The following is a 57671-nucleotide window of genomic DNA, read 5'->3' on the forward strand; positions in this document are numbered from 1 at the left end:
TGACGCCAGATGTTTGCCAAGCAACTTTGTTAAGGGTCGACAGGTTGCATGACATCCGACATCCAGCGAATCGTAGAGACAGCGCACTAGGAATGATCTAGTCGAAGTCTGAAAAATGACGAAAACATCATGAGACATCGAACCGCATCGCATCTGTGTCCGAACCGTCTAGTTAATTTTTTCAGTCCGTGACGGTGACGCAACAAGACAGCACACGACATGACTGCGTTCTTGCAGCACCCTGACGATGACTGGAAAATGATGCAAGGCTCGAAAGGCCGTTCATCTTCAGAATCCCGTTCCACGATCCGCGGTTCCGCGGCAACCGGTCAAACCAACCACGGACATTCGATGGCAAGCTTGGAGAGCAAGGCGCGTTACCGCATTGATACCGATAACACCGGCGCCGGCATCGCCATCATGATCCTGACCACGGCGACCTTCGCCGCGAGCGACTCGACGGTGAAGCTGATCGGCACGGCGGTTCCGCTGCTTGCGCTCCTGTGGGTCCGGTACTTGTTCCAGATGGTCGTGCTGGGCGTCTGGCAGGTGCGGCGTGGCGCGTTCGGCCTGTTTCGAACGGGCAGCGTGAAGCTGCAGATCGTGCGCGCCGTGCTGCTGCTGACCAATTCGGCGTGTACCTTCGCGGCCCTGCGGCATCTGCCGCTGCCGGTGACCACGTCGCTCGCCATGCTGGCGCCGCTGATCTCCACGCTGCTCGCCGCGCTCGTGCTGAAGGATCATGTCCCGCGCAGCAAATGGGCGATGGTCGTGCTCGGCTTCATCGGCATGCTGCTGGTGGTGCGTCCGGGCGGCAGCCAGTTCAACTGGAATATCGCCTATCCGATCGGCTCGGCGACGACCTTCGCGTGCTTCCAGGTGATTTCCAGCCACCTCTCCCGGGTCGATGATGCGATCACCACCAACTTCCTCACGGCGTTCGTCGCGACGCTGGTGTTGTGCGTGCTCGTCTGGATGGATCAGGCGGAGACGCTGCCGGCGATTGCACGCGTGCGGCCCGGAAGCTGGATGCTGGTGGCCTTGATGGCGACCTTCGCGACGGTCGGCCAGTTGCTGATGCTGCAGGCGTTACGGCGCGCGCCGCTGGCCGTGCTCACACCGTTTTCCTATGGCCAGCTGGCGCTCGCGGCGTTCTTCAGTTGGCTGCTGTTCGGCCAGGTGCCGGATGGCTGGATGGCGTTCGGGATGTGCGTGATCGCGGCGAGCGGCATCGGCACCGTGCTGCTGCACGGGCGCGGGCAGGCGGCGCCTGCGATGACGCCGGAAGCCTGATGACGCGGAAAATGCGGCGGGAAAGCGCGCTCAGTTGACTGCCTGAGACTGCGCATGCACCGGAGCCTGGCGGCTCTGGCCGGTGCACAGCCAGTGCACGTCGAGGTCGAGCGCGCGGGCGATGCGATTGAACGCCGCCAGCGGCGGCACCGTGATGCCGCGACGCCAGTACTGCACGTCGTGCTCGCTCACGTCGAGCCAGTTGGCGGCTTTTGCGGAACTGATGTTTGCCTTGTGCATGGCCCGGTCCAGACGCGCGGCCATGGCGCGCCGCAGGGTGTTGTCTTCTTCGCTGCGTTCAAGGTGGCCCAGGGTTTGAGAATGTTGCCCCATCTTCTTCAAGTCTCTCGATTTATATATATGCCGTTCAGCGCCGGCTGATTTGCGCGAGGGTGAATCCTATACAGGCGAAGTGACGGGCTGGTGACACGATTTACGTCGAAATTCTTACCCGGCATTACGCCTTTCCCTCGTTTGCTGCGGTGCGTGATTTTTTCAATTCCGACATCAATGCGTCAACTAGGGAAACATCGCATTCGGTAATAATTGGCTTAGGTGTTTACCAGCATCTCGCCCAAAGTCCTGCTGGACAAGGGTTTGACCGAACGAGCGTGCGTTCCGGACCATCCTGAATAAATTATCAGCAGTTGAAATATTGTTCAGAATTTAACCATTGATCAGTTGCACACGTCTGATGACGTGATGTGTGATCAAACCGTATATATCGTCCGAGCGCATTTGCTTATTTCCCTTCGATTATTTTGACGAATATCGGACTAGTTTAATGTCTGGTCGGAAACACGTAATTGACACGCGAAGCAGTTTCATTAAAATGAGTCGCTCGCTGCACCGCACCAATCATCGCGCGCCCCGCGCCATCACGCATCAAACCACCTGGAGTCGAGAATGAGCAGTCTTGCGCCGGAAAAGGTAGTCGAGTCGCAGAAGGCGGGAGTAGACGCCACGTTTGGCCTCGCCACGCGGGCTGTCGGTGGCTTTGAACAACTGGTCGATCTGAACACGCGCACCATCAGGACCGCGCTCGACGAACAGCAGGCGTTCGTCCTCCGTGCGTTCTCGGCGCGCGGTCCGCAGGAATTCCTCACGCTGCATAACCAGAATTTGCAGGACGCCGCCCAGCGCACGCAGGCTTACTGGACGCAAGTCTACGAAATCGCCGCGGGCGTCCGTGGCGACTACATCGAAGCCGTGCAGGATCAGCTCGGCAAATCGCAGCGCAACGTCCAGGCGTTTGTCGAGAGCCTCGCGAGCCACGCGCCCGCCGGCAGCGAAGCCGTGGTGAATGCGTGGCGCTCCGCCATCGACGCTGCGACGGAATCCGCCAACTCCGCGTACGAAGCCGCCCGGAAGGCCGCCAAGCAGGTCGTGGACGCCGCGCAGAGCGACGCGGAAGTGGCCGGCGGCGCCGTCGTGCGTGCCGTGCCCAAGGCGGCTACCGCGAAGAAGTAAGCTTCTTTCAGCGGCAATCAAGAGAACAAACAAAGGCGGGCATGACCCGCCTTTGTTGCGTCTGAGAGGCAGGCCTGGGGATTCAGCCGCCCAGCGTCTTCAACACCAGTTCATGCGAACGCCCGATCCACACCGCTGCATCGCGATGATCCGCCAGCGCGTTGCCGGTGTTGGGATGCATGAAGACATCGAGCGCGCCGTGGTTGAGGGTCAGCCATTCGAGCATCGGCGCGAGCAGTTCGCTGCCGAAGGCGAGCTGGAACGACCACACCGGATGCGGTCCGACCGGTCGCTCGTGAAAACGGCCCAGACGCAACGCGCCGCCTTCCAGCAGATCGGAGAAATGCGCTTCGATGACCAGCCGGAGTTGCCAGGCGGCATCGCGCGTATGTGCATCGAAATAGACGTGGGCGTGCCAGTCGGTGATGCTGCGGGTGTGCTTCGCGTCCATCTTGTCATTCCTGCGCGGCGTAGTGCGGAACGCCGATTCTATCCTTCGGACCGCGCCTGCCTCGCGGACCGGCGGCCCTAGTACCGGCCGCTGCTGCTGCCTGAAGACGAACCCTGCGGCATGCCGCTGCCATCGCTTTGACATCCCGCGAGCAGACCGGCGAGCAAGGCGACGACGATCGCGGCGATTCTGGCGCACTTCATGACACACCTCCGGACGAGTTAAGAATGGGCGCGGCGCATGGGCCGCTCCCTGATCAAACGCGCGAGTCCGCCGCGATATTCCCCGCACGCGCCGTGCGACAATTCGCGCCGCGCATCGGCCGATGCGCGTCCACTCCAGCACACCACGCGATGAAGCGCTACCAGGCCCTGGCCGACACGATGGCCGCCGAGATCCGCGCGGGCCGCTTGCCTGTTGGCGCGCGCCTGCCCTCGGTGCGGCATCTGACGACGCAATACGGGGTCGGGCAGTCGACGGTCTTCCGCGCCTATTACCTGCTCGAGGAATGGGGGCTCATCCGCGCTCGCGAGCGCTCGGGCTACTACGTCACGCCGGGCGCGACGCTCGACGCGCCGCGCGCCGGCGCCGCGCAGACGGCGCTTGCCGAACCCGCGCCGATCGACGTCAGCAGCCTCGTGTTCTCCGTGCTCGATGCGCTCAAGCGTCCCGATGTCGCGCCGCTCGGTTCGGCGTTCCCCGCGCCGCAACTGTTCCCGCTGGCGCGGCTCGCGAAGTCGCTCGGACAGGCGGCGCGCGGGCTCGATCCGTGGAGCACGGTCGCTGACATGCCGCCGGGCAATGAAACGCTGCGGCAGCAGATCGCCTTGCGTTACGTCGGCATGGGGATCGCGCAGCCGGTGGACACGCTCATCGTGACGAACGGCGCGCTGGAGGCGCTCACGCTCTCCCTGATGGCCGTGACGAAACCGGGCGACGTCGTCGCGATCGAATCGCCCTGCTTCTACGCCGCGCTTCAGGCGATCGAGCATCTGGGACTGCAGGCGGTCGAGATTCCCGTCGATCCCGAAGAAGGACTGGATCTCGCCGTGCTCGCCGAAGTGCTCGACCGGCATCCGGTGCGCGCATGCTGGTTCATGACGAATTTCCAGAATCCGACCGGCGTGACGCTGTCGATTGCGAAGAAGCGCGCGCTGGTTGAACTGCTCACGCGGCACGACGTGCCGATGATCGAAGACGACGTCTACGGCGAGCTGCATTTTGCGCAGGACCGGCCGCCGCCCGCGAAAGCGTTCGACACCCAGGGGCTCGTGATGCACTGCGCGTCGTTCTCGAAGACGCTCGCGCCGGGCTACCGGCTCGGCTGGGTCGCGGCGGGCCGCTACGCGCAGGCGGTGCGCCGTCTCAAGCTGATGACGACGCTGTCGACCAGCATTCCGGTTCAGGCGGGCATCGCCGATTATTTGCAGCATGGCGGCTTCGACCGGCATCTGCGCAAGCTGCGCGGCGCCCTGCTCGCCCAACGCGGCGAGATGGAAGCGGCGATTGCGCGCTGGCTGCCGCCGGAGGTGTCGTTCGTGCGGCCGGAGGGCGGCTATTTTCTGTGGCTCAGGCTGGCGGCGGACGTCGATGCGATGCAGTTGCACAGGCGTGGGCTGGAGCATGGCGTCAACGTGACGCCGGGGCCGATCTTCTCCGCGCGTCATGCGCATGGCAATTACGTGCGGATCAACTTCGGGCATCCGTGGTCGGGACAGATTGAAGGGGCGGTGAAGGCGTTGGGGGAGTGGGTGCGGGGGGCGTCCTGAATGTCACTTCGCCGCATTTTCCCCATGCTAGACTGCTGTACATGCATACAGTACCCGAGCCCGCCTACACCGTTGCCGTTCGCGCGCTGTGCGAATTCACGGCGAAGCAAGGCGATCTCGACCTGCGCTTCACACCCGCGCCGAGCGCTCAGGAAGGCATCGCCGGTCATCTGACCGTGACTGCAAGGCGCCCCGCGGGTTACCAGAAGGAAATCTCCCTCGCGGAAACACACGGCCCGCTCAGCGTGCGCGGCCGCGCCGACGGCTACGATCCCGCGCTGAACCGGCTCGAAGAGATCAAGACGCATCGCGGCAAGCTCGACGCGATGCCGGCCAATCATCGTCACCTGCATCGGGCGCAGGCGCGCGTCTACGGACATCTGATGTGCCGCAAGCTCGGGCTTGCCGAAATCGACATCGCGCTCGTGTACTTCGACATCGTCGATCAAACCGAAACCGTGCTGGTCGAGACTCAGACCGCGCACGCGCTCGCCACGCATTTCGACACGCAATGCGAACGTTTCATCGCCTGGGCGCGGCAGGAACTGGCGCACGGCGCGGCCCGCAATCAAGCCCTGGATTCACTCACATTTCCCCATGCCGGTTTTCGGCCCGGCCAGCGCACGCTCGCGGAGGCGGTGTATCGGGCGGCCGTGTCGGGAAAGCGGCTCGTCGTGCAGGCGCCGACGGGCATCGGCAAGACGGTCGGCACGTTGTTTCCGCTGTTGAAGGCCTGGCACGGGCAGCACCTCGACAAGATCTTCTTTCTCACCGCCAAGAGCGCCGGCCGGCAACTCGCGCTCGACGCGCTGACGACGCTGGCCGCGCGTCCGTTGCGCGTCATCGAACTCGTCGCGCGCGACAAGGTCTGCGAGTATCCGGGCCGCGCCTGTCACGGCGATGCGTGTCCGCTCGCGCGCGGCTTCTACGATCGCCTGCCCGGCGCGCGCGCCGCCGCGCTCGAGCGTCCTCTGCTCGACCGCGCGTCGATCGCCGAAGTGGCGCGCGCGCACGACGTCTGTCCGTACTATCTGAGTCAGGAACTGGCGCGCTGGGCCGATGTGATCGTCGGCGACTACAACTATTACTTCGACACCAGCGCGATGCTGTTCGCGCTCGCGGAGGCGAACCGCTGGCGCGTCGCGGTGCTCGTCGACGAGGCGCACAACCTCGTCGAACGCGCGCGCGGCATGTATTCGGCGACACTCGACCAGCGCGCCTTCGACGCCATGCGCCGCGGCGCGCCTGCGTGGCTGAAGAAGCCGCTCGGTCGCGTCGCGCGCTGCTGGAACGAGACGGCGCGCGAGCAGCGCGCAGCCGACACCGACTACGTTGCCTACGCGCAAGCGCCCGCCAGTTTCCTCGGCGCGCTGGCTCAGGCGGTCTCGCACATGACCGAGGTGCTCGCCGAACAGCCCGACAGCTTCACGCCCGAGATCCTCCGCTTCTATTTCGATGCCATTCACTTCGCGCGCATCGCCGAACGCTTCGGCGCGCATTCGATCTTCGACATCGCGCTCGAGCGCTCGCACGGCGGCAAGCGTCCGGCTGTACTGTGCCTGCGCAACGTGGTGCCCGGGCCGCATCTGGCGCCGCGTTTCGCGCGCGCTCACAGCGTCGCGCTGTTCTCCGCGACCCTCACACCCGCGCACTTCTACGCCGATACGCTCGGCCTGCCCGAGTCGTGCGTGCGCGTGGACGTCGAGTCGCCATTCGACGCCACGCAACTCGACGTGCGCGCGATCGCCGATGTCTCGACGCGTTATCGCGACCGCGCCCATTCCGTGGCGCGCATTGCCGATCTGATCGCCGCCCAGTTCTTCCAGGCCGAGGGCAATTACCTGAGCTTCTTCAGCAGCTTCGAGTATCTGACGCAGGTGGCGGCCGCGCTGATCGAACGGCATCCGTCGATTCCCTGCTGGCAGCAATCCCGCGCGATGAGCGAGGCGGAGCAGCACGCGTTTCTCGAGCGCTTCGTGCCGGACGGACGCGGCGTCGGCTTTGCGGTGCTGGGCGGGGCGTTCGGCGAGGCCGTGGATCTGCCGGGCACGCGGCTGGTCGGCGCGTTCGTCGCGACGCTCGGCCTGCCGCAGCTGAATCCGGTCAACGAGCAGATGCGCGCGCGCATGCACGAAGCCTTTGGCGAAGGCTATGCCTATGCGTACCTGTTTCCGGGCCTGCAGAAAGTAGTGCAGGCGGCCGGGCGCGTGATACGCGGGCCGCTCGATCGCGGCGTGCTGTACCTGATCGACGATCGCTTCGCACGCGCCGAGGTGCGGCGTCTGCTGCCGGCGTGGTGGCAGGTGAAGGTGCTGCGACATCGTGACCTGGCGCAGATCGGCAGCGACCATTTAGACCGGCGCGATGCCGCCGTTAACCGATGCAATCGCGGGCATTCGCTTTGCTTCTCTCCGGCACCTCGGGAACACACGTGATCCCTGCCAGGCCGTAGAGCCCTCATCTGGAGAACCCCCACATGTCCACCGTTCACTCCCCGCGACATCCGGACGCGCTCGACATGCTCGAAGCCGATCACCGTGCGCTCGAACAGCTGTTCGATGCCTTCGACCGCGCCGGCGCCGCCGCGCCGGAACACAAGCAATCGCTGGTGCAGCGCGCGTGCGAACTGCTGACGATCCATGCGATCGTCGAAGAAGAACTGCTCTATCCGATGGCTCAGGATGCGCTCGCCGCACAGGGGAACATCGACGTCGACGAAGCTTATGTCGAGCATTTCCTGATGACTTCGCTGATCGATCGCCTGGCGTCGCTCACGGCCGGCGAAGACGGCTTCGACGCCACCTTCAGGATGCTCAAGGAACATGCGGGGCGTCATGTCGCGGAAGAAGAAACGACGCTCTTTCCCGAACTTCGCCGCGCGCAACTCGATCTCGTCACGCTCGGCGCCCGGATGGACGCGCGGCGAAACGCGCTGCGAGGGCGTATCGACGAGACAGCCATGACGGCGCTGCCGCACTAGACCATTCGCGTTCTTGAATTGCGGCGCAAGACCCGGAGTGCGTGACGCGCGCGTGGCGAGCAGAATCACGCTTTTTCGGAGATCCAGCATGAACTTGTCTGTGTCAGCGCCGCCGGCGGTCAGCGAGCGCATCGACGCGCTCGACTGGGCCAGCCTCGAAGCACAACTCGATGCATTCGGTTCAGCGACCGCGCCAGGCCTGCTCTCGCGCGGGGAGTGCGAGGCGCTGGCCGCGCTTTACGATCGCGAAAGCGGCTTCCGCAGCCGCGTCGTGATGGAGCGGCACGGTTTCGGGCGCGGCGAATACAAGTACTTCGCGCATCCGCTGCCTGATGTGATCGGCGATATGCGCCGCGCCGTCTATCCGCATCTCGTGCCGGTGGCGAACCGGTGGAACGAGATCATGGGGATCGACACGCGCTATCCCCGCGAACACGATGCGTTCATCGACCGCTGTCATCGCGCAGGGCAGACGCGCCCCACGCCGCTGCTGCTGCGCTACGTGGCGGGCGACTTCAACTGCCTGCATCAGGACCTGTACGGCGAGCACGTCTTTCCGATCCAGATGGCCATCTTGCTGTCAGCGCCGCAACGCGATTTCACCGGCGGCGAGTTCGTGATGACGGAACAGCGGCCGCGCATGCAATCGCGCGCGGAAGTGGTGCCGCTCAGTCAGGGCGATGCGGTGCTGTTTGCCGTGCATCATCGGCCGGTGCAGGGGACGCGCGGGCCGTATCGGGTGAACCTCCGGCATGGCGTGAGCCGCCTGCGCTCGGGTCGGCGGCATATGCTCGGGGTGATTTTTCACGACGCGAGTTGAGGGGGCGCCCAGTCGAGCTTACTCACGCTACTCGTTCTCCTCGAAGTAGTGCCCAAACCGCGCCTGCTTCGTCTTGATATAGCGCTCGTTTTCCTCACGCATCGGGATTGCGAGCGCGACGCGTTCGCATACCGGGATGTCATGCTTGAGCAGCGTGTCGAACTTCGACGGGTTGTTGCTCATCAGGCGCACGGACTTCACCTTCATCGCCCGCAGGATGGCCGCGGCGGAGTCGTACTCACGCGCGTCGTCCGGAAGGCCGAGGTGCAGGTTCGCATCGACGGTATCGAGTCCCTGCTCCTGCAGCGCATACGCGCGGATCTTGTTGGCCAGCCCGATGCCACGGCCCTCATGCCCACGCAGATACAGCAGGATGCCGCGGCTTTCGGCGGCGATGTAGCGCAGCGCGAGATCCAGCTGCTCGCCGCAATCGCACCGATACGAGCCGAACACATCGCCGGTCACGCATTCGGAATGCAGCCGCGTCAGCACCGAATCGCCGTTGCTCACGTCGCCCATGACGAAGGCGATGTGCTCGACGTTCGTATGCTTCACGCGATACACATACGAACCGAAGGTGCCGTAGCGGGTGGGAATGGTGGCGGTGGCGACGAGTTCGACATCGGCGCATGCGTCGCACTCGCCAAAACGGGGCTGGGGATCCTGCACATCCTGCGAGGGAGAAGCGGTTTTCATAGTCAATCAGCAAGTCCACGACGCCCGGTCAGGCCAGACAGCACGCGCCAGCCGGGGTTGCCATGATAAAGCCCATCAGGAAAGTGTGCCCGATTGTCTCATGAGGTGCGCCGTCTCCCGCATTTACCCGTACGAACGTTCCAACGCACGAAACACCCTCACCCCCGCGCGGCCTCAGGCGGGCGCGTCGAACGTGCCGGGACTCGCGTCGGTGGCGCGCCATTCGGGCTTGCGCACCGGATCCGCCTGCTGGAGCCCGGCCCGCAAGCCGGCGGCGTCGAGATCGGCGGTATAGACGGGCGTAGCCGGCTGCTGGCGCCAGGAATCGTCGATCGTTCCGGCATCCACCGCATCGAAGCCCATCTCCTCCACCAGCCGCATGACGAGCGCCTTCGCCTGAGGGTCGTCGCCCGCGACCGGCAGCGCGATACGCCCCGCTTCGCCCGCCGGCTTGCCGCGATTGCGCAGATGGTCCGCATAAATGTTGTTGAACGCCTTCACCACCGGCCGGCCAATCTGCTGCTCGACCCAGCGGCTCTCCGGCAGCCCCTGTTCGATTCCGTCGATACGCCCGTCACGCTGGCGCGGGTAGTAATTGCCCGTATCGATGACCACGACACCCGCCGCCACGCCCGCGAACAGGTCCTTCGGCAGATTCGGCACCTTGGCCTCGGGAATCGTCACGACGATGACTTCCGCGCCCGCTACCGTGTCACGCGCCTCGGCCGCCGTCGCGCCGGTCTCGCGCGCCACGTCGGCTAGCGTCGCCGGGCCGCGCGAATTGGCGATACGCACGTCGTGCCCCTTCTCGCTCCAGCGCAGCGCCAGCACCGCCCCGATATTCCCCGCTCCGATGATGCCGATTTTCATGACGCCTCCTTGAATATTGACAATGTAAAAAGCTGCTAAGAAGGAACCGCGACGGATGCGTGCAATCAGAATGCCGTATGCGGGAAAACATCCAATATCGGCCCGATAGACTCGCCCTATCCCGACAATAAAATCAATCCACTTCGCAGCAACGATAGCTTTACTGTATAGTTCACTTACTTCTTCAACACCACTCCAAAAGGAAACTGGTAATGCCCATCATCAACAGCCAAGTCAAGCCGTTCAAAGCAACCGCCTACCACAACGGCGATTTCGTGACCGTCACCGATGAAGACCTGAAGGGCAAGTGGTCGGTGTTCGTTTTCTATCCGGCGGACTTCACGTTCGTGTGCCCGACCGAACTCGGCGATCTGGCAGACCGCTACGAAGAGTTCAAGAAGCTCGGCGTGGAAATCTACTCGGTGTCGACCGACACACATTTCACGCACAAGGCATGGCACGACACGTCGGACACGATCAAGAAGATCGAGTACCCGATGATCGCCGATCCGACGCTGGCCATCTCGCGCGCGTTCGACGTGCTGATCGAGGAAGAAGGCCTGGCGCTGCGCGGCACGTTCGTGATCAACCCGGAAGGCGAGATCAAGCTGTGCGAAGTGCACGACAACGGCATCGGCCGCGACGCTGGCGAACTGCTCCGCAAGGTTCAGGCAGCCCAGTACATCGCCAAGAACCCGGGTCAAGTGTGCCCCGCCAAGTGGACGCCGGGCGCTGAAACGCTGACCCCGTCGCTCGACCTGATCGGCAAGATCTAAGACCCGCGCCTCCAGCGAGTCGAATGGGACGCACCGCGCGCAAGCGGCGCGTCCAGCAACACCCCAACGCTTACGCTGCGGCGCTGAAAACTTCAGTGCCGTATCGAAGCACGCCTGTACCAGTCACGGAACGGACCTCGCCATGCTCGACGCCAATCTCAAGAATCAGTTGAAAGCCTATCTGGAAAAGGTCACCCGGCCGATCGAACTCGTCGCCTTCCTCGACGACGGCGACAAATCGCGCGAGCTGAAAGGCCTGCTCGACGACATCGCCTCGCTGTCCTCGCGGATCAGCGTCGTCCAGAAAGATGATGCGGGCGCACGCCGGCCGTCGTTCACCATCGGCGAGCCGGGCAAACCTGCGGGCATCCAGTTCGCCGGCATCCCGATGGGCCACGAATTCACGTCGCTCGTGCTGGCGCTGCTGCAGACCGGCGGCCATCCGATGAAGCTCGACGACTCGACCGTCGAACAGATCCGCAATCTCGACGGTGATTTCGCCTTCGAAACGTATTTTTCGCTGACGTGCCAGAACTGCCCGGAAGTCGTGCAGGCGCTGAACATGATGGCGCTCATCAATCCGCGCATCAAGCACGTGGCCATCGACGGCGCGCTGTTCCAGAAGGAAGTGGAAGACCGCCAGGTCATGGCCGTGCCGACGATGTTCCTCAACGGCACAAGCTTCGGCTCGGGCCGCAGCGGCGTGAAGGAAATCCTCGCGAAGCTCGACACGGACGCGCCGGCCCGCGCCGCGAAGGAAATGGAAAACAAGCCGGTGTTCGACGTGCTGATCGTCGGCGGTGGCCCTGCCGGCGCGGCGGCCGCGATCTACGCAGCGCGCAAGGGCATTGCAACGGGCGTCGTCGCGGAGCGCTTCGGCGGCCAGACCCTGGACACGATGGCCATCGAGAACTTCGTCTCGGTGAAGGAAACGGAAGGACCGAAGTTCGCGACCGCGCTCGAACAGCACGTCAAGAGCCATGAAGTCGACGTGATGGACGTGCAGCGCGCCGACAAGCTCGTGCCGGGCCGCATCAACGAGATCCATCTCGCGAGCGGCGCGGTGCTGAAGGCGAAGACCGTGATTCTCTCGACCGGCGCGCGCTGGCGCGAAATCAACGTGCCGGGCGAGCGCGAGTATCGCGGCCGCGGCGTGGCCTATTGCCCGCACTGCGACGGCCCGCTCTTCAAGGGCAAGCGCGTGGCGGTGATCGGCGGCGGCAACTCGGGCGTGGAAGCGGCCATCGACCTCGCGGGTCTGGTCGCGGCGGTGACGCTGATCGAGTTCGGCACCGAGCTGCGCGCCGACGCCGTGTTGCAGAAGAAGCTGCGCAGCCTGTCGAACGTGACCATCGTGACGAACGCGCAGACCACGGAAATTTTCGGCGACGGCAAGAAGGTCAACGCGCTCGCTTATACGGACCGCGCCTCGGGCGAAAGCCATCGCGTGGAACTGGAAGGCGTGTTCGTGCAGATCGGCCTGGTGCCGAACACCGAGTGGCTCAAGGGCACGGTGGAGCTGTCGAAGCACGGCGAGATCGTCGTCGATGCGAAGGGCGCCACCTCGCTGCCGGGCGTGTTCGCCGCCGGCGACGTCACCACGGTGCCGTACAAGCAGATCGTGATCGCGGTCGGCGAAGGCGCCAAGGCATCGCTCTCCGCGTTCGATCACCTGATCCGCTCGTCGGTGGACGATGAAGCAGTGGTCGAAGAAGCCGTGACGGCGTAATGCTCGCGGCCCGCATGCCTCGCATGCGGGCTGTTGTCACGAGGACCGGAAGCGAACGGGGCAGCCCGTTCGCTTTTTTTGTTTCATGAGGCAGCGCCGTTGGCAGGCTTCGGTTCGAGCACCAGCGGGAACGTCACCTCGAACACGCTGCCGCGGCCCTTCGCCGAGTCGAAACGCAACTCGCCGTCGAGCGCCCGCGACAGTTCCTTGACGATCGCCAGGCCGAGTCCCGCGCCGGGGATATCGTCATCGGCGGCGCGCTCGAACTCCTCGAACACGCGCTCCTGATCGTCCGGACCAATGCCGACGCCCGTGTCCGCGACCAGCAGCTTCCAGCGCTCGCCGGGCACGGCGGACATGGAAAACACGATTTCTCCCGCCGACGTGTATTTGATCGCGTTCGACAGCAGATTCAGCGCAACCTGCTTCACCTTCAGGCGGTTGGAGGTCACCGCGCCGAGATCGGCGTCGAGCTGGCCGATGAGCTTGAGCCCCTTGGCCTCGGTGGACACGCGGCAGGATTGCATGAGTTCGTCGAACAGGCCGACGGGATCGAACGACTCCACGGTCAGCAGCGAATCGTCGCCGAGAACCTTCGAGTATTCGACCATTTCGTCGACGAGCGTCGCCATGTCGGCGACCTGGCGGTTCGCGAGTCCGAGCGCCGTGTCGCGCTTCGCCGGCGAACGCGATGCCAGTTGCAGCGCCGTGGAAAACACGTTGAGAAAATTGCGCAGGTCGTGAGCGACGCGGCGCGTCACCTGCATGCGCGTTTCATACAGTTCGCTGATGAGCTTCTGCCTGAGCGTCAGCTCGTAGTTGGCGCGCTCGAGCATGCCGGTGTATTCGTCGAGCTTGCGATCGCGCTCGCCCACCGCCTCGCGGATCGACGCCAGCGTGACGAAGCTCACCACTTCGTCGGTCATCAGGCGTGCATGTTCTTCGTCGGCGCGGGAGAAATCGTCATGGGTGCTCGCATACTCGCCGATCGCGAGCAGCAGCACTTGCCGGAACAGATCGAGCTCGCGCACCAGTTCATCGACACGATAGCCCTGCTGCCAGCGCCATTGCCCATGCTGGCGCGCATTGCGTTCGATGGCGCCTTCCTGGTCGCGCATATTGCGCGATTCCAGCACGATGCAGATTTCATTGAAGATGTCCGGCAGATGATCCGCGAGTTGCCGGTACGTGAGCTGGTCGGAGTGTTCGACTTCCTGATCGCCGAACACGAGCTTCATCCATTGCTCGGTAAGCGTCTGCTGCTGTGCGCGCAGCGCGGCCACGAGGCCGTTCGAGCTGCCGACTGACGTGTCGCTCATCTGCCGATTTCCGTTTGAGGGCGCCGCATGAAGCCGCGCAAGGAACCCTGATTCACAGTCGAAAGCACTGCGCCGGGGCGGCTTGCCTGGGGTCGGCCAGCGCCCGCGAACGCCACGCCAGTATAGGACGATGCCTGTTCACAAAGGGGTAATTCCGAGCGTTAACTTGGGCTTTACGATGGGCGTATCGGTAAGCTGTACGTGCGCCAGGTCAACATGTCCTTCAAGAGCGCCGGCTGGCAGGGAACCAAATCACGCGTACGGATATGTATCCTCTCGGATATAGCCATCTTTCGACCCACATGAATGGAGCCTCACATGACGACGCCCTCGTCGGACTGGCAAGCCGCGCAATACTCCGTGTTCGAGGAACAGCGCACGCGCCCCGTGCGCGATCTGCTCAGTGCCACGCATGCCGCGACGGCGCGCACGGCCGTTGACCTCGGCTGCGGCCCGGGCAATTCGACGCAGACGCTGCTCGACTTCGCGCCCGACGCGCACATCACCGCCATCGACAACTCCGCCGACATGCTCGACGCCGCGCGCAAGCGCCTGCCGCAGATTGCGTTCGAGCTTGCCGACATCGGCGCATGGTGCACCGACAGCCTGTACGACCTGATTCTCGCGAACGCCTCGCTGCAATGGCTGCCCGATCACGCGACGCTGTTTCCGTCGCTCGCGGCCCGGCTGACGCCGGGCGGGCGGCTCGCGGTGCAGATGCCCGACAATCTCGACGAACCCGCGCACCAGGCGATGCGCGCAGCCGCCGCCGACGGCCCCTGGCGCGGCAAGCTCAAAGGCGTCGAGCGCACGGCGCGGCACGGCGCCGAGTGGTACTACACGCGGCTCAAGCCGCACTGCGCGCAAGTCGACGTGTGGCGCACCACGTATCACCATCCGCTCGAAGGCGGCATTGAAGGCATCGTGGAATGGTTCAAGGGCAGCGCGCTGCGGCCGTTCCTCGCGAAGCTCGATGCGGACGAAGCCGAGGCCTTCCTCGACCGCTATCGCGAAGGCCTGCGCGCCGCCTACACGGTGCAGGACGACGGCACGGTGCTGCTGCCCTTTCCGCGGCTGTTCATCGTCGCGACGCGCTGAGCGCGCTGAACGTCACTGCACGCGGCTCTGTTCCCGCAGCATCTGCGCGAACTGCCGCGCCGCCGGCGACAGCGCCCCGCCCTTGCGCGTCACGATGCCGAACGTTTGCGACTTGGACTTCATCCGCACCGGCAGGATGCGCAGCATGCCGTGGCGCTCGAACTCGCGCGCCACGCTCGCGGGCAGGATCGACACCAGCTCGGCGCTCTGCTTGAGCAGGCTCACCGTCAGCAGCGGCGAGGCCGTGGAGATGGGATTGACCGGCATCGGCAGGCCGGCAAGGTCCATTTCGCGTTCGAGCAGCGCGCTCATCGGCATATAGGTGGGATAGGTCACCCAGCGGTAGTGCGCGAGATCGGCGAAGCCCACTTCGCGCGCGCCGGTGCGCTCGTGCCTTTGCCCGACGACGATGCACAACGGTTCGTCCATCAGCGGCTGGTAGTGATACTTCGACGGCTGATCGGACACGCTGGAGCGGCCGATAACGAGATCGACGCGGCCGTCGTCGAGCATCGGCAGCATGCGCGCGCTCGTGTCCTCGAGCACTTCGATGGCGAGATCCGGATGCTTCGCGTGCATTTCGTTGACGATCGGCGCGACCACGCCCGGCACCGCGCCCATGATGGTCCCGACCGTCAGCCGTCCGCCCGTCCCTGCGCGGATCTGCGCGAATTCATGGCAGAGCGAGTTCAGATCGGCGGCCAGCACGCGTGCATAACGCACCACGCAGCGGCCAAAGGGATTCGGAATCAGCCCGGTCTTGGCGCGCTCGAACAGCGGCGCTTCCAGCATCGATTCGAGCTCGGCCAGCGCCTTGCTGGCGGCGGACTGCGTCATGGCCATCGCGCTCGACGCCTTGTGCAGCGACTTGTGGTCGTCCAGCGAGATCAGCAATTGCAGCTGCTTCATGCGCAGCCGCGACATCAGCACGTCCAGTGTGTTCTTCATGGTCTGGCGCCCCGCGCGACGTGGCCGCCGCGCCCGGGGTGATTCCTGAAAGCGATCATGCGATGGAAAGGTTTCACTATACAGCCCGGCGTCGGAGGCCGTATAGTCGGCGCAGGGAGCGGTCATCGTACAACTGGCACCGACAGGCACCAACGGGCCGCCATGAATCCATTCAAGCAAGGACGAGACATCATGCAACTCACAGGCAACCTGCTCATCGGCCAGGAATCGCGCTTCGGCTCGAACGGCTCCATCAAGGCCGTCAATGCATCGACCGGCGCGGCCATCGAACCGGCTTTCGGCGGCGCCACGGCCGACGACCTCGAACGGGCCTGCGCGCTCGCGTGGACGGCGTTCGATCAATATCGCGAAACCTCGCCCGAAGCCCGCGCCACTTTCCTCGAAACCATCGCGCAGAACATTCTCGACATCGGCGACGACCTGATCGAGCGCTGCATGATGGAAAGCGGCCTGCCGCGCGCGCGTATCGAAGGCGAGCGCGGCCGTACCGTCGGCCAGCTGCGCATGTTCGCGGGCGTGGTCCGTAACGGCGATTTCCTCGGCGTGCGCATCGACCCGGCCCAGCCGGAACGCAAGCCGCTGCCGCGCGTCGACCTGCGTCTGCGTCACATCGGCGTGGGCCCGGTCGCCGTGTTCGGCGCGAGCAACTTCCCGCTCGCGTTCTCGGTCGCCGGCGGCGACACCGCATCGGCGCTGGCCGCCGGCTGCCCGGTCATCGTCAAGGCGCACTCGGCGCATCCGGGCACGTCGGAGCTCGTCGGCCGCGCGCTGCAAAAGGCCGTGAAGGATTGCGGCATGCCCGAAGGCACCTTCTCGCTGCTGTTCGACAGCGGCCGCGACATCGGCCAGGGTCTCGTCAAGGACAACCGCATCAAGGCGGCGGGCTTCACGGGCTCGCGCGGCGGCGGCACGGCGCTGATGAAGCTCGCCGCGGCCCGCGCCGAACCGATTCCCGTCTACGCCGAAATGAGCAGCATCAACCCGGTCCTGCTGTTCCCGAGCGCGCTGAAGAACCGCGCAGAAGGCATCGCCAAGGCGTTCGTGGGTTCGCTCGTGATGGGCGCAGGCCAGTTCTGCACGAATCCGGGTCTGGTGCTCGCCATCGACGGTCCGGAACTCGACGCGTTCATCGAAGCCGCCGCTACGGCGCTCAAGGAAACGGCCGCGCAAACCATGCTGACGCCGGGCATCTGCAAGGCCTATCAAGGCGCCGTGACGCGCGCCGCCGAACACGCGGGCGTGACGACCGCCGCGCGCGGCGTCGAGCAGAAGGGCGAGAACCAGGGCCAGTCGGCGCTGTTCGTGACCACTGCCGATGCCTTCCGCAAGAGCCATGAACTGCAGGAAGAGATTTTCGGAGCGTCGTCGCTGGTGGTGCGCTGCCCGGACCTCGCCGCGATGCGCGAGCTGATCGAATCGCTGGAAGGCCAGCTGACGGCGGCGCTGCATATCGATGAAGCCGATCACGCCGACGCCCGCAGCTTCCTGCCCGCGCTCGAACGCCGCACCGGCCGCATCCTGGTGAACGGTTTCGGCACGGGCGTGGAAGTCGGACACGCGATGGTGCACGGCGGCCCGTATCCGTCGACGGCGGATGGCCGCTCGACCTCCGTCGGCAGCCTCGCGATCAACCGCTTCCTGCGTCCGGTCAGCTATCAGGACCTGCCTGACGCGCTGCTGCCCGACGCCCTCAAGACGGAGAACCCGCTCGGCCTGAACCGCCGTATCGACGGTACGCTGCAACTGGCGAAGTAAGCGCTTCCAAAGTTTCAGCACGGGCCGCTGCGCGTCACGCGCGCTGCGGCCCGTGTTGCTTTTGGGGAGCGCATGCAGCAATAACGATCGCCTTCCGGACGATGCTTCGGAACCCTGAGAAAGCTGTTTTTTCGCCGGGATCTCAAGGGGCTTGAGCGATGCGTCGGCGAGATGCAACAAGACGTTTCAGATGTCGCCAGCCATGACATGCGCGATTTGCTTTGCCATCAGTGGTTTATCCTTCAGTCACGCCCCCTTGTCGGCAAACGGCTAAGGAATGGCGGCTCAAAACCGCCGGGCCGATCCCAAAATGTCAGAAACATAGTGAGCGAGAGAGCGAGACGTATCGCGCGATGCCTGCTCCGGCGCCGCCCATCCGTAGCGATCCGACGCTTTCACATCCATATCCGGGCCATGTGCCGGGCACGTGTGACGTGTCCGGGCACGATACGAGGTGGCGAGACGGCCAGCCGGCCGTTCTGCCGCGTGAGTCATGCAGGTTTCGACGGCCCGAGATAGGTGCGAAAGGCAATTGACGTCCGAAAGCGGTTGAACCATATTCGGGCTGACGTTTCCACTCGCGGTATGCCACGCGAGGAAACCGTACGAAGGATTGCTGCTGCGGGACTTCGTCCCGATGTTCAGATGCCGCGCAAGCGCGCATCCGGCGGCCACGCGAACAGGCAACCTCACGCACATGTCCTTCGAGGGCTTCAAGCATGACCACGCGTTTGACGTTTCCTGCATCGATGTTCTCCGTCGTCTGCCAGCGGTGCGGCAGCACGATGCGCAAGAACGCCGACAGCTGTCCCAATTGCGGCGCGGACCGCACCGCCGCGCTCGGCGCAAGGCGCGCCGCCGCCCCGGCTTCGGCCAACACCGGCATGTTCGAGCAGACGGCTTCGGCCTCTGCCGCGGCGTCCGCTTCGGCGGGCGCGTCCCTCGGCGGTGGAGACCGTGCCGAACCCTCGCTGCGGCCCGGCTGGCCGGCCTGGGACGCCAAGCGCGCGAGCGAACGCATCGCGCAGAAAGCGGCGGAATACCGCGCGCGGCGCGCGGAAATGCACGCCCGCAGCGCCTACGCCGACTCCAGCAACGACCCCGACGCCCTGCCCGGTTCCGACCGCTGGAGCCGCAACAAGACATTCATCGCGGCGGCATGCGGCGTCGTGCTGCTGGCTGGCGCGGCGTTCTATCTGCAACAGTCCGGCAACTCCGACGGCGACAATGCCGCCTCCGCCGATCACAGCGTCTCCGGCGCCATCGATTCGAAGGTCGGTCCGCTGGTGCGCGGCGCAATCGACACGGGCAACCCGGCTAACAATTCCATCACGCCTGCCCGGCGCGCGCCGGCCGAGCCCCGCGCGCTGGCTTCCGGCGATCCGCTGAGCAGCGTGCGCACCGCCCTCGACCAGCACGATCTCGGCGCGGCCCGCGCGCGTCTCAAGGCGCTTCCCGCGCAGCAGAAGGCGCGCGAGGAGTATGAAACGCTCAAGGACGAACTGGTCAAGCGCGAACTGCAGCGCGACGCCGCGCTGCAACTGGCGCGCGCCTGCGAACGCACGTCCGCATGGGCGTGCGTGCAGCAGAACGCGGGTGAGGCCCTCGCGCTCGATGGCGGCAACGTCGAATCGCAGGCCATGCTGGAACATGTGATCTCGCATGCGGGCTGGCTGGCGCCGAGCGCATCGGCGGCGCTGGCGAAGAAGACGCCGTCGGGTCCCACGGCCGACGCCACCGCTCCCGCGCCCTCCGCGAACGCCGCGAACACGACGCCGAAGCCGGCTGTCGGCGCTCCTGCGCAGGCAAACGTTGCAGCAGCGGCCCCTGCGGCGAAGCCGAACAGCGCCGCGCAGAGAGCGGCCGAGCGGCAGCGCGCGGCGCAACGCAGCGCGGCCGCGCGCGCGGCGGCGGAAGAGGCGCGCGCCGACGCCGCTTACGATTCGCGTGCGGAGAAAATTGCCCGCGCCCAAGTCGCGACCAATGCGATCACGGCGGCGACGGTCGCGCCGTCGCCCTCGGTTGTCACGAAGGTGCCCGCTCCTGCGGTTGTGGCGCCTCCGGCACAGGTGCAGGCGCCCGCGCAAACGCAGGCTGCTGCACAACCGCCCGCGCAGCCGGCTGTCAGAACCATGCCGGCTCCGGCCGCGCAGGCAGCGACGCAGGCGCCCGCGCCAACCCAGTCAGCAACGCAGGCACAGCCGGCCGTCAAAGCCCCGGCTCCAGCCGCACAGGCTGCCGCGCCGCGCGCGCCTTATTATCTCGGCGAAGAAGAGCCGAAGTCCTCCGCGCCGTCCGCCCAGCCCGCCACGCGCGCCGCGAATCCGCGCACGCCCTACTACCTCGGCGAGGACCCGCCGCAGCAGGCAGCGCCCGCCGTGCGATCGGCGGTGCCGCGGCCGCCGCAATCAACGGGACAGAGCAGTTCGATCGAGCCATCCGCTCTCACCGTTCCCACGACAGCCGCGACAACACCGGCGGCCACCACGGCCGCCGCGCCGAAGCCGCCGGCGGCGGTCGCGCAGCCCATGCCGAACGTCGTCGCGCCGCGCGCGGCGGCCGCCGCGGCAACGGCAACGGCGGCGACGGGGACACCAGCGGCCGCGACCGTAAGCCCCGCGACGACGCCGGCCGTCGCGACGCGCAGTGCGCAGTCCGCTGCGACCGCGGCCTCGCCGCAATTTGCGCCGATGCCGGCGGGCGCGCATCTCGACTCCGACAAATCCGAGGAGCTCGAACGCGCCATCAAGCAGTATGGCTGGAGCAGCAACGGCGACTCGAGCCGAAGCCAGAAGCCTTCGCAATAAGCGATCAGCAAGCGACGGACGACAAAAAGCAGCAAGCCTGACCCGCGCACAAGAAAAAGAATCACGAGCGCCACGACGAAAACAAGCAGAGCACGCAGAACAAGAACGAGCAGAGACAGCGGCAGCAGCAAAAAAGCAGCAAAAAACAGCAGAGACAGCACCGAAAGCACCGACAACGACGACGCATGGCACACACCGCCTTTCGCGCAACGCGCCTTGGGCCGCATGTGAGTGACCACGCACGACCGGATTGCGCGCCAACCGTACGCCACCTTCTCCTGTACCGGCAACGCGCGAGTTTCAGAGCAGACGTCCAACTCCGACCAAGGGACAATCATGTTCATCAAACAACGCATGAGCAATGCCGCACGGGGCCTGCTTGCGCTCGTCGCCGTCACGGGGATCACCGGGTTCGCCGGCGCACCGCTCAGCTTCGCAGCCGATCCGATTCCCTACAAGATCACCACAGGTCAGGAGCGCGGCACCTATATCCAGATCGGACAGGATCTGTCGAAATTTGTGGCCGAACCGGCGGGCATCGAGCTCGACGTGCTGCCGTCGAAGGGCTCCGCCGAAAACGTCCAGCGCATGCGTTATGAGCCGGGCGTGAAGTTCGCGCTGGTGCAGTCGGACGTGTATCAGGCATACATGGACATGGCGACCTCCGGCAACGCGGAAGCCGGCAAGATCATCAAGCCGCTGCGGCTCATCATGCCGCTCTACGACGAGGAGATCTATTTCGTCGCGCGCGCCGATTCGCCGATGAAGAACATCCAGGAAATCAAGGGCAAGAACATCAGCGTCGGGCCGATCGGCAGCGGCACGGCGCAGTCGGCCGAAACGCTGTACCGGCTGATGTTCGGCGAACCGATCGCCGACGCCAACGAGCAGCATCTCAACAACGAGGATTCGCTTGCGAAGCTGATCGTCGGCAAGATCGATGTGGCGGTGATCGTCGCGGGCCAGCCGGCCAAGCTGTTCCAGGACATGAATCCGGAACTGCTGAAGCAGATCAAGCTGCTGCGCCTCGATGCCAGCGCACCCGAAACCGCCCGCGCGAAACAGACCTACTTCCCGGCCACGATCCGCACGTCCAGTTATCCGAACTGGATTCAGGAAGACACGCCGACGCTCACCGTCAAGGCCTTCCTCGTGACCTACGACTACGGTCTGAAGGGCACGGTGGGCGCGCTGTCGAAGTTCGCGGATTCGCTGTGCACCAACTTCGACACGCTGCAGGCGCAAGGGCATCCGAAGTGGAAGCAGGTGCATCTCGAACTGCCGCCGCTCACCCGCGGCTGGAAATACTATCCGCCGATGGAAAAGCACCTGCGCGCCTGCATTGCGCAACGCACGGCGGCGGCGGAGCAGTCGCAGAACCCGACGCGGCAGGTGTCGGCCCGTCAGCAGGATGGCGCGATGCAGCGTGTGAAGAAGGCGACGTGTTCGGCGCAGGAGAAGTTGCTCTTGTTGTGCGATCAGTGATTCGTTGTTGCGCGAACCGGACCGGCCACCGTGATCGACGCGCGTGGCCGGCAGCGCGAGTGGAATGATCCGCGGAGGCATGCCGTGTAGCGGAAACAGTCGCGGTGGTGCGTCCGCATCGACAAGAAAAGCGTTTTTTGAGACACGGTTTCGAGTTAAAACCTGCCTACGGGTCGGCGATGACCCGAAGGAGCCGTGACCGTGCCCAGATCCCAGTATTGCGCGCCGCTGTGCCGCGCCTCGTTTCGCAAGAAGAAGGCTGCCGCGCCCGGAGAGCGCACGCGCCGAAGCCAGCTCGAGCCGCAGATCCAGCGCACCCATACCCAGCCTTTGCCGGGCGTTTCATCGGCTAGTGTGGACGCGTGGGACGAATCGGCATTTTCTGATCCCGCAACCCTTGCAAACAGCGATTACGCTGCGTTCCGCCTGCTCGTGCACACCGTCAACTGCGGCGAACTCGAACGCGAGAACGGCATGCAGCTGTTCCGCGAGGGTACAAAGGCGCTGAATCAGTGGGACACGATCAGCGCCAGCGTCATCGACGAAAACAACCGCTTCACCTATGCGACGGTGGGCGTCGTGTTGCGCGCTCCGAAGCAGAACATTCTGCTGACGTCGTTCAAGGACATGGATTTCGATGGCAACAAGGGCAATCTCGATCGTCAGAAAAACTGGCTGATCCCGAGTCAGGCCGCCCGAATCCAGGCGATGCCCGCTCATGGGCGCAACGGTCTTCTGATGCGGCACATTCTCGATCAGGCGGACCGGTATCCGATCATTTCGCCCGAGGAAGTACTCGCAAGCACTAAAAGGCTCCATCAGGAACACAACGAAGTCATCGTGATGACGCGGCCCGATGTCTTCATCCAGCGCGGCGCCTTCGACGGCGAAAGGCTCATCAAGACCGGGCCGGTCGAAATCGCGGCGATCTTTCGGGCCCAGGGCGAGAGCAGGGCCGCTTTTCCGAATGCGAACAAGGAGGCGCTCATCGCCGAAGCCATACGGCTGGCGCAGGAAAACCTGGGCGACCTTCCATTGCTCGAAATCCCCGGCATGGTCACGAACGTCGATTGACTCTTCCGGCGCTCAACAACGCCGCGAGCCGCGTCATGCCTTCTTCGATGACCGCTTCCGCCGTTCCGCCATAACCGAGCAGCACGCCTTGCTGCGTCGGCTGGCCTGCATAAAACCTGCGTATCCCGGCAATTCCGACCGACACGCCCCGCGCCGCCGCGACGATTTCGTCCTCGCGCCCCGGCGCCTTGAGCCGCGCGGCCAGATGAATGCCCGCCGACGCCGGCAGCGGCTCGAACCATGGCGCAAGCGCGCCGTTCAGATGCACGAGTAACCGGGCACGCCGCCCCGCATAGGCCTTGTGCATGCGCCGCAGATGCCGCGCGAATTCGCCGTCGAGCATGAAGGCGCCGAGCGCCGTCTGCGTGAGCATGCAGCCGTGCCAGTCGCAGATTTGCCGGGCCTGCCATAGCGGCACGGACAGGCTCGGCGGCGGCACCACATAGCCCAGCCTGAGATCGGGAAACAGCGTCTTCGAGAACGTCCCGACATACGCCACGACGCCCGCATGATCCAGACTCTTCAGCGACTCCATCGGCCGTCCCTCGAAGCGGAATTCGCCGTCGTAGTCGTCCTCGACGATCACCGCTCCGCGCCGCGCCGCCCATTCGAGCAACGCGACGCGCCGTTCGAGACTCATCGGCATGCCGAGCGGGAACTGGTGCGACGGCGTCACGTAGACAAGCCGCGTGTTGCGCGGCAGCCTGCTCACGACGATGCCCTCGCCATCCACCGGCACGTGCGCGAGCCGCGCGCCCATCGACGCAAACAAGGCGCGTGCCGGCGGATAACCGGGCTCCTCGACGGCGACGACATCGCCCGGACGGACCACGACGCGCGCCAGCAGATCGAGCGCCTGTTGCGCGCCCTGCGTGACCAGCACGTCCTGCCAGTTGCAGGTCACCGCGCGGCTGAACGCGAGATAGCGCGCGATGCCCAGCCGCAGTTCCTGCTCGCCGCCCGGGTCGCGATAGCCCGCCACGCCGCCGTCCGCGCGCGCCTGCGTGCGCAGCGCGCGGTTGACGCAGCGGCGCCATGCGTCGTGCGGAAACAGCGTCCGGTCGGTCACGCCGCCCTTGAAGTCGCAGTCGAGCGGTTCGCCGGCGGGCGGCATCGGCATGGTCATGCGCTCGGGCAGCTGGCGCCAGATGCCGGCGGCACGCGCACGGGCCGACTGCGGTTCGGCGCGCGCGCCGGGCAAACGCGCGAGGCCATCGGCGACGAAGGTGCCGTCGCCCGCGCGCGTGCGCAGGAAGCCCTCGGCGATCAGGCGCTCGAAGACGTCGAGCGTGGTCTTGCGCGACACGCCGAGCTGGGCGGCGAGATTACGCGTGGAAGGCAGGCGTGCATGCGCGGCGAGGCGCCCTTCGACGATGCCCGCGCGCAGTTGCGCATAGATCTGGCCGGTGAGGTCGCGACGGCCGTGCAGCGTGATATGGATGTCCACGGTTTCGAGAGTACGCGCGGTGTTGAATGGGCTTGCGACGAACGCGCTGACCGGCTTATCCCGCCGCGCCGAACACCGCCTGGCACAAGGTCTCGCCCTGCTCGCTGAGCCACGCGCTGCCGGTGCCGTCCTCGTTGATCGTCACCTGCACCAGCCCCGCGTCTTCGAGCCCGGTCAGCTGACGCCTGAGCGTGCTCATCGGCAGACCGGACTGCTTCGCCAGTTTCGCCAGCGACCAGGCCCGCTGCGGCGACCCTTCCCGCGCGCGCCACAGTTGTTCCAGCACGGCGACCAGCGCCGGATCGATGTCATCGCTCATCTTCTGTCTCCCTTCTCCCTGCGCGCGGCAATCTCGCCCGCCAGCGCGCCCAGCCGCCGCAACGCGGCTTCGCTTTGCGCCGTCCACGGATAGCTGTAGTTGAGCCGGATGTAATGGCTGAAGGCATTGCGCGTCGAGAACATGTAACCCGGCCCGACCGTGATGCCGCAATCGAGCGCCGCGCGATAAAGCCGCATCGAATCGACGTGTTTCGGCAGTTCCACCCACAGTACATAGCCGCCCTGCGGCGCCGAGGTGCGCGTGCCCGCCGGAAAGAAGCGTTCGACCAGCGCGGTCATGATGCGCGCCTGCTGCCGGTAGAGCCGCCGCACGCGCCGCAGATGCCGGTCGTAGCCATCCTGGCGCAGATAATCGGCGATGGCGATCTGCGGCACGGACGGCGTCGTCAGCGTGTTGAGGAACTTGAGCTTCTCGACCTGCGCCCGGTAGCGCCCCGGCATCGCCCAGCCGATCCGGTACGACGCCGTCAGGCTCTTCGAGAACGACGCGCAATGCAGCACGAGGCCCTTGGTGTCAAAGTTCTTGAGGGTCGTCGGGCGCGTGTCGCCGTAGTAGAGCTCGTGATAGACATCGTTCTCGATGACGGGAATATCGTGCTCCGTGAGCAGTTCCACGAGCGCGCGCTTGCGTTCGTCGGGCATCTGGAAGCCGAGCGGATTCTGGAAGTTCGGCATCACCATGCACGCGGCAATCTTGCGCTTCGCGATAATCTGCGCGAGCGCCTCGACATCGATGCCGTCGACGGGATGGGTCGGCACTTCGATCGCGCGCATGCCGAGCCGCTCGATCGCATGCAGCATCGCGTAATACGTGGGCGACTCGACCGCGACCGTATCGCCCGGCCTGGCGACCGCCTGCAGGCTCAGGTTGATCGCCTCGGTCGCCCCGACGGTGATCACGATCTCCTCCGGATTCACCGGCACGCCGTTCTCCGCGTAACGCCGCGCAATCTGCCGGATCAGCTCGGGATTGCCGGGCGGCAGGTCGTCGATCAGGTTCCAGCTCGAATGCCGCCGCGCGATGGCGTTCGCGTACTGGTTGATGCGCCGCCAGGGAAACGGCTCGGGATCCGGATACGGCGAGCCGAACGGCACGGCGTCTTGCGCGCGGATGCTGCGCAGCGTCGACAGCACCAGCCGGCTCACGTCCACCTCCGATGCCGTGGCGCTCACCCGCTTCGGCGCGGCCTGGGCCACGCCCGCCGGCGGTTTCGCGCGCACGAAATAGCCGGACTGCGGCCGCGTCTCCAGCACGCCGCGGCTTTCGAGGATTGCGTAGGCGTGCAGCACCGTCTTGATGCTCACGCCGTGCTGCTGGCTCGCCTGCCGCACCGACGCGATCTTCTCCCCCGCCGCGAACACGCCGCGGCGCACGGCTTCCTCGATTTCGTCGGCAAGCTTTTCGTAGAGTTTCAATGGCGCTTTCCCTGGAGACGTCGCGGCGGGCCTGACTGTGCAGTCTAGGGCAAAACGCCGCAACTGTATCCCTCGAATTTCGCTTTTTCTGTGCGCCGCGTTCGTTTCGGAACACAGTAGGCTTCTCTCATTGCATGCTCAGCCTGATCCGAACGCCATGAAGAAGCCCGAAGCCCGCATCGAACCTTATACGCACCCGGCCGCGGGCTGGGGCGCGTTGAAGCAGGTCGCCATCAACCTCGTCAAGGAGCGCGTGGCGGGCGGGAACTACCGGACGCTCTTCAAGCAGAACCAGCCCGACGGCTTCGATTGTCCCGGCTGCGCGTGGCCCGACCGCGAGCACGGCTCGACCTTCGAGTTCTGCGAAAACGGCGTGAAGGCCGTCGCCGCCGAAGCGACCAGCAAGCGCGTGACGCCTGCATTCTTCGAGCAGCACACGGTACACGCGCTGATGGCGCAGACCGACTATGAACTGGAACAACACGGCCGTCTGACCGACCCGCTCGTCTACGACGCGAAGCGCGACCGTTACGTGCCGATCGAATGGAACGATGCGTTCGAGCTGATCGCGTCGCACCTGAAGCAGCTCGACGATCCCGACCGCGCCGCCTTCTATACCTCGGGCCGCGCGAGCAACGAAGCCGCGTTCCTGTATCAGTTGTTCGTGCGCATGTACGGCACTAACAACTTTCCCGACTGCTCGAACATGTGCCACGAGGCGACGAGCCGCGGCCTGCCGCATACGGTGGGCGTCGGCAAGGGCACGGTCACGCTCGACGACTTCGAGCACGCCGACACGCTGCTGCTGTTCGGCCAGAATCCCGCGACGAACCATCCGCGCATGCTCGGCGAACTGCGCGAGTGTGCGAAGCGCGGCGCGACCATCGTGTCGATCAACCCGCTGAAGGAGCGCGGCCTCGAGCGTTTCGCGAGCCCGCAGCACACGCTCGACATGCTGTCGCCGAGGGGCGTGAAGATCAGTTCGGTGTTCATCCGCCCGAAGGTGGGCGGCGACTTCTCGCTCATCAAGGGCGTGGCGAAGCGCGTGATCGAACTGGACGATGCGGCCGTGGCGAACGGCGGCGAGCGCGTCCTGGATGTCGCGTTCATCGCGGAGCACACGGTGAACTTCGACGCCTTCGCCGACGACCTGCGCGCCGAAAGCTGGGACGCGATCCTCGCGGAATCGGGCGTCGAGCGCGACGACCTGCTGAATCTCGCCGATATCTACGTGAAGGGCCGCGCCGTCATCTCGACGTGGGGCATGGGCCTCACGCAGCACAAGAACTCGGTGCCGACCATCCAGCTGCTGTCGAACCTGATGATGATGCGCGGCAATATCGGCCGGCGCGGCGCGGGACTGTGCCCGGTGCGCGGCCACTCGAACGTGCAGGGCGACCGGACCGTGGGCATCGAAGAAAAGCCGACCCAGGCCTTTCTCGACCGGCTCGGCGCGGCCTATGACTTCGAGCCGCCGCGCGAGCATGGCTATGACGTGGTCGAAACCATCCACGCGATGCTCGAAGGCAAGGTGAAGGTGTTCATCGGGCTGGGCGGCAACTTCTCGATCGCGACGCCCGACACGCCGCGCACCTGGGAAGCGATGCGCGCATGCGACCTCACCGTGCACATCACGACCAAGCTCAACCGCAGCCATCTGGTGCACGGCCGCGACGCACTGATCCTGCCGACGCTCGGCCGCACCGAAATCGACCTGCAGAACGGCGTGCCGCAAGGCGTGTCCGTGGAGGACTCGATGAGCATGGTGCACATCTCGTACGGCATGAACAAGCCGGCCTCGCCGAACCTGCTTTCGGAAGTGGCGATCGTCGCGCGCATGGCGCAGGCGACACTGGGTTCAAGCAAGGTGGACTGGCTCGCGCAGGCGGGCAACTACGCGCTGATCCGCGACGGCATCGAAAAGGTGATCGACGGCTTCGCGCGCTACAACGAGCGCCTCAAGCAGCCGGGCGGCTTTCATCTGGGCGTGGCCTCGCGCGAGCGGGTGTGGAAGACGCCGAGCGGCAAGGCGCAGTTCATCGTGCATGCCATTGCGCACGACACGCCGATTCACCGGGCCCGCGCGCGTCACGGCGAGCGCCTGATGACGCTGATGACCACTCGTTCGCACGACCAGTACAACACGACCATCTACGGCCTCGACGACCGTTACCGCGGCGTGTACGGCCAGCGTCACGTGTTGTTCGCGAACCGCGAGGACATCGACCTGCTTGGCTTCGAGCCGGGCGAGCGGGTGGACATCACGAGCGTGTGGGACGACGGCGTGGAGCGCCGCGTGAACGGCTTCACCCTGGTGGAATACGACATTCCGCGCGGCTGTCTCGGTGCCTATTACCCGGAGACGAATCCGCTCGTGCCGCTGTCTTCCGTCGCGGATGGCGCGGGCACGCCGACCTCGAAGTCCATTCCGGTGCTGCTGAGCCGCTCTGTCGCTGCGATGGCTGCTTGAGCCATGCGCGCCGGCGCCGGAGGATGCGCCGCTCGAACGCCCGCGCGCCACTGAAACGGCAGTGGATGAACCCGCCCAGTGCGGCGAAGATCGTCAGGCCGACAATCCAGCCGCCGGCGAAACTATGGAGCCTGCCGCTGAACCACACGATGCCGGCCATGGCCGAGCCGAACACCGTCATCACGATGGCAAACGGCGGGCAATGCTCATGTTCGATCCTGACCTGGCTCCAGGCGCCCAGCCGCTGGCGGTAGCCGCTCACGGAGTGCCGGTTGATGGCATGACTCATCATTTTCTCCGTGGTCTCGCTTCGATTGTTTCGAAGCAACCATACGAAAACGGAGAACCCGCCACCATCGGACGATTCCGAAACCGCCGCGCGCCGCTTTACTTGGCGCCGGCGAACTCCTGGACTTCGGCATCGGCTTCGCCGGCGAGCGGCACGACGCCCGACGGCCCCGACGCATGCGGATGCAACAGCAACGCAACGAGCCCGCTCCAGCCCGTCTGATGCGAGGCGCCGACGCCGCGCCCGTTGTCGCCATGAAAGTATTCGTGGAACAGCACGAGGTCACGCGAACGCGGGTCTGCCTGCAATTGCGGATAGGCGCGCATCACGGGACGCTCGCCGTTCGCGTCGAGCAGGAACAGCGTGCTCACGCGGCGCGCGAGTTCATCGGCGATCTGCGCGAGCGAAAACTTCTGGCCTGACCCGGTCGGATATTCGACGCGGAAGTCGTCGCCGTAATAGCGGTGAAACTCGCGGATCGATTCGATGAGCAGGAAGTTGACCGGCATCCACACCGGGCCTCGCCAGTTCGAATTGCCGCCGAACACGCGCGAGTCCGACTCGCCCGGCAGATAGCGGATGCTGAAGCTTTCGCTGTTGTGATAGAAGACGAACGGGTTGTCGAGATGGACGCGCGACAGCGCCCGCACGCCGTGATCCGAGAGGAACTCGGTTTCATCGAGCATGCGCTTGAGCAGCGCCTTCATGCGATGCCCCCGCAGCAGGGACAGCAGCACGCTGTTGCCGCGCCCCGCGATATTCCAGCGCGACACGAGCTTGGCCAGATCCGGACGATGTTCGAGGAACCAGTGCATGCGGTCGCGCAGTCCCGGCAGCGAGCCGTGCACGCGCGGCTCCAGCACATGCACGGCAAACAGCGGACTCAGCCCGACGATCGAGCGGATGCGCATCGGCACGTTGCTGCCATCCGGCAGGCGCAGCTTGTCGTAGAAGAACTCGTCTTCCATGTCCCACAGGCCGGTATCGCAATCGTCCTCGCAGCTCACGGCCTCGGCGATGTACAGGAAGTGCTCGAAGAACTTCACCGCGATGTCGATGAACACCTTGTTCGCATACGCGAGTTCGAGCGCGATGCGCATCAGGTCGAGCGCATAGGCGGCCATCCACGCGGTGCCGTCGGCCTGGTCGATGTGACCGCCGGTCGGCAGCGGCGACGAGCGGTCGAAGATGCCGATGTTGTCCAGCCCGAGAAAGCCGCCCTGGAAGATGTTCTTGCCGTCGGCGTCCTTGCGGTTGACCCACCACGAGAAGTTCAGCAGCAGCTTGTGGAACACGAGTTCGAGGAAGTCGCGGTCGCTCTTGCCGGTGATCGCGCGATCGATCTCGTAGACCCGCCACGTGGCCCACGCATGCACGGGCGGATTGGCGTCGCCGAAGGCCCATTCGTAGGCGGGCAATTGTCCGTTCGGATGCTGATAGCGGTCTTTCACGAGCAGCAGCAATTGCCGCTTGGCGAATTCCGGATCGATCAGCGCGAAGGCCGCTGCATGGAACGCGAGATCCCACGACGCATACCACGGGTATTCCCACTTGTCCGGCATCGACACGATGTCCGCATTGCACAGGTGCCGCCAGTCCACGTTGCGCCCGAAGCGCCGCTGTTTCGGCGGCGTGGGCTGCAAGGGATCGCCGTCGAGCCAGCGGGTGACGTCGAACTGGTAGTACTGCTTCGACCACAGCATGCCGGCCAGCGCCTGCCGCTGCACGAGCCGCTGATCCACGCCGGCGATGTCGTGCTGGAGCGCGCCATAGAACTCGTCCGCTTCGGCGATGCGGCGCTCGAACAGGGCATCCGCGTCGAGCGGCACGGCATCGGGCGCCGATTCGGGCCGCCAGCGCAGATAGACCACTGCGCGGCCGTGCGGCTCCAGCGCGAGATGCACATGAGCCGCGGCGCGCGTGCCGGAGGCGCGGCGGATGGCGGTCTCGTCGCCGTTCACCAGGTAATCGTTGAAGCCGTCCTTGAACGGCCCTTCGCCGTCCATGCCGTGCAGGCGCCGGACATTGGTTTCGTTTTCGCAGAAGAGCCAGTCCACCGCCGCGTCGTCCGCCGACCACGCCGTCACCACCATCGGCTCGTGGCCGGTCTGTTCGGCGAGCACATAGGTGCCTTGGCCCTCCACCGTCTCCTGCGTGAGCGACGGCTTCACAGGCGTCGGCCGCCACGACCAGCTGTTGCGCGCCCAGATCTGCGGCAGCACGTCGAGCGCGGCTGCCACCGCGCCGCGATTCTCGACAGTCACGCGCATCACGATGTCGTCGGGCGTGTGCTTCGCGTATTCGACCTGCACGTCGAAGTAGCGCTCGCCGTCGAAGACGCCGGTGTCGAGCACTTCGTACTCGGGGACTTCCGCGCTGCGCCGGCCGTTTTCATCGACGAGATCGGCGTAGGGAAATGCCGCATGCGGATACTTGTAGAGCATGCGCATGTAGGAATGGGTCGGCGTGCCGTCGAGGTAGAAGTACAGCTCCTTGACGTCTTCGCCGTGATTGCCCTCCTGGTTCGTCAGACCGAAGAGCCGCTCCTTGATGATCGGGTCCGCGCCGTTCCACAGCGCCAAAGACACGCACCAGTTGAGCTTGTCGTCGCCGAACCCGGCGAGACCGTCCTCGCCCCAGCGGTAGGCGCGGCTGCGCGCGTGATCGTGGGGAAAGTATTCCCAGGCGGTGCCGAACTCGCTGTAGTCCTCGCGCACCGTGCCCCATTGACGCTCGCTCAGGTACGGTCCCCAGCGCTGCCAGTGCGCGCAATCGGCCGAATGGAGCCGTGAGCCCTCGACGGTGTCGATCTGATTGACGGGGCGCGATTTCGGCATGAACGTCTCCTGAAGTGCGGGCGCGCTGAACCTCGCCCGGACCTTGTCCAGGCCATGCGCGAACCCTCTGGCAAGAGCCGTAATTTAGCGCGTTTGGGCACGCGGCGCGCGCGCCCTGCTCAGTCCGTGCCGAGCCGTTTCTCGATGCGCAGCAACTCCGCCAGCGACCACGCCTGGAACGGCGTGCCGCCGGGCGTGTGCGGCGCGTCGCCATCGGCGACTTCGCTGATGTGATCCAGCCCGTAGCGGTCGAGATGCGCATACAGCGGCGTCAGGAAGCGCTCGCGCGCGCCCGCCACGCCATGCACGCGCACCCAGGCCTCGACGAACGGCCCCAGCAGCCACGGCCACACAGTGCCCTGGTGATACGCGCCGTCGCGGTCCAGCACGCCGCCCGCGTAATGCGGCCGGTACGCCGGGTCCGAAGGCGCGAGCGTGCGCAGGCCAAGCGGCGTCAGCAGTTGCGCTTCGACCTGCGCGACGACCGCGCGCGCCACCTCGCCGTCCACCAGCGCGAACGGCAGCCCGCCCACCGCGAAGATCTGGTTCGGACGCACCGCGCGATCCACCTTGCCGGGCTCGTGGTCCACGTCGACGACATCGTAGAGCGTGTGCGTGGCCGGATCGACGAAGCGCGCGGTGAACGCGCTGTGCGCCCGGTCGCGCAGCGTCTGCCATTGCGCGCTCCACGCCGAGCTTGCCGACAGCGCATTGATCCACAGCGCCTGCACCTCCACAGGCTTGCCGATGCGCGGCGTCACGACCCAGTCGCCCGCCTTTGCATCCATCCACGTGAGCTGCACGCCGGGCACGCCCGCGCGCAGCAGGCCGTCGCTGTCGGCAGCGATGCCGAAGCGCGTGCCGCGCGCATAGCCGTCGAGGATCGCGCCGGCCGCGCGTTGCAGGCGGCTTGCCGTTGCGGCACGCGCGTGGCCCGTCGCGAGATAGTCCTGCACCGCGACGACGAACCACAGCGATGCATCGACGGAGTTGTATTCCGGCAGGCCGCCGCTATCGGGAAAGCGGTTCGGCACCATGCCTTCGGAGATCGTGCCGGCCCATTCGAGCAGGATGGACTCGGCTTCATCGTGACGGCCCGACGCCAGCAGCAGGCCGCGCATCGAGATGAAGGTGTCGCGGCCCCAGTCCGTGAACCACGGAAAGCCCGCGATGATCGTGCGGCCGCCGCTGCGATTGACCACGTAGGCGTCGGCGGAGCGCGCGAGCCGCGAGCCGAACGCCGCGCGCCGCTGCGTTTCGGTCGCGGCGAGACGCGCCGCATGCGCGAGCGCGGCCTCCGTGTCGGGCCGCTCCGCGCCGGTGTGGGCGTGCAGGATCATGACGGCGTCGGCGTGCGCGAGGTCGAAATGGAAGACGCCCGGCGCCGCGAGATCTTCGATGAAATCCAGACCGCGCTCGCGTTCGCGGGCATAGCAGAAGTTGCGATACCAGTCGGGCGCATGTTCATACTCGCCGTTCGCTTTCACATCGATGACGGGCAGATCGCAGTACGGACGCCACTGCACGCGCTCGCCCTCGACGGTGGCATCGAAGCCGAACGCGGCATTCTCGTGATGCAGCGCGTGGTAGTCGCGTCCGGAGACCAGCGGCCGCACGTGCAGACGCGCGTTCCCGTTCTGCCAGGCGGACGGCGTCGCGCCCTCGAAACGCCAGCGCAATACGGTCGCGCGGCTCTCCTTCGCGACGAACACCTCCGCCACGATCACCGCGTCGACGCCCACGCGAAAGCGCCACGTAGGCCAGGGCGATGTGTCGAAGGAAAGCAGGCTGGCGCGGACATCGGGATAAAGGATGTCCGGCGCGTAACGCTGCATGGTCAGCGGATAGCGCTGGCCGTCCGCTTCGAGCCATGCCTCGACGCCGTTGACGAGCGTGACGCGTCCTGCCGGCGGCTGCGTGGCCGCGAGCAGCAGCGCGTGATAGCGCCGCGTGCGCACGGTGCCCACGGTGCCCGATGCAAAGCCGCCGAAGGCGTCCGCCTCGAGCCATTCGTCTTCGAGACGCGCGTCGTCGAGGGGCGCGTGGTCCGTGCTTTCGATGCGTGTCATGGCGCGGCCTTGCGGTACTTCAGGCGATAGTCGTTCAGCGTGCGGCGCGCCCGGCTCTGGATGGCGTGCTGCATCTGCGGCGTCCAGCCCAGCAGCCAGCCGCTCGGCCCGAGTGCCTGGCGGCTCCAGCGCCAGAGATCGAAGACGTCGGTGTGTTCGGCGATGAGCCCGTCGCGGATCGCGAAGCGCGCCTGGATCTCGTTGACGACGGGCCTGCCGGTCGCGGAATACGTATAGCGCGCCACCACCCGCGCGCTGGCCACCTGGCCGATGGACTTGATGCTGTCGAAGGACAGCGAGAAGTCGGCGGCCCGGCCGAGCAGCATGCGCCACATGTCGCCGGCCTCCTTGCCGCGCAGTACGCCAAACGCGGGATCCTGGAACAGGATGTCGGGCGCGTAGCAGGCGGCCATCGCTTCGGCGTCGAGACGCTGGAACGCGGTGTAGAACTGTTCGATCAGGGCGTTGTTGGGCTGGGGCATGGGATACGTTGCGCGCGCAAGAGGTTGAGGTGCGACGTCCGGCTCGCTGCTGCTCAGGGGGCCGGGTGCACACATCATATCGCTGGCGGACCAGGCGGGTTCCGTGAAGCGTCCGCGAAATATTCCATTACCGCCCGGGCAGTGGCTCCGCAGGGAATAGTGCTCCATCCGCGCACTTCCATCAGTTGGCTCATTGGCGCGGCCAGATGAGCCGAACGCAACAGGAGCCCGCATGGCCATACAACCGGTAACCGGCAAGGAGTCATACTGGGGCGACGTGCATCCGACAGAGAACCAGGTCAGGCTCATCAACCAGAGTCCAACGATGCAGGCAGACCTCCAGGATTACGGCGCGGCAGTCAGCTCGGGAGATATCCAGCCGATTGCGGTCGGCCCGGACAAAGGGACCTATTTCGAGGACGCTACGCAGCACCGGATCGTACTCGCCCACAACTTTGCCGGGTTATCCGACGGCAACTGGATCGGGGCACTTTCACACGAGCTCGGCCATTTCGAGAGTCGCAGCAACGACCGGGCGTTTGCGACCCGCTACGGCGTCAATCCACGCGATCCCGAGGCGTTCGACGTGGAAGCGATGCTGGGTTTGCGCGGCGAAGGCGAGGCGATCTACAACAACTGGAAAGTCGGCCAGGAAATCTTGCGGAACACCTCGACGCCGGAGCATCCCGGGATGCTCATCAACATGGCGGGCGAACAACCAGGCGGCCCAACCCAGCAAGCGCTCGACAGTCTGCACGCGTCCGATACGCAGTCGGGCCTGTCCGACGAACAGGACAAGAACAGACTGATCGACAGAGCGGCGAGCCTCAACGCCACGGAAACGCCCAGCAACGCATCGAGCGATTACTACGACTACTACGGCGGCGCAAACAGGAGAGTCGTGCCGCCCGGACTGGGTTCACCGACCGCCGCGCAACTGGGCGATCCGGCTGGTGACGGCAAGATCACGTCGATGAACGAAACCTATGCATCCGGCATGCAGGGCACGCAGCATTTCGGGGCCGATGGCAAGCTCACCTCCGCCGACCTCAGGGATGCCAACGGCAACCTGCAACAGCACATCGAGTATGCGCGGCAGACGGGCGGCGCCTACTCGGCCACGATTTCCGACGGTCAAGGCGTGGTGACGGAGAAGGACGATTTCGACAAGGACGGCGCGTCGGTTGCCTACACGTACGGCAAGGACGGCACGCAAACCACTCAGGCCTACGATTCTTCCGGCAAGCCACAAGGCGACGCGGTCACATCAAACTCACCGCCTGGCGCGACCCCGGCTGCCTCGGCACTGCCAGAGTCAACGGAGGCGGCGCAAACCTATGACGGCGTCCAAGAACCCAGCGCCGCGAGCAACACCGACCCCGACGCCGGCTGATCCGCACGAACCGCAGGCGTTCACAGCAACGCCGTGACCGCGTGAATCAGGATACCGACCGCGCCGCCCACCAGCGTCCCGTTCACGCGGATGAACTGCAGATCCCGCCCGATGTTCAGCTCGACATCACGCACGAGCGTCGCGTCGTCCCATTGCTTGACCGTGGCGGCGATATGCTTCGCGATGCCGTCGCGCAGTTCCGGCGCCAGCGCCTTCAGCGCGTCGCGCATGTGCTCGTTGATCGAATCGCGCAAGGCCGGATCATTACCGAGCGCCGAAGCGAATCCGCCCGCCATTGCAACCACCTTCATGTGCAGCGCCGAGTCGGGCCGCCTGATGTCGGCATCGAGCCATGCGACGAATTCGTCCCACAGACCGTTCACGTAATCCCGCAGTTCCGGCCGTTCGAGCCATTCGCGCTTGTGCTCGTCGATGCGCGCCTTGAACGCCGGGTCCGTACGCAGGCGTTCGACAAACCGCGCCACGGCTGCATCGAAGGCCAGGCGGCGTTCATGCTCCGGATCGCTGCTGACGTCGTGCAGCCACTGGTTAGCGCCGCGCACCAGTCCGGCCGCGAACTTGCTGCCGAGATCCTCGGCGTTCAATCCGACGAAGCCCAGCATGCCGACCAGCTTCGGATACTCCTCGCCCGCCACCGCGACGATGCGCGCCGCGAGCATCTCCTGCACTTCGGGCTTGTCGAGCCACGCGGCCATCTGCGCGAGCCCTTCGTCGAGCAGCAGCTGATGCCGACGATCCGAGGTCAGCGACGCCAGCACGCCGCCCGCCGCGCCCGCCAGATCGAACTGGTCCGCGCGGCGGCGCAGCGTGTCGTGCAGCATGGTCTTGATGCGGTCGTCATCGGCGAAGGACAGCAGTTGGCCCACCGCCGTCACCGCCTTCTTGCCAAGCAGCTCGGCGTTCTTCGGCTCGGCGAGCCACAGCGACAGACGGCTCGCCGGATCGAACGCGTTCACGCGCGCCACCAGCGCATCGGTGCCGAGAAAGCGGTCGCGGACGAACGCGGCGAGGTTGTCGCCGACGCGCGCCTTGTTCGCCGGCAGGATCGCCGTGTGCGGAATGGGCACGCCGAGCGGATGGCGGAACAGCGCAACCACCGCGAACCAGTCGGCGAGCGCGCCGACCATTGCGGCCTCCGCGAACGACGATACCCACGCCCAGATCCCCTCATCGTGCCGGCTCTTGGCGAGCGCGAACAACGCGCCCGCCGCGATCAGCAACGCGAAGGCGAACCACTTCATTCTTTTTAGCGCAACGGCTTTGTCCTGCGTTTCCATCTGGTGTGCTTTCAGGGTTTCGAAGAGGCCGCCAGCATACCAGCCCGCTTCTGCAAGGAAAGCAGCGCGTCCATGGCGCGCGGGGCATCGTCGGCGGGCACGAAGAGATGATCGTGATACGCCGCCGCCATCACGTTGCAGCTGATGCCCGCCTCGCCGAGCGCCTGCGCGAACGCCGCCGTCAGTCCCACCGCATGCAGGTCCGAGTGCACGGTCAGCGTGATCCACGCCGCGCGGAACAGCGGCGTCAGGCCCGCCGCCTGCGCCGCGTGTTCCTCCATCACGACCGTCAGGCCCTCGCGCTCGCGAAACGTCGCGATGACGTCAGCGCTCGCGGGCGCGCTTCCATGCGTCACCGATGCGAACACATACACGCCCGGCTGAAGCTCGGGCTCCATCGACGCGAGCAGCGCACTGAGGTCACGCAGCATTTTCAGCGGGCCTCGCACGTGCCAGCACCGGCCGCAACGCCGTGCCCGTGTGGCTGCGCGGATGCGTCGCCAGCGTGTCCGGGTCCGCCGCCGCGACGATCATGCCGCCGTTCACGCCGCCTTCCGGACCGAGATCGAGCACCCAGTCGGCTTCGGCGATCACGTCGAGATCGTGCTCGATGACGATCACGCTATGCCCGCCGTCCACCAGCCGGTGCAGCACGCGAATCAGCTTCGCGACGTCGGCCATGTGCAGGCCGACCGTCGGCTCGTCGAGCACATAGAGCGTATGCGGCGGCTTCTGGCCGCGCCGCGTGATGTCGTCGCGCACCTTCGACAGTTCCGTCACGAGCTTGATGCGCTGCGCCTCGCCGCCGGAGAGCGTCGGCGAAGGCTGGCCGAGCGTCAGATAGCCGAGCCCGACATCGCGCAGCAATTGCAGCGGATGCGCAATGCTTTGCATCGACGAGAAGAACTCGACGGCTTCGTCGATCTCCATCGTCAGCACTTCGCCGATGTTCTTGCCGCGCCACGTCACCGCCAGCGTTTCCGGATTGAAGCGCTGGCCGTGGCACACGTCGCACGGCACCTTCACGTCCGGCAGAAAACTCATCGCGATGGTGCGCACGCCCTGGCCCTCGCAGGCCGGGCAGCGTCCCTCGCCCGTGTTGAACGAGAAACGCGACGGCGTATAGCCGCGCGCGCGGGCTTCGAGCGTATCGGCGAACAGCTTGCGGATGGTGTCCCACATGCCGATGTACGTAGCCGGACACGAGCGCGGCGTCTTGCCGATCGGCGTCTGATCCACTTCGAGCACGCGGTCGATCGACTCGAAACCGCTCACGCCGCTGCACCCCTGCCACGCATGCTTGACGTCGAACTTCGGCCGCGGCGCTTCGCGCGCGAGCACGCTGGCGCGCGATCCCGGCGCCGGCTTGTCGGCCTGCGCCGACTTGCGCGCGCGCCGCACCGCCGGCGACGACAGCACCGAGCGACCGACCGCATCGAGCAGGTTGGTCATCAGCACGTCGCGCGCGAGCGTCGACTTGCCGGAGCCGGACACGCCCGTGATCGCGACCAGCCGGTTCAGCGGCACGCTCGCCGTCACGTCGCGCAGGTTGTGCAAGGTGGCGCCTTCGACCGTCAGCCATTGCTCCGGCACGGCGGCGCGCTTCGCGGTCGCAGCGCGCACTTCGCGGCGCGGCTGCAGCGGATGCACGATCGGGTTGGCGAGGAACTGGCCGGTCAGCGACGCCTTGTGGGCCGCGAGATCCGTCACGTTGCCCTGCGCGACCACCGTGCCGCCGCGCTTGCCCGCGCCGGGCCCGATGTCGATGATGTGATCCGCGCGGCGGATCGTGTCCTCGTCATGTTCGACAACCACGAGCGTATTGCCCTTGTCGTTGAGCTTCTTGAGCGCGGACAGCAGGATCAGGTTGTCGCGCGGATGCAGGCCGATGGTCGGCTCATCGAGCACATAGCACACGCCTTGCAGATTGCTGCCGAGTTGCGCGGCAAGACGGATGCGCTGCGCTTCGCCGCCGGAGAGCGTAGGCGCGGCGCGGTCGAGGCTCAGATAGCCGAGCCCGACTTCTTCGAGGAACTGCAGGCGCCCTTCGATCTCGCTCACCACGTCACGCGCGATATCCGCGTCACGTCCTGTCAGCCGAAGCGTCGCGATCCATTCGCGCGTATCGCTGACGGTCCAGCGGCCCACTTCCGTGATCGGATAATTGCCGAACGTGACCGCGCGCGCGACGTCGTTCAGCCGCGTGCCTTCGCAATCCGGGCACGGCTGATCGACGATGTCGTCCGGCTCCTGATCCACCGAGCCGATGGTCTGTTCGCGGCCGCGATCGTCCTGTGCGAACAGCGTGTCGTCGAACGCGGCGCGCTGCTCGCGCGTCAGCTTCACGCCGGTGCCCACACAGGTGTTGCACCAGCCGTGCTTGCTGTTGTACGAGAACATGCGCGGATCGAGTTCAGGATAGCTCGTGCCGCACACGGGACACGCCCGCTTGGTCGAGAACATGCGCATTCCTTCCGCGCCACGGCGCTTGCCGTCGGCCCAGGAACCGTACAGATCATCGAGCGGCGCGAGCAGATGCATCACGCCCTTGCCGATTTCGAGCGTGTCGTCGAGCAGGCGGCGCAGTTCGGCTTCGTTCTCCGGGGTCACGATCAGATCCGCCACCGGCAGTTCGATCGTGTGTTCGCGGAAGCGGTCGAGCTTCGGCCACGGCCTCACCGGCAGAAACTCGCCGTCCACGCGCAGATGCGTGTTGCCGCGCGCCTTCGCCCACTTCGCCAGATCGGTATAGACGCCCTTGCGGTTCACGACGAGCGGCGCAAGCAGCCCGACGTGCGCGCCCTTGAAGTCGCGCATGATCTGCGCGGCAATCGATTCCGAACTCTGCGACTGCACCGGCGTGCCGTCGTGGATGCAGTGCTGGATGCCGAGCTTCACGTACAGCAGGCGCAGGAAGTGCCAAACCTCGGAAGTCGTCGCGACGGTGGACTTGCGCCCGCCGCGCGACAGGCGCTGCTCGATGGCGACCGTCGGCGGAATGCCGTACACGGCGTCCACTTCGGGGCGGCCCGCCGGCTGCACGATGGAACGCGCATACGCGTTCAGCGATTCGAGATAACGGCGCTGGCCTTCGTGGAACAGGATGTCGAAGGCGAGCGTCGACTTGCCCGAGCCCGACACGCCCGTCACCACATTGAACTTGTTGTGCGGGATATCGACGTCGAGCGACTTCAGGTTGTGCTCGCGCGCATTGACGATGCGCACCACGTCCTCGCCCTGCAACGCGCGCCGTGCGCTCGCCACTTCGGCGGCGAGTTGCAGCGGCACGCCGGCGCGCTCGGCTGCGCCCGGGGCCATGGCTTCCTCGTAGTCCAGCAGCGCCCGGCCGGTATGCGAGTGTTCGCAGGCGGCCACCTCGTCCGGCGTGCCGACGCACACTACCTGACCGCCACCGTCGCCACCTTCAGGACCGAGATCAATGATCCAGTCGGCGGCGCGGATCACGTCGAGATTGTGCTCGATCACGATCAGCGAATGGCCGCGTTCCAGCAGCCGGCCCAGCGCGCGCATCAGCTTGGCGATGTCGTCGAAATGCAGGCCGGTGGTCGGTTCGTCGAACATGAAGAGGCGGCTTTCCGCTTCGCCGCCCTTCTTGCCCTTGGTGCCCTGCGACGTCTCCGCGAGAAAGCCCGCCAGCTTCAGGCGCTGCGCTTCGCCGCCCGACAGCGTCGGCACCGGCTGACCCAGCTTCACGTATTCGAGCCCGACATCGACGATCGGCTGCAGCACGCGCAGCACTTCCTTGTCTTCCGCGAACAGCTCGACCGCTTCGCTGACGGTCAGTTCGAGCACATCCGCGACGCTCAGGTGCCGCCCGCCGCGCTCGATCTTCACTTCGAGAATCTCGGCGCGGTAACGGCGGCCATCGCAGTCCGGGCAGCGCAGGTAGACATCGCTCAGGAACTGCATCTCGACGTGCTCGAAGCCCGAGCCGCCGCAGGTCGGGCAACGGCCATCGCCGGAATTGAAGCTGAACATGCTCGCGCTGTAGCCGCGCTGGAGCGCGAGCGGCGCCCTCGCGTAGAGCTTGCGGATTTCATCGAACGCGCCGACGTAACTCGCCGGGTTCGAGCGCGCCGTCCGGCCGATCGGCGATTGATCGACGAACACGACATCGCTCAGCTGCTCCGCGCCCTTCAGGTCGCGGAATGCGCCAGGCGCTTCCGTCGCCTTGCCGAAATGGCGCATCAGCGCGGGCGCAAGCACGTCCTGGATCAGCGTCGATTTGCCCGAGCCCGACACGCCCGTCACGCAGACGAGCCGCTGCAACGGAATCTCGACGGTGACGTCGCGCAGATTGTGATCGCTCGCGCCTTCGAGCACGAGGCGCGGCGTGTTCCTGTCGACGGCGCGCCGGTTCCAGTCCGACGCATGCGCCACCTGCTTGCGGCCGCCGAGATAGGCGCCGGTGAGCGTATCGGTGGACTGGATGTCGCCGGGCGTGCCGTCATAGACGATCTGCCCGCCGCGCTCGCCCGGCCCCGGTCCCATGTCGATCAGACGATCCGCCGCGAGCATCACCGAAGGATCGTGCTCGACGACGACGAGCGTATTGCCCGCGTCGCGCAGCCGGTGCATGGCCTCGACGATGCGGTTCAGGTCGCGCGGATGCAGCCCGATGCTCGGTTCATCGAGCACGAACAGCGTGTTCACCAGCGACGTGCCGAGCGCGGTGGTCAGGTTGATGCGCTGCACTTCGCCGCCGGAGAGCGTGCGGCTCTGGCGATCGAGCGTCAGATAGCCCAGGCCGACATCGCACAGATACTTGAGGCGCGTGCGCACTTCGGCGTGCAGCAGCTTGAGCGCTTCGTCGAGCAACGTGGACGGCAGCGTCAGCGAATCGAAGAAGCGGCGGATGCGTTCGATCGGCATCAGCATGAGGTCGTGCACGGTCAGGCCGGGCAGCGCCTCGAGCTGCGCGCGCGTCCAATCGACGCCTTGCGGCATGAAGCGATGTGCGGGCGACAGTACGGCATCCGCCTGTTCCTTCGTGCCGAGACGCCACAGCAGCGATTCGGTCTTCAGGCGCGCGCCGGCGCAGACCGGGCACGGGGTGTAGCTGCGGTATTTCGACAGCAGCACGCGGATGTGCATCTTGTAGGCCTTCGACTCCAGATAGTCGAAGAAGCGCTGCACGCCGTACCACTGGTTTTGCCACTTGCCGGTCCAGTCGGGCGAACCCTTGATGACCCAGTCGCGCTCCTCCTGCGACAGCTCGTTCCAGGGCACGCCAAGCCGGATGCCCGCCTTCGCGCCGTAGCGCACGAGATCGTCCTGGTTTTCTTTCCACGCGGGCGTCTGGAGCGTCTTGACCGCGCCTTCGCGCAAGGTCTTCTTCTCGTCGGGAATCACGAGCCCGTAATCGACGCCGATCACCCGGCCGAAGCCCCGGCAGGTCTCGCACGCGCCGTAGGCCGAGTTGAACGAGAACAGCGCCGGCTGCGGGTCCGCGTAGCGCAGGTCGCTCTCCGGGCTGTGCAGGCCCGTGGAGAAGCGCCAGATGTCGGGGTCGCCCTCGTCCTTCAGCACGTAGACGTCCACCCGGCCGGTGCCGCGCAGCAGCGCGCTTTCGATCGCCTCCAGCGCGCGCGAGCGCTCGGTGTTCTGGAGCCGGAACCGGTCCGCGACGACGTCGAGCATCTGCCGTCCGCCGCTCGCAGTTTCGATGTGGCGCTTCGCCTGCACGCGCGTGTAGCCGCTCGCGGACAGCCATTGCTCGACTTCCGCGTCGCTGGCGGTGTCGGGCAATTCGACGGGGAACGTGATCGCGAGACGCGGATCGTCCGCGCGCGTGCGTTCGAGCAGTTCGGCGTAGATCGTCTCGGGCGTGTCGTGGCGCACGCGGTGCGAGGTCTTTTTGTCGAACAGCTCGGCGGCGCGGGCGTAGAACAGTTTCAGATGGTCGTTCAGCTCGGTCATCGTGCCGACAGTCGAGCGCGAACTGCGCACCGGATTCGTCTGGTCGATGGCGATGGCGGGCGGCACGCCGTCCACGCGCTCCACTTGCGGACGGTCCATCCGGTCGAGGAACTGGCGCGCGTAGGCGCTGAAGGTTTCGACGTAGCGGCGCTGGCCTTCCGCGTAGAGCGTGTCGAACACGAGGCTCGACTTGCCGGAGCCGGACGGGCCAGTCACGACCGTCATCTGGCCGGTGTGCAGGTCGAGGTCGAGATTCTTGAGATTGTGCTGACGTGCGCCGCGGATGCGGATTGCGTTGTTCGATGCCAATTTGTCAACCGGTTCAATGAGTTGGGCGGCCGTTCACGGCCTCGGGCGAGGTGCGCGCGAGTTCGGAAGCGCACAGCTGCCGCAGCGAACAGTACTGTACACGCATACAGTGGTTGTCGCCAAACGTGTCGGGAGTGTCCGTCTGGGGTGCGCAAGACGCTCGCCTGATCGACGGGTCACTCCAGATGGCGGAGCACTTCGGCAGCCACGGCGTCGGGGGCCTCGCGCAGCGGAAAATGCCCCGCCCCGTCGATCACGACGCGCCGGTAGCCCGCCTGAAAGTGGGACTCCTGGCCTTCCGAGCTGGCGGGTTCGTCGCAGGCATCGGCGCCGCCCTGGATCATCAGCGCGGGCACGCTGATGCGCTCGATCGTCCCGAGACGCGCGTACAGGTCGGACAGCCTCGGATCGGACGGCTGATCGCCGCGCCAGCGCCGCCGATATGCGTTGAGCGTGATCGGCACCCAGTCGGGATTCTCGAAGGCGCGTGCGGTGATGTCGAATTCGGCCTCGTCGAACCAGCCGGGCGGCGACCACGTGTCCCACTGGATGCGCGCGAAGCCCTTCGGATCGGCGGCGACGGCGTCCGGGCCGCCATCGAGCGACATGAACCACTGGTACCAGAAACGCCGCGCCTGCGAAAAATCCGGCAGGCGGAACGCGCCGCGCGGCTGGTAGGCCAAGGCGAGCGCGGCCATGCGGCGCACCCGCTCGGGAAACAGCGCGGCAAGCGTGTAAGCGGCGCGCGCGCCCCAGTCATGGCCGACGACATCGAATTGGGCGATGCCGAGGGCGTCGGCGAGATCGATTGCATCCTGGGCAAGCGCGACGCCGGAGCCGTCGCGAACCGTGTCCGGCGAGAGGAAACGCGTGCCGCCCGCGCCGCGCAGCTCCGGCACGATGGTGCGGCGGCCGGCGTCGTTGAGGCGCGCGGCGACCGGGTTCCAGGCGCGGGCGGCATCGGGCCAGCCGTGCAGCAGAAGCGTGACCGGACCGTCGCGGGGGCCGGAATCGGCGAAGGAAATGTCGAGCGTCGGCGTGCGGGCGTGGAGAGCGAAGTCAAGCATGGCGAGACTCCTCAACGGGAACGCGAATGGGGGAAGGTCATTCTAGCGACGCGGCGTCGGGCGTGCTTGGCGTGCCCGTCCCCGCTCAAGCCCCGATCAACACGCCGCTCCTGATCGGCGTCTCGCCTGTTACGCGCCCCATCGGCGCTCCGGCGGGCACGAAGCGGATCGCGCGCCGCATGTAGAACACGCCGTCATTGCGCGTGGTGACGGTCGTCACCGCGTCCGTGATCGGATCGACGATATCGAACACCGGATCGCCCGCCCGCAACCGCGCGCCCACCTTCGCCCGATACACGACGATGCCGCTCACCGGCGCCGTCAGCTGCTCGCTGCCCGCGAGCGGCGTCGCGGGCTGTTCGAGCGGCGGCGGCGTCTGCGCTTCGCCCTCGATCACGCCGCGCCCGATCAGGAACTGGACGATGGCTTCGGCATCGTGCGCAGCGGTGTCGTAATCGACGTCGCGTTGGCCGCGATATTCCACCGTCGCCGCGAGATTCGGCGCGGCGAGCGGCACGGCGTCGCCCAGACGCTCCCGAACCTGGTTCCACAGGAGCGCGTGGACTTCATCGAACGACTGCCCGCCGGAATCCGTCGCGAGCAGCACGCCGTTGGCGTCGAGATGGCGCGCGAGCGGTTCGAGCGCCGGCCAACTTGCCGGGCTGGTATACAGATGCACGGTCGCTTCGAGCGAGCAGTGCAGGTCGAGCACGATATCCGCCTGCGACGCGAGCCTGAGCAGCACGAGCCGCAAGTCTTCGAACTCGTTCTTCACCGTCGTCTCGCCGAGCAGCGCGAGCAACGCGGCGCGCAACAGACGCGCGTTGTGCGCGCCATCGTGCGGCGAGAACGGCTCCGCGACCCGCTCGATCAACGCGGCCGCGGTCGGCAGCGGAAAGCCGCGGTTGAAATTCTGGCCGCTGTTCGCCTCGAAGCGCCCGAGGAACTGCCCGAGCACATGCTGCGACAGCCCGATGGGATTCGCCACCGGCACCAGCACCACGGCGCCGCGCAGGCGGCCTTGCGCCTCCAGTCCGGCGAGACGCTTCTTGAGGGCCCAGGCGGCGAGCATCGCGGGCGTTTCGTCGGCGTGCAGCGATGCCTGGATATAGACCTGCTCGCCCGCGCCCCGCGCGTCGCCGAAATGAAAGCTGACGAGTTCGCGCGTCGTGCCGAGCGTGGTCGAGAGGAGGGAATCGCGCTGGATGTGCATGATCAGTCGCCGTAGACATCGAAGTCGAAATACTTGCGGGCGATCTTCTGATACGTGCCGTCGGCGCGCATGTCCTTCACCGCGCGATCGACCTTCGCCTTGAGCGCGGCGTCGTCCTGCCGCATGCCCATGCCGACGCCGTGATCGCCCATCGAAAGCGGCTCGCCGACGAACCCGAAGCCCGCGCCGCGCGGCGTCTTCAGAAAACCGTGCTCGGCCTCCACCGAGCCGAGCAGCGCGGCATCGATACGGCCTGCCGTGAGGTCGTTCAGCACCCCTTCCATGCTCTGATAGGGAACCACCTCGACGCCGCCCGGCGCCCAGTTTTTCATTGCATAGGTCTCGAACTGACTGCCGCTCTGCACGCCGATCCGCTTGCCGCGCAAGCCGTCCGCGCTGGCCGTGAGCGGCGCGCCCTGCTTCGCGATCAGCCGCGAGCGGAACTGGAACAGCTTGTTGGAGAAGGCGATCTGCTTCATGCGCTTGTCGGTGATCGCCATCGACGACATGATCCCGTCGATCTTGCGCGCCTGCAGCGCCGGAATCATCCCAGAGAATTCGAGCTCGACCCACTGGCAATGCATGGCGATGCGGCGGCAGATTTCGTCGCCGAGATCGACGTCGAAACCGGCGACGTGGCCGTCGGGCGTCTTGACGTCCATCGGCGGATAGCCGGGGTCGATGCCGAGCCGCAGGGTGTCGGCGTCCTTGGCATGAGCGGGTGCGGCAGCCGCGAGGATGGCGGCCAGCATGAGAGCGTGGAATCGGGGCATGGGGCGCGGTGAAGAGGTTATTCAGGGTCTCGATACTACGAGCGCCCGATGCCCACCAGAAGAGGCAATTTGCTTATCATGTTCACTTTTCGTGATCGCCCTGTCGCGAACCTGACGATGGAACTGACTCTCACCCAATTGCGCATGTTCATCGCCGTGGCGGACGCGGGCAGTGTACGCGCGGCGGCGCGGCGGCTCGACGTCGCGCAGAGCGGCGTCACGCAGCACATGCGCAAGCTGGAGGCACAGGCGGGCGGCCCGCTGTTCGAGCGCGACGTGCGCGGAGCGCGCCTGACGCCAATCGGCGAGCGATTGCGCGTACGCGCGGAACTGATTCTCGGCGAGTGCCGCAAGACCGAAGACGAAATGCGTCAGCTTCAGGGCGATCTGACGGGCCGCGTGGCGCTCGGACTGTCGGCCGAAGCCACGATGCGGCTGTTTCCCGCGTTGCTGGAGAGCTATCGCGAGCGCTGCCCGCGAATCGACGTGCACCTGACCAGCGCGACTTCACGGATGCTGACTTCGTGGGTCCGCGAAGGCCGTCTCGACTTCGCGCTCGCGCTGATCGCGCCGGACGCGGACGTTCACGACATGGGAACGACGCCGCTCTTCGAATCGGACGTCGCGGTGATTGCGCGGCGCGATCATCCGCTCGCGCGGGCCCGCATGCTCGCCGACCTGCGCGACGCACAATGGGTCAGCACGCGGCAACGTAGCGGCGAGACCGCGGGCAACCGGCTCTCCGCGCTCTTCGAAGACGCGCGCTTGCCCGCGCCGAGCATCGCCGCGACGACCGAAGCCGTGTTCGATACGCTGCATTGCATCGCCGCGAGCGACTATCTCGGCCTGGAACCGGCGGGCCTCGCGGCTCACCCGTTTTTCCGCGACCACGTGACCGTGCTCAAGATAGCCGAGCGGGCTGCGAGCACGCCGGTCTGCCTGGTGCGACGAGCGGGCGTGCCGCTGACGCCCGCCGCCCAGGAACTCGCGACGATGGCGCTGTCGTACTCGCGAATCGCCCGCAAGCGCCGCGCTCAGCGCGACGCGTGACGCGCGCGTGTTCCTTTCGATGCCGCCGCTGCATTGGCGCGGCGCGTCGCCCAGCCCTTCTTCGCCGCCGCCGATCGATCCGCAGCCGAGCGCCTGCTCGACGCCGCATGGGTCTGCCGCGACAGCGCCTTGGGCGACGCGGCCCTCGTGCTCTCCCGCTTCAACGCGCGGGTAGACGCCGCCGAGCGCTTCGCCTTCGACTCGGTGCTGGGGCTCTTCTTGGTGCGATGCGCGGCCTTCGTGTCCTGCGCGGCCTTCTTGCGGGTGGCGGCGGAGGTCGTGCTCTTGCTGGGCGCCTTCATCTTGACGCCGGAGCGTCGGGCCTCGGACAACCCGATCGCGATGGCCTGCTTCGCCGACTTCGCGCCGTGCTTGCCTTCGCGAATATGGTCGATCTGCTCCTTCACGAACGCGCCTGCCTGGGTGCTACCGGACTTGCCTGCGCGCTTCGCTTGCGAAGCGCGCGCGAGAGTTTTCCTTTCGGGCATGTCAGACCTCCTCGAGTGAAGTGAAACTGCGCTGATCCCGCGAGCAACGCATGTGCCCGCAAACGTTTTACGCGCCGACACGTCTCGACGACGGTCGACCCGCTCGCCGTCCGCCCGGATCCGTTCGATGCAACGGATCAGCACGCCAATCGTTTGCTTGCTGAAGAGACAAAAAACGCAATCGTTTTCTGTTGTCAAAGGCGTTCATCTCAGCCGAAGCAAACGTTCGAATCTTTTCTGCAAACAGGGTTAAAGCCACTCAGACGCATGCCGTTAACGGGCTTATCCATAGCACCCAAGTCGAGTTGAATTAAGGCCTGTTTCGCCTTTTGTTCCAGCGATTGGCCAGGGCCGCCGTGGATATGATCCAAATCGGTAAGCAAATCCCTCTGGTACTGCAAGCCCAAACCTCACTCATCAAGGAAGCAACATGCAGAAATTCATCAAAGCCTTCGTCCGTGACGAACGTGGCGTCAGCGCCATGGAATACGCGATCCTCGCCGGCATCGTCGTGGTCGCGCTGGTCGCTGTCGGCAGCGCCTTCAGCACCAACATGCAAGACGTCTTCTCGAACCTGACCACGAAGGTCAAGGCAGCGGCGGGCTAAGCAGTCGAGCCACAGGTCCGGTCTTCACACGCCCGGACCTCAACCTGCCCTCCCCCGAATCGAGCCCATCGTGACCGCCCTGTCTCTCATCATTCGTCTTGCCGTGCTCGGCGCCTTGCTTTGGCTCGCGATCGCCGACGTGCGCACCCGACGCTTGCCGACGAGCATAGTTCTCACGATCGGCGCACTGTTTTTCCTCGATGCGTTCGTCGCCGGCATGTCGCTCGACGATGTCATCTCGCATCTGGTGCTCGCGGTCATCGTGTTTCTGGCCTGCGCGCTGTTGTTCGCTGCAAAGATGCTGGGCGGCGGCGACGCCAAGCTCGCATCAGTCATTTTTCTGTGGGTGGGATTCGGTCTTTCGCTCGCCACGCTGACACTCGTCTCGGTCATCGGGACCGTGGTGTCGCTCGTGAGTCTCGCCACCCGCAACATGAATCCGTCTCATCGCTCCATGCCGCTTCGCGCCCTCGCCATGTTTTCCGCGGCCCGCGGCGTTCCGTACGGCGTGGCGCTTGCCTTCGGCGGCGGCCTCGTGATCATGCTGCCTGCCCTGCTGCCCCTCATTTCGACGCGATAGGACGGCGTCCCTATGTCCAATATCATTAAATTTGCCGTACTGCTGGTCGGCGCGCTTCTGATCGCGCTGATCGTGCGCGTGGTCGTTGCGGGCGCTTCGCACCCGTCGAAGCCGGTCGTGACAAGCGAAAAAGTGCTGGTGAGCGCCGCGGATCTGCCGCAGGGCCTGCTGCTGCGCGACGAGGATCTCGCCTGGAAGGAGATCCCGAAAGCGCAATTGCCGCCGAATGCCATCGTCAACGGCGTGGAGGGAGCGCCCAGCCTGAAGGGCGCGCTGTTGCGCCATCCGGTCACGAGCGGCACCGTGCTGGTGTCCGACGACGTCTTTCTGCCGAGCGCGCCCGGCTTCCTCGCCGCGACCCTCAAGCCCGACATGCGCGCGGTCTCGGTCGCCGTCGACGATGTGTCCGGCAATGCCGGCCTGATCCAGCCGGGCGACTACGTCGATCTGCTGCTCACCCAGCAGATGGAGCGCCGCACCGACTCCCCCGATCTCGCGGTATCGAGCGAAACGGTGGTGGAGCACGTACGCGTGCTGGCCGTCGGCTCTGAAATCAAGCGGCCCAACAACAGCGGCAGCGGTGGCGCTGACGCGGATGTCGCCGTGGTGCGCGCCCGTACTGTCACCCTCGAAGTGACGCCGCGCATGGGCGAAGTCGTCGCGGTCGCGGCGCGGCTCGGCAGCCTGTCGCTTGCGCTGCGCAGCTTCGCCACCGTCAGCCGCGATCCGGCAGCGCCCATGGGCGCATCGGCGCCCGAGCGCAAGCCCATCTGGGCCGGTGACATTTCACGCGCCGTCCGGGACCTGCCGCGCCCGCGTCCGGCTCAGTCCGGTACGCCGAGCGCCACGCCGGCCGCCCCGCGCATGGTGACCATCTACCGCGGTTCCGAGAAATCGGATACGTCGACCGTCGCGCAGGCGGGCTCCGGCCAGGGCGTTCCGCCGCTGCCCTCCGTGCCCGCGGAGCGTTGATCCCGTGCCCTTGTTCGAACGCGCGCCATCGCCAGGATTCACATTCATGAAAACGCAGTTCAGTTGGAGTCGGCTCGCGAGCGGTATCGCGGGAAGTATCGATCAGACGCGCAGCGCGCCGGCGTTGGCGTGCGCAGCGTTGCTCGCGTGCACGGTCGCCCACGCCGCGCCGCCGGCGAAGCTGCCGCCGCACGCCGGCGCAGCCTCGCCCGTCCGCACCGCTTCGACGGACGCGATGTCGCCCGCCGCGCCGCAAGGCCCGCTCGTGCTGGACGCGAGCAAGGGCACGATGTTGTCGCTCAACGAGAACGCCGTATCGGTGTTCGTCGCGGATCCGACCATCGCCGACGTGCACGTACCCTCGCCGCGCGCGGTGTTCGTGCTCGGCAAGAAAACCGGCTCGACCACGCTCTACGTGCTCGGCGCCAATAACCGGCCGCTCGTGCAGCGCACGATCATCGTCTCGCGCGACCTGACCATGCTGCGCGGCATGCTCACCGCACGCTTCCCTAACGCGAACGTGCAGATCGGTACGGGACCGGGCACGCTGACGCTGAGCGGCCAGGCATCGAATCCGGCGGATGCCGACGCCATCGTGCAGACGGTGACGCCCTATCTCGCCGAGAAGGAAGTGCTGGTCAACCGCATGACGATCGACCGGCCGCTGCAAGTGCAACTGCGCGTGCGCATCACGGAAGTGGACCGCAACGTCACGCAGCAGCTCGGCATCAACTGGCAGGCGATGGGCAACGCGGTCGGCAACTTCTACGGCGGCGTCTTCAGCGGCCGTTCGATCTACAACCTGAACCAGCCGCTCACCGCCGCCAACGGCGCCGTGACCTATCCGGTCAACCTGCCGACCAACAACGCTTACTCTATTCTGGGCGCCTTCAAGACGAACAACGTGGACATCCGCGCGCTCGTCGATGCGCTGAACCAGGAAGGTCTGCTCACCGTGCTCGCCGAGCCGAATCTCGTCGCGCTCTCGGGCCAGACCGCGAGCTTCCTCGCGGGCGGCGAATTCCCGATTCCGGTGTCGCAAGTCAACGGCGCGATCACGGTCGAGTTCAAGCAGTTCGGCGTCAAGCTCGACTTCACGCCAACCGTGATGACGGACCGCCGCATCAGCCTGAAGGTGCGCCCCGAGGTCAGCCAGATCGACACGACGGCGAGCGTCACGACCGGCGGCATCACCGTGCCGGGCCTGTCGGTGCGCCGCGCGGACACCACCGTGGAACTGGCGAGCGGCCAGAGCTTCGCGATCGGCGGGCTGCTGCAGAGCAATACCAGCGACGTGGTTTCGCAGGTGCCCGGCCTGGGCTCGATCCCGGTGCTCGGCAAGCTGTTCTCGTCGACCAACTACCAGAACAACAAGACCGAGCTGGTGATCATGGTCACGCCGTATCTGGTCGAGCCGACCGATCCGTCGAAACTGCGTACCCCGCTCGATTCGCTGATCTCGCCGTCGAGCGATGTCGAATACAGCTTCCGGCGCCAGAACGGCGACGCGGCGGCTCAGGCCGGACAGCCGCGTCTTGTCGGCGCGGCCGGCTACGTCTATTGAGCCCGTCATGAAACACACACGACTGCTTTCCCTTCTCATCGCCGGCGTGTTCGCCGTCGCCGCCAGCGGCTGCTTCAAGCCGCCGCGCAACATGCCGAACGAAACGGTGATCGGCTACGACGGCACGAACGCCGTGCCGCCCGACTGCGCCAGCCTCTCGCGCCCGTCGCTGCTGACGGACGCCGGCATCCGCCGGCCGAGCATGCAATGGGGCTGCGCCACGTACACCAACCTGGCCGCGCAACTCGCACGTCCCGAAGACGCCGTGCATCCGCAGACGCTCGGCCCGGCGGACGCGGCCGTGGCGGCGAGCGCGGTTAGGCGTTACGAGACCGGTCACGTGATCCCGCTCGACACGTCGACCTCGCGCAGCAGCAAGTGATGCAACGCAATTCAGCCCAAGTCAGACCAGGCCAGCCATGAGCACAGAGCTTTCCTTTTCGAAGACCAAGTCGAGCGCGCGCAATGCGGACTTCATCGCGTTCGTGTCCGATCGCAAGACCGAACAGATCGTGAAGAGCTTCGTGCTCGAACAGGCGATGCCGCACGCGCATATCGTCGTGGGCAACGTCGACGACGCAATTGCGTATCTCGCCAAGGTCGACCGCTCGCCGCTCTTCCTGCTGGTGGATCTGCAGGAATCCGTGATGCCGCTCTCCGACCTCGGCCGTCTCGCCGAAGTGTGCGAGCCCTCGGTGCAGGTGGTGGCGCTCGGCGAGCGCAATGACGTGGGCCTGTTCCGCAGCCTGCTCAAGATTGGCGTGCGCGACTATCTCGTCAAGCCGATCACCGTCGAACTGCTCAAGCGCACGGTGAACGTCTCGGAAGGCAAGGTCAGCCCGGTGATGCTGGCGCGCGCCGGCAAGACCATCGCGTTTGCGGGTTCGCGGGGCGGCGTCGGCGTCACGACGCTGGCGCTCAACGTGGCGCGTCACCTGTCCGAAGACACGCACCGCCGCGTCGCCTATGTGGACCTGAACCTGAACGGCGGCGCCGCCAACTCGATGCTCGGCCTGCAAAGCAACAACGGCCTGGTCGACGTGTTGCAGAACGTGCACCGCCTTGATCCGCAATACGTGGAGCGCACACTGGTCGCCAAGGGCACCCGGCTCTTCATGCTCTCCGCGGAACTCGAATACGGCGCCGCGCGGCCGTTCGGCGCCGGTGCGCTGCCGCGCGTGCTCGAACTGCTGTGCGACAGCTTTCACTACGTGATTCTCGACGTCGGCCCGATGACGGATCCGCTCGCGCAGGAAGCGCTGGATCACGCCGCGCGCGTCTATCTGATCGCCGACCGTTCGGTGCATTCGACGCGCGAGACCATTCGCCTGCTGCGTCACATCGAGGACCGTGACAACAATCCGCCGACCTCGCTGCTGGTCAACAACCCGAATGCCGTCTCGAGCGGCAAGGTGCAACTGAACGACTTCATGACGGCGGTCGGCCGCAACGTGCTGTACGAGATCCCGTTCGAGGCGAAGGCGCTCGCAACGGCCGAGAATCTCGGCGAAGCGCCGAAAGAGAAGAACGCGAACGGCTTCAATCAGATGATCACGCGTATCGGCGGCGACCTGACCGGTCAGCAGATGAACGCCGAGCGCTCGTTCTTCCAGAAGCTCCGGCTCAGGAGAGGCTGATGTTCGGACAGAAACAGGTTACCCGCCCGGAGCCCGACACGGAAGCGGCAGCCGACGCTGCCGCGCTCGCGCCGGCTCCCGCCCCGGCGCCACCGCCTCCGCGCGTGCAGGCGCCGGAAGGCAACGAGGTGCTGGTGCGTTCGGACCTGTTCAGGCTCATCCGCACCGGCGTGTTCGCCTCGATGAATGCATCCGCGGCCGTCGGCAAGACGCGCGAGCAGATGAAGCCGGGCGTCGAACAGCTCGTGCTCGAAGTCGCGGAGCGCGAACGGCTCAACATCACGATCTCGGAACAGGCGCAGATCGTCGGCGAACTGCTGAACGACATGTTCGGCCTCGGTCCGATCGAACCGCTGCTCGCCGACGACACCATCACCGACGTGCTGGTGAACGGCCCCGATCAGGTCTGGGTGGAACGGCACGGCCGTCTCGAACTCACGAATTGCAAGTTCCGCGACAACACCCACGTGACCAACGTGGCGCAGCGCATTGCGGCGGGCGTGGGCCGTCGCGTCGATGAAAGCAGCCCGATGGTCGATGCCCGTCTCGCCGACGGCAGCCGGGTGAACGTCGTGCTGCCGCCGCTCGCGATCCACGGCGCCTCGATCTCCATCCGGAAGTTTTCCAAGCGCAACATCACGCTGCATCGCATGGCGCAGCAGGGCAACCTGTCCGCCGCGATGGCCACCGTGCTCAAGCTCGCGAGCACCTGCCGCCTCAATATCATCGTGTCGGGCGGCACGGGCTCGGGCAAGACGACGCTGCTCAACGCGCTGTCGCACTTCATCGGCCATGGCGAACGCACGGTGACGATCGAGGACGCGGCCGAACTGCAGCTCGTGCAGCCGCACGTGGTCAGCCTGGAAACGCGGCCCGAGAATGCCGAAGGACTCGGCGCGGTGACGCAGCGCGATCTGGTGCGCAACGCGCTGCGGATGCGTCCTGACCGCATCATCCTCGGCGAAACCCGCGGCTCCGAAGCCTTCGACGTGCTGCAGGCCATGAACACGGGCCACGACGGCTCGATGACCACGATCCACGCGAACACGCCGCGCGACGGCATCACGCGTCTCGAATCGATGGTGATGATGGCGAACGGCAACCTGCCGCTGCTGTCGATCCGCCGCCAGATTGCAAGCGCGGTGCACATGATCGTGCAGATCGAACGGATGCGCGACGGCATGCGCCGCGTCACGCGCATCACGGAACTCGTCGGCATGGAAGGCGAGGTGATCATCACGCAGGACCTGTTCGCGTTCCATTACGACGCCAGCGCCTACAGCGAGGAAGTCAAAGGCGTGTTCGAAACGGGGTCGGTGCGGCCGGCGTTCGCGGCCCGCGCCGCCTACTACGGACTCGAAGACGCACTGCTGGAGGCGATGCGCCCATGAGCAACGTCGATCTGATCACATTCGGCGTGTTCGCCGTCGCCCTGCTGGCCGGCATCATGCTGCTAATGCTGCAGGACATGCGCAAGCAGCAGCCTGACGCACGCATCCAGGCCCGCGTCAAGGCCGACTTCCCCGCGACCGGCTCGCATATCCGCGACGCGCGCCATGACGTCGCCGACCTCTTCACCGTCAGCCGTAACGAAAATCTGTTCACGCGCTGGTTCGGACCGAAGATCTCACGCCTCAAGACCGTGGCTGGCGCGAACGGCTTGCGCATCGTGATCATCGCGACGGTCGTGGCCGAAATCATCGCGCTGCTGATGACGAATCTGCTGCCGCTGCCCGACGTCGCCAAGCCCGCGTTGCTCGCCGGCCTGCCGCTGCTCGGCGCGATGCAGTCGTACCGCTTTCTCGTCGAGCGCTTCAAGCGGCGCTTCCTCGAGGGCTTCCCTGATCTGATCGACCTGATCGTGCGCGCGGTGCGCGCCGGCGTGCCGGTCACGCACGTCATGGGCGTCGCGTCCAGCGAATGCGCCGAGCCGCTCAAAAGCGAATTCAAATTGATGGGCGACGCGTTGAAGGTCGGTCTCGATCTCGAAGAAGTGCTCGACACGGCGGTTGCACGCATCGGCATCGCGGATTTCTCGTTCTTCTGCGTCTGCCTGCTGCTCCAGCGCGAAACCGGCGGCCAGCTCGGCGAGACGCTCGAAAACCTCGCGGGCATCGTGCGCAAGCGCCGTGAGATTCGCCAGAAAACGAAGGCGCTGACGGGTGAGGCACGCATCACCACCAAGATTCTCGCTTCGGTTCCGTTCTTCATTCTGGGCAGCATGTTCATGCTCAATCGCGCTTATCTGATGGTGCTGTTCGATACCTCGGCGGGCCAGAAGGTGCTGATGTGCGCGGCAGTCTGCCTCACGATGGGATTGATCATCGTTCAAAAGATGTCGAAACTGGATACGGCGCGATGAGTCAGGACAACCTCGAAACACTGATCAACCTGCTGATGCTGCTGGCGCTCGTCGTCAGCATCGTGATCTGGTGGGCGACCAAGCACGGCGGTACTCGCGGGCGCATCGCCGAGCGCACGCGTCAGGCCGCGGTCGTGCAGCGCAATGAACGCATGGCGGTCGAAGAGGACACCGACGACGGCCGCATGGCGCGCCTCGCGCAGCGCCTCGCCCGCCTGGGCGACCGTCTGCCGCTGTTCGACGCCAAGTACCGCGCAAAACTGCGCACGCAGATGATCCGCAGCGGCTATCGCAGCCAGTCGGCGGTCTCGGTACTGCTCGCGATCAAGTTCGTCGTCGGGCTTGTCTGCGCCGCGTTCACCGTGATGCTCGGCTCGCATATTCCCGTGGTGGGCGGCTATCCGGCCGTGCGCGGCGTCATGATGCTGCTCGTTTTCGTGGTCGGCATGATCCTGCCGGAATACGTGATCGGCTTCTTCGCCGCGCGGCGCCGCAAGGCCATGGCCTCGTGCCTGCCCGATGCACTCGACCTGCTGGTCATCTGCACGAACGCGGGGAATAGTCTCGGCGTGTCGATCCGGCGCGTCGCCGACGAGCTGAAGACCATCTGCCCGCCCCTGTCGGGCGAATTCTCGCTGACCGCCGACGAGCTCAAGCTCTCGGGTGAAAGCACGCGCGCCTTGCAGGCGCTCGCCGACCGCATCGATCTGCCGTCGATTCGCGCGCTCATCTCCACGCTCACGCAATCGATGCGCTACGGCACTCCGATCACGCAGGCGTTGCGCACGCTGTCGCACACCGAGCGGCTCGCGCACATCGTCTCGCTCGAAGAAAAGGCTGCGAAGCTCGCCCCCAAGATGGCCGTGCCGATGATGCTCTTCATCCTGCCCGCGGTGATGCTGATCGCCGCAGGCCCGGCTGCCATCCAACTCATCAGCGTCTTTACAAAACGATGAAGACCACACCGTTCTCCCATCCCGCCGTGCGCCGCCTGAGTGTGACGGCCTGCTGCGCCACGCTCGCGATCCTGCTCGGCGCCTGCACGACCACGTCCCGCCAGAGCGTCGATAGCCGCCCGGTGATGCGCAACTCGGCGCCCAGCTCGATGAGCGAGATGCGAATCGCCGAGACCGCGCTCGATTCCGGCAACATCGAACTCGCGACGTCGCTCTACGAAAAAGTGGTGCAAGCGGACCCGCACTCGGTCGCGGGCCTCACGGGCCTGGGCAATACGCTGTACGCGGTCGGCGACTTCACGCGCGCGGGCGTCTATTACGATCGCGCCAGCAAGAACGATGCGAACGCGCCTGCGCCGCTCATCGGCATCGCGCGCGTCGCGATGCGCCAGCGCCGCTTCGACGACGCCATCGCGACGTACCGCCGCCTGCTCTCGCTGATGCCGGACGATCCGCTCGCTTCGGCCGGACTGGGCGCCGCACTCGACATGAGCGGCGATCACCGGGGCGCACAGGCCGTGTTGCGGCAGGCGCTCAGGAAGAACGCAGGCGATCCGCTGATTTCGGTGAACCTCGGCCTCTCGCTGGTGCTCGGCGGCGATCCGCGCGAAGGCGCGAACGTACTGCTCGACGTCACGCGCTTCCCCGCCGCGCCGCCGCAAGCCCGCCAGGACCTCGCGCTCGCCTACGGGCTGCTCGGCAACCGCGAAGCGGCCGCCGAGATTCTGTCGCGCGATCTGCCGAAGGCGTCG

General features: G+C 66.0%; 47 protein-coding genes (1 of these 47 running past the window's edge). 27 read left to right on the forward strand and 20 right to left on the reverse strand.

All coding sequences use genetic code 11. The annotated features are described in order from the left end of the window. Nucleotides 1-351: 351 nt before the first annotated feature. The gene (locus QCE64_RS32160) at nt 352-1293 is read left to right on the forward strand and encodes a DMT family transporter (RefSeq protein ID WP_309926679.1); all 942 of its coding nucleotides are present in this window, start codon (nt 352-354) and stop codon (nt 1291-1293) included. A gap of 30 nt (nt 1294-1323) precedes the next feature. On the opposite strand, the gene QCE64_RS32165 is transcribed toward QCE64_RS32160, so the two are convergent. Beyond that, nucleotides 1324-1626 (reverse strand): helix-turn-helix domain-containing protein, encoded by a 303-nt coding sequence (locus tag QCE64_RS32165; RefSeq protein WP_309927536.1) that lies wholly within the window; start codon nt 1624-1626, stop codon nt 1324-1326. Between the two features lie 573 nt (nt 1627-2199). Here QCE64_RS32165 and phaP point away from each other — a divergent pair. Continuing rightward, nucleotides 2200-2763, forward strand: a complete 564-nt coding sequence (gene phaP / locus QCE64_RS32170) for a TIGR01841 family phasin (protein WP_310008205.1) — start codon at nt 2200-2202, stop codon at nt 2761-2763. Nucleotides 2764-2845: 82 nt separating this feature from the next. On the opposite strand, the gene QCE64_RS32175 is transcribed toward phaP, so the two are convergent. Together QCE64_RS32175 and QCE64_RS32180 are read right to left on the reverse strand one after the other, a co-directional pair. Continuing rightward, nucleotides 2846-3214, reverse strand: coding sequence for a DOPA 4,5-dioxygenase family protein (locus tag QCE64_RS32175; RefSeq protein ID WP_309926683.1), 369 nt, complete (start codon nt 3212-3214; stop codon nt 2846-2848). A 77-nt stretch (nt 3215-3291) separates the two neighbouring features. Further along, a complete protein-coding gene (locus tag QCE64_RS32180) occupies nt 3292-3417 on the reverse strand; it encodes a hypothetical protein (protein WP_309935004.1) in 126 nt (41 codons plus the stop codon). Nucleotides 3418-3567: 150 nt separating this feature from the next. On the opposite strand from QCE64_RS32180, the gene QCE64_RS32185 reads away from it, so the two are divergent. The 4 genes from QCE64_RS32185 to QCE64_RS32200 all read left to right on the forward strand — a co-directional run bounded on the left by QCE64_RS32185 (nt 3568) and on the right by QCE64_RS32200 (nt 8783). Next, entirely contained in the window at nt 3568-4983 is a 1416-nt protein-coding gene (locus QCE64_RS32185; RefSeq protein WP_310008207.1) for a PLP-dependent aminotransferase family protein, read from the forward strand. A gap of 41 nt (nt 4984-5024) precedes the next feature. Next, complete coding sequence (locus QCE64_RS32190; protein ID WP_310008209.1) at nt 5025-7418, forward strand: ATP-dependent DNA helicase; 2394 nt, start codon at nt 5025-5027, stop codon at nt 7416-7418. A 41-nt stretch (nt 7419-7459) separates the two neighbouring features. Further along, on the forward strand, nt 7460-7963 hold the full coding sequence (locus tag QCE64_RS32195) for a hemerythrin domain-containing protein (protein WP_309926690.1): 504 nt from the start codon (nt 7460-7462) through the stop codon (nt 7961-7963). An 88-nt stretch (nt 7964-8051) separates the two neighbouring features. After that, the gene (locus QCE64_RS32200; protein WP_309935009.1) at nt 8052-8783 is read left to right on the forward strand and encodes a 2OG-Fe(II) oxygenase; all 732 of its coding nucleotides are present in this window, start codon (nt 8052-8054) and stop codon (nt 8781-8783) included. A 27-nt stretch (nt 8784-8810) separates the two neighbouring features. Here QCE64_RS32200 and ribA read toward each other — a convergent pair whose 3' ends face one another. Continuing rightward, nucleotides 8811-9479 (reverse strand): GTP cyclohydrolase II, encoded by a 669-nt coding sequence (gene ribA, locus QCE64_RS32205; RefSeq protein WP_309911040.1) that lies wholly within the window; start codon nt 9477-9479, stop codon nt 8811-8813. Nucleotides 9480-9653: 174 nt separating this feature from the next. Continuing rightward, complete coding sequence (locus QCE64_RS32210; protein WP_404987810.1) at nt 9654-10505, reverse strand: NADPH-dependent F420 reductase; 852 nt, start codon at nt 10503-10505, stop codon at nt 9654-9656. Nucleotides 10506-10561: 56 nt separating this feature from the next. Here QCE64_RS32210 and ahpC point away from each other — a divergent pair, with 56 nt between their 5' ends. Both ahpC and ahpF read left to right on the forward strand, forming a co-directional pair. Then, nucleotides 10562-11125: an alkyl hydroperoxide reductase subunit C gene (gene ahpC / locus QCE64_RS32215; RefSeq protein WP_309820620.1), complete on the forward strand. Its 564-nt coding sequence runs from the start codon at nt 10562-10564 to the stop codon at nt 11123-11125. A 142-nt stretch (nt 11126-11267) separates the two neighbouring features. Next, nucleotides 11268-12854, forward strand: a complete 1587-nt coding sequence (gene ahpF / locus QCE64_RS32220) for an alkyl hydroperoxide reductase subunit F (protein ID WP_310008211.1) — start codon at nt 11268-11270, stop codon at nt 12852-12854. Nucleotides 12855-12937: 83 nt separating this feature from the next. Here ahpF and QCE64_RS32225 read toward each other — a convergent pair whose 3' ends face one another. Further along, nucleotides 12938-14173, reverse strand: a complete 1236-nt coding sequence (locus QCE64_RS32225) for a HAMP domain-containing sensor histidine kinase (RefSeq protein WP_309926700.1) — start codon at nt 14171-14173, stop codon at nt 12938-12940. 318 nt (nt 14174-14491) lie between these two features. Here QCE64_RS32225 and tam point away from each other — a divergent pair, with 318 nt between their 5' ends. After that, nucleotides 14492-15271 carry a trans-aconitate 2-methyltransferase gene (gene tam, locus QCE64_RS32230; RefSeq protein WP_310008214.1) on the forward strand — a complete coding sequence of 260 codons (780 nt, stop codon included), beginning with the start codon at nt 14492-14494 and terminating at the stop codon, nt 15269-15271. A 12-nt stretch (nt 15272-15283) separates the two neighbouring features. Here tam and QCE64_RS32235 read toward each other — a convergent pair whose 3' ends face one another. Then, the gene (locus tag QCE64_RS32235; RefSeq protein ID WP_310008216.1) at nt 15284-16219 is read right to left on the reverse strand and encodes a LysR family transcriptional regulator; all 936 of its coding nucleotides are present in this window, start codon (nt 16217-16219) and stop codon (nt 15284-15286) included. Nucleotides 16220-16411: 192 nt separating this feature from the next. On the opposite strand from QCE64_RS32235, the gene QCE64_RS32240 reads away from it, so the two are divergent. The 4 genes from QCE64_RS32240 to QCE64_RS32255 all read left to right on the forward strand — a co-directional run bounded on the left by QCE64_RS32240 (nt 16412) and on the right by QCE64_RS32255 (nt 23361). After that, a complete protein-coding gene (locus QCE64_RS32240; protein ID WP_310008218.1) occupies nt 16412-17995 on the forward strand; it encodes an aldehyde dehydrogenase (NADP(+)) in 1584 nt (527 codons plus the stop codon). Nucleotides 17996-18714: 719 nt separating this feature from the next. Further along, nucleotides 18715-20802: a zinc ribbon domain-containing protein gene (locus QCE64_RS32245; RefSeq protein ID WP_310008220.1), complete on the forward strand. Its 2088-nt coding sequence runs from the start codon at nt 18715-18717 to the stop codon at nt 20800-20802. Nucleotides 20803-21138: 336 nt separating this feature from the next. Continuing rightward, nucleotides 21139-22287, forward strand: coding sequence for a TAXI family TRAP transporter solute-binding subunit (locus QCE64_RS32250; RefSeq protein WP_309820634.1), 1149 nt, complete (start codon nt 21139-21141; stop codon nt 22285-22287). Between the two features lie 201 nt (nt 22288-22488). Beyond that, a complete protein-coding gene (locus tag QCE64_RS32255) occupies nt 22489-23361 on the forward strand; it encodes a hypothetical protein (RefSeq protein ID WP_310008222.1) in 873 nt (290 codons plus the stop codon). Here the strand turns inward: QCE64_RS32255 and QCE64_RS32260 are convergent. Genes QCE64_RS32260 through QCE64_RS32270 form a run of 3 tightly spaced genes read right to left on the reverse strand, consistent with a single transcriptional unit; the run spans nt 23345 to nt 26563 of the window. Then, a complete protein-coding gene (locus QCE64_RS32260) occupies nt 23345-24808 on the reverse strand; it encodes a PLP-dependent aminotransferase family protein (protein WP_310008224.1) in 1464 nt (487 codons plus the stop codon). The genes QCE64_RS32255 and QCE64_RS32260 overlap by 17 nt on opposite strands. Nucleotides 24809-24863: 55 nt before the next feature. Further along, nucleotides 24864-25127 (reverse strand): helix-turn-helix domain-containing protein, encoded by a 264-nt coding sequence (locus QCE64_RS32265; RefSeq protein ID WP_309926712.1) that lies wholly within the window; start codon nt 25125-25127, stop codon nt 24864-24866. Then, nucleotides 25124-26563 (reverse strand): PLP-dependent aminotransferase family protein, encoded by a 1440-nt coding sequence (locus QCE64_RS32270; protein ID WP_310008225.1) that lies wholly within the window; start codon nt 26561-26563, stop codon nt 25124-25126. The genes QCE64_RS32265 and QCE64_RS32270 overlap by 4 nt, the downstream gene beginning before the upstream one ends. Nucleotides 26564-26720: 157 nt before the next feature. Between QCE64_RS32270 and QCE64_RS32275 the strand changes: the two genes are divergently transcribed. Both QCE64_RS32275 and QCE64_RS32280 read left to right on the forward strand, forming a co-directional pair. Then, a complete protein-coding gene (locus tag QCE64_RS32275; protein ID WP_310008227.1) occupies nt 26721-29033 on the forward strand; it encodes an FdhF/YdeP family oxidoreductase in 2313 nt (770 codons plus the stop codon). 65 nt (nt 29034-29098) lie between these two features. After that, nucleotides 29099-29287, forward strand: a complete 189-nt coding sequence (locus QCE64_RS32280) for a hypothetical protein (RefSeq protein ID WP_309926717.1) — start codon at nt 29099-29101, stop codon at nt 29285-29287. A 133-nt stretch (nt 29288-29420) separates the two neighbouring features. On the opposite strand, the gene QCE64_RS32285 is transcribed toward QCE64_RS32280, so the two are convergent. From QCE64_RS32285 to QCE64_RS32295, 3 genes are all read right to left on the reverse strand, one after another. Next, nucleotides 29421-32159, reverse strand: coding sequence for an MGH1-like glycoside hydrolase domain-containing protein (locus tag QCE64_RS32285; RefSeq protein WP_309926719.1), 2739 nt, complete (start codon nt 32157-32159; stop codon nt 29421-29423). A 119-nt stretch (nt 32160-32278) separates the two neighbouring features. Then, on the reverse strand, nt 32279-34228 hold the full coding sequence (locus QCE64_RS32290; RefSeq protein ID WP_310008229.1) for an amylo-alpha-1,6-glucosidase: 1950 nt from the start codon (nt 34226-34228) through the stop codon (nt 32279-32281). Next, entirely contained in the window at nt 34225-34710 is a 486-nt protein-coding gene (locus QCE64_RS32295) for a nuclear transport factor 2 family protein (protein ID WP_309926722.1), read from the reverse strand. Before QCE64_RS32295 ends, QCE64_RS32290 begins: the two co-directional genes overlap by 4 nt. A 232-nt stretch (nt 34711-34942) precedes the next feature. Here QCE64_RS32295 and QCE64_RS32300 point away from each other — a divergent pair, with 232 nt between their 5' ends. Continuing rightward, nucleotides 34943-36103, forward strand: coding sequence for a hypothetical protein (locus QCE64_RS32300; RefSeq protein ID WP_310008231.1), 1161 nt, complete (start codon nt 34943-34945; stop codon nt 36101-36103). 20 nt (nt 36104-36123) lie between these two features. Here QCE64_RS32300 and QCE64_RS32305 read toward each other — a convergent pair whose 3' ends face one another. From QCE64_RS32305 to QCE64_RS32330, 6 genes are all read right to left on the reverse strand, one after another. Beyond that, nucleotides 36124-37401, reverse strand: coding sequence for a DUF445 domain-containing protein (locus QCE64_RS32305; protein ID WP_310008233.1), 1278 nt, complete (start codon nt 37399-37401; stop codon nt 36124-36126). A gap of 11 nt (nt 37402-37412) precedes the next feature. Beyond that, nucleotides 37413-37832: an ACT domain-containing protein gene (locus QCE64_RS32310; protein WP_310008236.1), complete on the reverse strand. Its 420-nt coding sequence runs from the start codon at nt 37830-37832 to the stop codon at nt 37413-37415. Next, complete coding sequence (gene uvrA / locus QCE64_RS32315) at nt 37822-43650, reverse strand: excinuclease ABC subunit UvrA (RefSeq protein WP_310008239.1); 5829 nt, start codon at nt 43648-43650, stop codon at nt 37822-37824. Before uvrA ends, QCE64_RS32310 begins: the two co-directional genes overlap by 11 nt. A gap of 176 nt (nt 43651-43826) precedes the next feature. Then, entirely contained in the window at nt 43827-44717 is an 891-nt protein-coding gene (locus QCE64_RS32320; protein ID WP_310008240.1) for an alpha/beta hydrolase, read from the reverse strand. Nucleotides 44718-44802: 85 nt separating this feature from the next. Further along, nucleotides 44803-45930, reverse strand: coding sequence for a M14 family metallopeptidase (locus QCE64_RS32325; RefSeq protein ID WP_310008242.1), 1128 nt, complete (start codon nt 45928-45930; stop codon nt 44803-44805). Between the two features lie 2 nt (nt 45931-45932). Continuing rightward, entirely contained in the window at nt 45933-46703 is a 771-nt protein-coding gene (locus QCE64_RS32330) for a transporter substrate-binding domain-containing protein (RefSeq protein WP_310008244.1), read from the reverse strand. Between the two features lie 117 nt (nt 46704-46820). Here QCE64_RS32330 and QCE64_RS32335 point away from each other — a divergent pair, with 117 nt between their 5' ends. Next, nucleotides 46821-47753: a LysR substrate-binding domain-containing protein gene (locus tag QCE64_RS32335; RefSeq protein WP_310008246.1), complete on the forward strand. Its 933-nt coding sequence runs from the start codon at nt 46821-46823 to the stop codon at nt 47751-47753. Here the strand turns inward: QCE64_RS32335 and QCE64_RS32340 are convergent. Further along, nucleotides 47738-48241 (reverse strand): DUF6496 domain-containing protein, encoded by a 504-nt coding sequence (locus QCE64_RS32340; RefSeq protein ID WP_310008248.1) that lies wholly within the window; start codon nt 48239-48241, stop codon nt 47738-47740. The genes QCE64_RS32335 and QCE64_RS32340 overlap by 16 nt on opposite strands. 430 nt (nt 48242-48671) lie before the next feature. On the opposite strand from QCE64_RS32340, the gene QCE64_RS32345 reads away from it, so the two are divergent. From QCE64_RS32345 to QCE64_RS32390, 10 genes are all read left to right on the forward strand, one after another. Beyond that, complete coding sequence (locus QCE64_RS32345) at nt 48672-48848, forward strand: Flp family type IVb pilin (protein ID WP_309926739.1); 177 nt, start codon at nt 48672-48674, stop codon at nt 48846-48848. Nucleotides 48849-48951: 103 nt separating this feature from the next. Further along, complete coding sequence (locus QCE64_RS32350) at nt 48952-49428, forward strand: prepilin peptidase (RefSeq protein ID WP_309926740.1); 477 nt, start codon at nt 48952-48954, stop codon at nt 49426-49428. A gap of 12 nt (nt 49429-49440) precedes the next feature. Continuing rightward, nucleotides 49441-50400, forward strand: a complete 960-nt coding sequence (cpaB, locus tag QCE64_RS32355) for a Flp pilus assembly protein CpaB (RefSeq protein WP_309926743.1) — start codon at nt 49441-49443, stop codon at nt 50398-50400. Between the two features lie 46 nt (nt 50401-50446). After that, complete coding sequence (locus QCE64_RS32360; RefSeq protein WP_404987710.1) at nt 50447-51964, forward strand: type II and III secretion system protein family protein; 1518 nt, start codon at nt 50447-50449, stop codon at nt 51962-51964. A 7-nt stretch (nt 51965-51971) separates the two neighbouring features. Next, nucleotides 51972-52346 carry a CpaD family pilus assembly lipoprotein gene (locus QCE64_RS32365; protein ID WP_309926745.1) on the forward strand — a complete coding sequence of 125 codons (375 nt, stop codon included), beginning with the start codon at nt 51972-51974 and terminating at the stop codon, nt 52344-52346. A 37-nt stretch (nt 52347-52383) separates the two neighbouring features. After that, complete coding sequence (locus QCE64_RS32370; protein WP_309935043.1) at nt 52384-53601, forward strand: AAA family ATPase; 1218 nt, start codon at nt 52384-52386, stop codon at nt 53599-53601. Further along, nucleotides 53601-54992, forward strand: coding sequence for a CpaF family protein (locus QCE64_RS32375; protein ID WP_309926748.1), 1392 nt, complete (start codon nt 53601-53603; stop codon nt 54990-54992). Before QCE64_RS32370 ends, QCE64_RS32375 begins: the two co-directional genes overlap by 1 nt. After that, entirely contained in the window at nt 54989-55963 is a 975-nt protein-coding gene (locus QCE64_RS32380) for a type II secretion system F family protein (protein ID WP_309926750.1), read from the forward strand. The genes QCE64_RS32375 and QCE64_RS32380 overlap by 4 nt, the downstream gene beginning before the upstream one ends. Next, nucleotides 55960-56919, forward strand: coding sequence for a type II secretion system F family protein (locus QCE64_RS32385; protein WP_309926754.1), 960 nt, complete (start codon nt 55960-55962; stop codon nt 56917-56919). The genes QCE64_RS32380 and QCE64_RS32385 overlap by 4 nt, the downstream gene beginning before the upstream one ends. Continuing rightward, nucleotides 56916-57671, forward strand: partial view of a tetratricopeptide repeat protein gene (locus tag QCE64_RS32390; protein ID WP_310008250.1) — the 5' portion only. 144 nt of this gene lie beyond the right edge of the window; 756 of the gene's 900 nt are visible here — the first part of the coding sequence; its start codon is at nt 56916-56918; its stop codon lies beyond the right edge, outside the window. Before QCE64_RS32385 ends, QCE64_RS32390 begins: the two co-directional genes overlap by 4 nt.

The organism is Caballeronia sp. LZ043, assembly GCF_031451075.1.
In the GTDB taxonomy this organism is placed as follows: domain Bacteria; phylum Pseudomonadota; class Gammaproteobacteria; order Burkholderiales; family Burkholderiaceae; genus Caballeronia.

Coding starts and splice junctions, on each gene's coding strand:
- cpaB (WP_309926743.1), top strand. CDS start 49,441: ATGTCCAATATCATTAAATTTGCCGTACTGCTGGTCGGCGCGCTTCTG.
- QCE64_RS32190 (WP_310008209.1), top strand. CDS start 5,025: ATGCATACAGTACCCGAGCCCGCCTACACCGTTGCCGTTCGCGCGCTG.
- QCE64_RS32320 (WP_310008240.1), bottom strand. CDS start 44,717: ATGCTTGACTTCGCTCTCCACGCCCGCACGCCGACGCTCGACATTTCC.
- QCE64_RS32360 (WP_404987710.1), top strand. CDS start 50,447: ATGAAAACGCAGTTCAGTTGGAGTCGGCTCGCGAGCGGTATCGCGGGA.
- QCE64_RS32345 (WP_309926739.1), top strand. CDS start 48,672: ATGCAGAAATTCATCAAAGCCTTCGTCCGTGACGAACGTGGCGTCAGC.
- QCE64_RS32160 (WP_309926679.1), top strand. CDS start 352: ATGGCAAGCTTGGAGAGCAAGGCGCGTTACCGCATTGATACCGATAAC.
- QCE64_RS32375 (WP_309926748.1), top strand. CDS start 53,601: ATGTTCGGACAGAAACAGGTTACCCGCCCGGAGCCCGACACGGAAGCG.
- QCE64_RS32335 (WP_310008246.1), top strand. CDS start 46,821: ATGGAACTGACTCTCACCCAATTGCGCATGTTCATCGCCGTGGCGGAC.
- ahpC (WP_309820620.1), top strand. CDS start 10,562: ATGCCCATCATCAACAGCCAAGTCAAGCCGTTCAAAGCAACCGCCTAC.
- QCE64_RS32165 (WP_309927536.1), bottom strand. CDS start 1,626: ATGGGGCAACATTCTCAAACCCTGGGCCACCTTGAACGCAGCGAAGAA.
- QCE64_RS32380 (WP_309926750.1), top strand. CDS start 54,989: ATGAGCAACGTCGATCTGATCACATTCGGCGTGTTCGCCGTCGCCCTG.
- QCE64_RS32175 (WP_309926683.1), bottom strand. CDS start 3,214: ATGGACGCGAAGCACACCCGCAGCATCACCGACTGGCACGCCCACGTC.
- QCE64_RS32385 (WP_309926754.1), top strand. CDS start 55,960: ATGAGTCAGGACAACCTCGAAACACTGATCAACCTGCTGATGCTGCTG.
- QCE64_RS32265 (WP_309926712.1), bottom strand. CDS start 25,127: ATGAGCGATGACATCGATCCGGCGCTGGTCGCCGTGCTGGAACAACTG.
- QCE64_RS32330 (WP_310008244.1), bottom strand. CDS start 46,703: ATGCCCCGATTCCACGCTCTCATGCTGGCCGCCATCCTCGCGGCTGCC.
- QCE64_RS32285 (WP_309926719.1), bottom strand. CDS start 32,159: ATGCCGAAATCGCGCCCCGTCAATCAGATCGACACCGTCGAGGGCTCA.
- QCE64_RS32290 (WP_310008229.1), bottom strand. CDS start 34,228: ATGACACGCATCGAAAGCACGGACCACGCGCCCCTCGACGACGCGCGT.
- QCE64_RS32365 (WP_309926745.1), top strand. CDS start 51,972: ATGAAACACACACGACTGCTTTCCCTTCTCATCGCCGGCGTGTTCGCC.
- tam (WP_310008214.1), top strand. CDS start 14,492: ATGACGACGCCCTCGTCGGACTGGCAAGCCGCGCAATACTCCGTGTTC.
- QCE64_RS32280 (WP_309926717.1), top strand. CDS start 29,099: ATGAACCCGCCCAGTGCGGCGAAGATCGTCAGGCCGACAATCCAGCCG.
- QCE64_RS32180 (WP_309935004.1), bottom strand. CDS start 3,417: ATGAAGTGCGCCAGAATCGCCGCGATCGTCGTCGCCTTGCTCGCCGGT.
- QCE64_RS32240 (WP_310008218.1), top strand. CDS start 16,412: ATGCAACTCACAGGCAACCTGCTCATCGGCCAGGAATCGCGCTTCGGC.
- QCE64_RS32245 (WP_310008220.1), top strand. CDS start 18,715: ATGACCACGCGTTTGACGTTTCCTGCATCGATGTTCTCCGTCGTCTGC.
- QCE64_RS32200 (WP_309935009.1), top strand. CDS start 8,052: ATGAACTTGTCTGTGTCAGCGCCGCCGGCGGTCAGCGAGCGCATCGAC.
- ahpF (WP_310008211.1), top strand. CDS start 11,268: ATGCTCGACGCCAATCTCAAGAATCAGTTGAAAGCCTATCTGGAAAAG.
- QCE64_RS32235 (WP_310008216.1), bottom strand. CDS start 16,219: ATGAAGAACACACTGGACGTGCTGATGTCGCGGCTGCGCATGAAGCAG.
- QCE64_RS32195 (WP_309926690.1), top strand. CDS start 7,460: ATGTCCACCGTTCACTCCCCGCGACATCCGGACGCGCTCGACATGCTC.
- QCE64_RS32370 (WP_309935043.1), top strand. CDS start 52,384: ATGAGCACAGAGCTTTCCTTTTCGAAGACCAAGTCGAGCGCGCGCAAT.
- QCE64_RS32185 (WP_310008207.1), top strand. CDS start 3,568: ATGAAGCGCTACCAGGCCCTGGCCGACACGATGGCCGCCGAGATCCGC.
- phaP (WP_310008205.1), top strand. CDS start 2,200: ATGAGCAGTCTTGCGCCGGAAAAGGTAGTCGAGTCGCAGAAGGCGGGA.
- QCE64_RS32225 (WP_309926700.1), bottom strand. CDS start 14,173: ATGAGCGACACGTCAGTCGGCAGCTCGAACGGCCTCGTGGCCGCGCTG.
- QCE64_RS32295 (WP_309926722.1), bottom strand. CDS start 34,710: ATGCCCCAGCCCAACAACGCCCTGATCGAACAGTTCTACACCGCGTTC.
- QCE64_RS32325 (WP_310008242.1), bottom strand. CDS start 45,930: ATGCACATCCAGCGCGATTCCCTCCTCTCGACCACGCTCGGCACGACG.
- QCE64_RS32310 (WP_310008236.1), bottom strand. CDS start 37,832: ATGCTGCGTGACCTCAGTGCGCTGCTCGCGTCGATGGAGCCCGAGCTT.
- ribA (WP_309911040.1), bottom strand. CDS start 9,479: ATGAAAACCGCTTCTCCCTCGCAGGATGTGCAGGATCCCCAGCCCCGT.
- QCE64_RS32340 (WP_310008248.1), bottom strand. CDS start 48,241: ATGCCCGAAAGGAAAACTCTCGCGCGCGCTTCGCAAGCGAAGCGCGCA.
- QCE64_RS32300 (WP_310008231.1), top strand. CDS start 34,943: ATGGCCATACAACCGGTAACCGGCAAGGAGTCATACTGGGGCGACGTG.
- QCE64_RS32250 (WP_309820634.1), top strand. CDS start 21,139: ATGTTCATCAAACAACGCATGAGCAATGCCGCACGGGGCCTGCTTGCG.
- QCE64_RS32305 (WP_310008233.1), bottom strand. CDS start 37,401: ATGGAAACGCAGGACAAAGCCGTTGCGCTAAAAAGAATGAAGTGGTTC.
- QCE64_RS32275 (WP_310008227.1), top strand. CDS start 26,721: ATGAAGAAGCCCGAAGCCCGCATCGAACCTTATACGCACCCGGCCGCG.